The sequence below is a fragment of the Collinsella sp. AF33-16 genome (assembly GCF_003475325.1).
GTDB lineage: Bacteria > Actinomycetota > Coriobacteriia > Coriobacteriales > Coriobacteriaceae > Collinsella.
Window position 1 is genome coordinate 1 of record NZ_QRQC01000016.1, and the last position, 57,671, is coordinate 57,671.

38 protein-coding genes are annotated in these 57,671 nt (G+C 60.4%); 34 read left to right on the top strand and 4 right to left on the bottom strand.

Features of this window, described 5'->3' with window-relative positions; all coding sequences use genetic code 11:
- Positions 1–240: 240 nt before the first annotated feature.
- From bilR to DWZ52_RS07185, 12 genes are all read left to right on the top strand, one after another.
- Positions 241–2,271, top strand: a complete 2,031-nt coding sequence (gene bilR / locus DWZ52_RS07130) for a bilirubin reductase, long form (protein WP_233547287.1) — start codon at positions 241–243, stop codon at positions 2,269–2,271.
- Positions 2,272–2,527: 256 nt separating this feature from the next.
- Positions 2,528–3,832: an ATP-binding protein gene (locus DWZ52_RS07135; protein ID WP_117640494.1), complete on the top strand. Its 1,305-nt coding sequence runs from the start codon at positions 2,528–2,530 to the stop codon at positions 3,830–3,832.
- Positions 3,833–4,117: 285 nt separating this feature from the next.
- Positions 4,118–5,164, top strand: a complete 1,047-nt coding sequence (locus tag DWZ52_RS07140; protein WP_117629809.1) for a hypothetical protein — start codon at positions 4,118–4,120, stop codon at positions 5,162–5,164.
- Positions 5,165–6,004, top strand: a complete 840-nt coding sequence (locus tag DWZ52_RS07145) for a hypothetical protein (RefSeq protein ID WP_117629810.1) — start codon at positions 5,165–5,167, stop codon at positions 6,002–6,004. It abuts the gene before it with no gap.
- A gap of 14 nt (positions 6,005–6,018) precedes the next feature.
- Positions 6,019–6,963 (top strand): hypothetical protein, encoded by a 945-nt coding sequence (locus DWZ52_RS07150; RefSeq protein WP_117640496.1) that lies wholly within the window; start codon positions 6,019–6,021, stop codon positions 6,961–6,963.
- Positions 6,964–7,002: 39 nt separating this feature from the next.
- A complete protein-coding gene (locus tag DWZ52_RS07155; protein WP_118385219.1) occupies positions 7,003–17,673 on the top strand; it encodes a hypothetical protein in 10,671 nt (3,556 codons plus the stop codon).
- Between the two features lie 454 nt (positions 17,674–18,127).
- The gene (locus tag DWZ52_RS07160) at positions 18,128–18,523 is read left to right on the top strand and encodes a helix-turn-helix domain-containing protein (RefSeq protein ID WP_117564058.1); all 396 of its coding nucleotides are present in this window, start codon (positions 18,128–18,130) and stop codon (positions 18,521–18,523) included.
- Positions 18,524–18,703: 180 nt separating this feature from the next.
- Positions 18,704–21,586: a proton-conducting transporter membrane subunit gene (locus tag DWZ52_RS07165; RefSeq protein ID WP_118256312.1), complete on the top strand. Its 2,883-nt coding sequence runs from the start codon at positions 18,704–18,706 to the stop codon at positions 21,584–21,586.
- Positions 21,587–21,598: 12 nt separating this feature from the next.
- Positions 21,599–22,216, top strand: coding sequence for an NADH-quinone oxidoreductase subunit B family protein (locus tag DWZ52_RS07170; protein WP_117877243.1), 618 nt, complete (start codon positions 21,599–21,601; stop codon positions 22,214–22,216).
- On the top strand, positions 22,216–22,935 hold the full coding sequence (locus DWZ52_RS09955; RefSeq protein ID WP_158572426.1) for an NADH-quinone oxidoreductase subunit C: 720 nt from the start codon (positions 22,216–22,218) through the stop codon (positions 22,933–22,935). Before DWZ52_RS07170 ends, DWZ52_RS09955 begins: the two co-directional genes overlap by 1 nt.
- 5 nt (positions 22,936–22,940) lie before the next feature.
- Positions 22,941–24,029 (top strand): nickel-dependent hydrogenase large subunit, encoded by a 1,089-nt coding sequence (locus DWZ52_RS07180; RefSeq protein ID WP_117630031.1) that lies wholly within the window; start codon positions 22,941–22,943, stop codon positions 24,027–24,029.
- A gap of 7 nt (positions 24,030–24,036) precedes the next feature.
- Complete coding sequence (locus DWZ52_RS07185; protein ID WP_117630030.1) at positions 24,037–24,378, top strand: 4Fe-4S dicluster domain-containing protein; 342 nt, start codon at positions 24,037–24,039, stop codon at positions 24,376–24,378.
- Between the two features lie 783 nt (positions 24,379–25,161).
- On the opposite strand, the gene DWZ52_RS07190 is transcribed toward DWZ52_RS07185, so the two are convergent.
- Both DWZ52_RS07190 and DWZ52_RS07195 read right to left on the bottom strand, forming a co-directional pair.
- Positions 25,162–25,806, bottom strand: a complete 645-nt coding sequence (locus DWZ52_RS07190) for a response regulator transcription factor (RefSeq protein ID WP_117630029.1) — start codon at positions 25,804–25,806, stop codon at positions 25,162–25,164.
- Positions 25,803–26,948, bottom strand: coding sequence for a sensor histidine kinase (locus DWZ52_RS07195; protein ID WP_158549351.1), 1,146 nt, complete (start codon positions 26,946–26,948; stop codon positions 25,803–25,805). The genes DWZ52_RS07190 and DWZ52_RS07195 overlap by 4 nt, the downstream gene beginning before the upstream one ends.
- Positions 26,949–27,159: 211 nt before the next feature.
- Between DWZ52_RS07195 and DWZ52_RS07200 the strand changes: the two genes are divergently transcribed.
- The 6 genes from DWZ52_RS07200 (at position 27,160) to DWZ52_RS07225 (ending at position 35,553) form a co-directional block, all read left to right on the top strand.
- Positions 27,160–28,098 carry an ABC transporter ATP-binding protein gene (locus tag DWZ52_RS07200; protein WP_117630027.1) on the top strand — a complete coding sequence of 313 codons (939 nt, stop codon included), beginning with the start codon at positions 27,160–27,162 and terminating at the stop codon, positions 28,096–28,098.
- A 9-nt stretch (positions 28,099–28,107) separates the two neighbouring features.
- Entirely contained in the window at positions 28,108–29,295 is a 1,188-nt protein-coding gene (locus DWZ52_RS07205) for an ABC transporter permease (RefSeq protein ID WP_117790724.1), read from the top strand.
- On the top strand, positions 29,282–30,487 hold the full coding sequence (locus tag DWZ52_RS07210; protein WP_117630025.1) for an ABC transporter permease: 1,206 nt from the start codon (positions 29,282–29,284) through the stop codon (positions 30,485–30,487). Before DWZ52_RS07205 ends, DWZ52_RS07210 begins: the two co-directional genes overlap by 14 nt.
- 319 nt (positions 30,488–30,806) lie before the next feature.
- On the top strand, positions 30,807–31,520 hold the full coding sequence (locus DWZ52_RS07215; RefSeq protein WP_117640505.1) for an ABC transporter ATP-binding protein: 714 nt from the start codon (positions 30,807–30,809) through the stop codon (positions 31,518–31,520).
- Between the two features lie 8 nt (positions 31,521–31,528).
- Positions 31,529–34,195 (top strand): ABC transporter permease, encoded by a 2,667-nt coding sequence (locus DWZ52_RS07220; RefSeq protein ID WP_118385220.1) that lies wholly within the window; start codon positions 31,529–31,531, stop codon positions 34,193–34,195.
- Positions 34,196–34,347: 152 nt separating this feature from the next.
- Positions 34,348–35,553, top strand: a complete 1,206-nt coding sequence (locus DWZ52_RS07225) for a DUF362 domain-containing protein (RefSeq protein ID WP_117877252.1) — start codon at positions 34,348–34,350, stop codon at positions 35,551–35,553.
- 251 nt (positions 35,554–35,804) lie between these two features.
- On the opposite strand, the gene DWZ52_RS07230 is transcribed toward DWZ52_RS07225, so the two are convergent.
- Positions 35,805–36,770 carry an alpha/beta hydrolase gene (locus tag DWZ52_RS07230; protein WP_118385221.1) on the bottom strand — a complete coding sequence of 322 codons (966 nt, stop codon included), beginning with the start codon at positions 36,768–36,770 and terminating at the stop codon, positions 35,805–35,807.
- A 186-nt stretch (positions 36,771–36,956) separates the two neighbouring features.
- On the opposite strand from DWZ52_RS07230, the gene DWZ52_RS07235 reads away from it, so the two are divergent.
- The 8 genes from DWZ52_RS07235 (at position 36,957) to DWZ52_RS07270 (ending at position 46,186) form a co-directional block, all read left to right on the top strand.
- The gene (locus DWZ52_RS07235) at positions 36,957–37,640 is read left to right on the top strand and encodes a hemolysin III family protein (protein ID WP_199579191.1); all 684 of its coding nucleotides are present in this window, start codon (positions 36,957–36,959) and stop codon (positions 37,638–37,640) included.
- Between the two features lie 110 nt (positions 37,641–37,750).
- Positions 37,751–39,124 (top strand): hemolysin family protein, encoded by a 1,374-nt coding sequence (locus DWZ52_RS07240; protein ID WP_117716175.1) that lies wholly within the window; start codon positions 37,751–37,753, stop codon positions 39,122–39,124.
- A 24-nt stretch (positions 39,125–39,148) separates the two neighbouring features.
- Positions 39,149–39,982: a hypothetical protein gene (locus DWZ52_RS10120; RefSeq protein WP_233504106.1), complete on the top strand. Its 834-nt coding sequence runs from the start codon at positions 39,149–39,151 to the stop codon at positions 39,980–39,982.
- A 136-nt stretch (positions 39,983–40,118) separates the two neighbouring features.
- The gene (locus tag DWZ52_RS07250) at positions 40,119–40,508 is read left to right on the top strand and encodes a YtxH domain-containing protein (protein WP_117716231.1); all 390 of its coding nucleotides are present in this window, start codon (positions 40,119–40,121) and stop codon (positions 40,506–40,508) included.
- Positions 40,508–41,263 carry a PRC-barrel domain containing protein gene (locus tag DWZ52_RS07255; RefSeq protein WP_117716174.1) on the top strand — a complete coding sequence of 252 codons (756 nt, stop codon included), beginning with the start codon at positions 40,508–40,510 and terminating at the stop codon, positions 41,261–41,263. Before DWZ52_RS07250 ends, DWZ52_RS07255 begins: the two co-directional genes overlap by 1 nt.
- A gap of 72 nt (positions 41,264–41,335) precedes the next feature.
- Entirely contained in the window at positions 41,336–42,742 is a 1,407-nt protein-coding gene (locus tag DWZ52_RS07260; RefSeq protein WP_233502315.1) for a polysaccharide deacetylase family protein, read from the top strand.
- A 328-nt stretch (positions 42,743–43,070) separates the two neighbouring features.
- Positions 43,071–44,915, top strand: coding sequence for a magnesium transporter (locus DWZ52_RS07265; RefSeq protein WP_117842992.1), 1,845 nt, complete (start codon positions 43,071–43,073; stop codon positions 44,913–44,915).
- Between the two features lie 74 nt (positions 44,916–44,989).
- On the top strand, positions 44,990–46,186 hold the full coding sequence (locus DWZ52_RS07270; protein WP_117855390.1) for an Nramp family divalent metal transporter: 1,197 nt from the start codon (positions 44,990–44,992) through the stop codon (positions 46,184–46,186).
- A 91-nt stretch (positions 46,187–46,277) separates the two neighbouring features.
- Here DWZ52_RS07270 and DWZ52_RS07275 read toward each other — a convergent pair whose 3' ends face one another.
- Positions 46,278–48,494, bottom strand: a complete 2,217-nt coding sequence (locus DWZ52_RS07275) for an acyltransferase family protein (protein WP_117855354.1) — start codon at positions 48,492–48,494, stop codon at positions 46,278–46,280.
- Positions 48,495–48,681: 187 nt separating this feature from the next.
- Between DWZ52_RS07275 and DWZ52_RS07280 the strand changes: the two genes are divergently transcribed.
- The 8 genes from DWZ52_RS07280 (at position 48,682) to DWZ52_RS07315 (ending at position 57,534) form a co-directional block, all read left to right on the top strand.
- Positions 48,682–49,644: a ribokinase gene (locus tag DWZ52_RS07280; RefSeq protein WP_118385222.1), complete on the top strand. Its 963-nt coding sequence runs from the start codon at positions 48,682–48,684 to the stop codon at positions 49,642–49,644.
- A gap of 30 nt (positions 49,645–49,674) precedes the next feature.
- Entirely contained in the window at positions 49,675–50,649 is a 975-nt protein-coding gene (locus DWZ52_RS07285) for a nucleoside hydrolase (RefSeq protein WP_118385223.1), read from the top strand.
- 103 nt (positions 50,650–50,752) lie between these two features.
- Positions 50,753–51,241: an S-ribosylhomocysteine lyase gene (locus tag DWZ52_RS07290; protein ID WP_118385224.1), complete on the top strand. Its 489-nt coding sequence runs from the start codon at positions 50,753–50,755 to the stop codon at positions 51,239–51,241.
- A 144-nt stretch (positions 51,242–51,385) separates the two neighbouring features.
- A complete protein-coding gene (locus DWZ52_RS07295) occupies positions 51,386–52,030 on the top strand; it encodes a DUF4867 family protein (protein ID WP_118385225.1) in 645 nt (214 codons plus the stop codon).
- A 342-nt stretch (positions 52,031–52,372) separates the two neighbouring features.
- A complete protein-coding gene (locus DWZ52_RS07300) occupies positions 52,373–53,392 on the top strand; it encodes a family 1 glycosylhydrolase (RefSeq protein WP_304999874.1) in 1,020 nt (339 codons plus the stop codon).
- 226 nt (positions 53,393–53,618) lie between these two features.
- Positions 53,619–55,418 (top strand): histidine kinase N-terminal 7TM domain-containing protein, encoded by a 1,800-nt coding sequence (locus DWZ52_RS07305; protein ID WP_158572427.1) that lies wholly within the window; start codon positions 53,619–53,621, stop codon positions 55,416–55,418.
- Positions 55,415–56,914, top strand: a complete 1,500-nt coding sequence (locus DWZ52_RS07310; RefSeq protein ID WP_147352148.1) for a sensor histidine kinase — start codon at positions 55,415–55,417, stop codon at positions 56,912–56,914. Before DWZ52_RS07305 ends, DWZ52_RS07310 begins: the two co-directional genes overlap by 4 nt.
- The gene (locus tag DWZ52_RS07315) at positions 56,911–57,534 is read left to right on the top strand and encodes a response regulator transcription factor (RefSeq protein ID WP_118385228.1); all 624 of its coding nucleotides are present in this window, start codon (positions 56,911–56,913) and stop codon (positions 57,532–57,534) included. The genes DWZ52_RS07310 and DWZ52_RS07315 overlap by 4 nt, the downstream gene beginning before the upstream one ends.
- The last annotated feature ends 137 nt before the right edge of the window (positions 57,535–57,671 follow it).

The window sequence follows — 57,671 nt, forward strand, 5'->3', positions numbered from 1 at the left end:
TCGCAATATTCAGCGGTGCTCATGCGGGCAAATACTCAGAATGTCTCGATCTGTAACATCTAGGGTCGTTTTTGGCCTGTAGATGTTACAGATCGAGACAAACCGACGGGCCGCCCCGCCCCATCCACCTGCCGCTACCTGCTGTCTGCCGATTTCCGTTGCACCACTGTGCTCCCATGTCATATCCTCTAGACAACTACGCGGCAACATCGCCGCCGCGCCTACAAGAGAGGAATGTCCATGACCGCACCCGCATCCAAGCTGCTCCAGCCCATTACGGTTGGCCCCCTTGAGCTCAAAAACCGCATTATGTTCCCGCCGCTGACCACCGGCTACGAGGAGCGCGACGGTTCCATCGGCGAGCGCAGCCTGGCTTTTTACGAGCGCCTGGCCCGTGGCGGCGTGAGCTACATCGTCATCGGCGACGTTGCTCCCGTTATGACCGCAAGCCCCACGCCCAAGTTGGCGACCGACGCCCAGATCCCCACGTTTAAGGCGCTGGCTGACGCCGTCCATAAGCACGGCGCCAAGGTCGCGCTGCAGCTGTTCCACCCCGAGTACGACGTGCCCGGCGTCGGCCGCATGGTCATGGGCTCCATGGCCGCCGCCAAGGCCGCGCAGGAGGCCAAGGCCGCCGGCGACGAGGAGACCTTCGCCGCCAAGATGGCCGAGTCCAACGAGATTCGCAAGCAGGCCTACGCCAAGCTGCACCACGACATGCAGCACTTTGTGAACGAGGCCACTGTGGAGCAACTCACCCAGATCAAGGAGGCTATCGCCGCCTCGGCCGCCCGCGCGCAGCAGGCTGGCATCGACGCCATCGAGGTCCACGGCGACCGCCTGGTGGGTTCGCTGTGCTCCGCGATCCTCAACAAGCGTACCGACGAGTACGGTGGCTCGTTCGAGAACCGCGTTCGCTATGCGCTGGAGGTCGTCGCTGCCATTAAGGAAGCCGCACCGCAGCTGATGGTGGAGTACAAGCTCCCTGTGATCATGGAGAACCCCGACGGCACGCCGCGCGGCAAGGGCGGCCTGCAGCCCGACGAGGCCTGCGAGTTCGCCAAGCTGCTCGAGGGCGCGGGCATCGATATGATCCAGGTCGCGCAGGCCAACCACACCGGCAACATGGGAGACACCATTCCGCCCATGGGTGCCATGCCCTACAACTGGACGCTGCCCGTGGCCGAGCGCGTCAAGGCCTTGGTCTCCGTGCCGGTGGCAACCGTCGGCCGCGTGGTTTCGGTCGAGGCCGGCGAGAAGATTCTGGAAGACGGCGCCGCCGACATCATCGCCTATGGCCGCTCGCTCATGTGCGACCCCGACATTGCGCTGAAGGCCGCCACGGGTGAGCCCATTCGCGAGTGCCTCAACTGCAACAAGGGCTGCGTCGACGCGATTCAAAACCGCCAGTACATCTCGTGCGTGCTCAATGCCGAGAACGGCGACGAGGCTACTATCGCCATTAAGCCGGGCGAGGGCGACAAGAAGATCGCCGTGGTGGGCGGCGGCATCGCCGGCCTGGAGGCCGCGCGCGTGGCGGCCAAGCGCGGCTACGACGTGACCGTCTACGAGGCGAGCGATCACCTGGGCGGCCAGATTGTGCTGGCGGCTGCGCCCCCGCGCAAGGACGAGATCATGCGTTCGGTCGAGTATTACGAGAAGATTCTGCCCGGCCTGGGCGTGAAGGTTGAGCTCAACCACGCCGCTAGCCCCGCAGACCTCAACGCCGCCGACGCCGCGATTGTGGCTGTGGGTGCGCACGACGTGGTCATCCCCGTTCCGGGCGCTGACTCGGAGAAGGTCGTCTCGAGCTGGGACGTGCTGGCCGGCAAGGCGGAGCTTACGGGCCGCGTCGCCGTTATCGGCGGCGGCCTGGTGGGCACCGAGACTGCCGAGTACCTGCTGCAGCACGGCTGCGAGGTGGCGATCGTGGAGATGCTCGACAAGATTGCCGCGGGCGAGTCCGAGACCATTCTGCCGCTGATCATGAGCGACTTCGCAGAGCACAACGTGGAGCAGCACGTGAAGACCCGCCTGACCGCCATTACCGACGAGGGCGTGGAGGCCATTCGCACCACCGAGGACGGCGCCGAGGAGCCGGTGAAGATCGCCTGCGATTACGTGGTGATGGCCGTGGGCTCCAAGGCCAACGCGTTTGACCTGGACGGCGTGACGGTGCCCGTGACCTGCGTGGGCGACTGCTCGGGCGAGCGTACCGCCGATATTGCGAGCGCCATTCGCACGGCGTATCACGCGGCCAACGAGCTCTAAGCAAGAAAGCTATCGCGTATTGAGTGGGCGGGGAGTGCCGTATCGGTGCTCCCCGCCTTTTTGCCAATAGAGTGTCCCTGATCAGCGGGTTCAGAAAATCCGAATCTTGAGCACCCGAAAATCCGAATCCTTAGAACATGAAAATCCGAACTATATGAACACGAAAATCCGAATCGCAACTACCCGAAAATCCGAATTTGCTACAGTGGAATAGAAGAATCAGAAAGCAGGACCTGGAAATCTGCGGGGGCGGCTCATGGCAGGCGAGAGGCTACATCGGGACGGATACATCCCACGTATCGTGGATGCGCAAATCGAGCGCTACCTTCGTGTCTTTGGCGCGGTCGAGATTGCGGGCACCAAGTGGTGCGGCAAGACGTGGGCCGCGCTTGAGCACGGGGCGTCCGCCTCGTATGTCGACGAGAATCTCGACCTCGCGCGTGCCGACCCGGCGATGATGTTGCTGGGAGACCGTCCGCATATTATCGATGAGTGGCAGCGCGTTCCCCAAATTTGGGACTACGTTAGACACGAGGTTGACCGCACCCGGGGCACGCGCGGCGCCTATATCCTCACGGGTTCCGCCACGCCTGCGTTTGGCTCAAAGGCGGAGGCGCCCGCGCATAGTGGAGCCGGCCGCATCGGTCGCGTCCGCATGCACCCCATGACACTTGCCGAGACAGGTGAGTCCAACGGCAAGGTGAGCCTGGCGGGCTTGTTTGAGCATCGTTTTGAGCCCTGTCGGTGCAATGGCGATACACCGGGGCTTGTCGAAGCCGCCTGCCGCGGCGGCTGGCCCGAGGCGATCGATATGGTTTCGGCTGACGCCCAGCTCATCGCTCGCGAATATCTCAACACTACGTTTTCGAGCAGCTTCCCGGCGGTTGGTCTCGACCCCGATATTGCTCGTCGAGTCTCCGCATCGATCGCGCGCAATCTGGGACAGGCGACCACGTATAAAACGATTCTTATGGATATGTTCGGTGCCGAGGGGGAACCCGCAGCGTTTGCCGACGAGACCAAGGTGCGCAGGTACCTGGATGCCCTCAAAGGCATGTTCATTCTCGAGGAGGTCCCCGGTTGGGTTCCCGCCGCGCGCGACAAACGACGCTTTACCGTCAAGCCCAAGCGCTATCTGGCAGATCCGAGCCTTGCTTGCGCCTTGCTAGGTATGTCCTTGCAGGCGCTGCTTGCCGACTGGCAGACATTTGGTCTGGTGTTTGAGAATTTGGTCATACGCGATCTTTCGGTCTACGCACGTTCGCTCGACCTGCTGGATAGCACGCCCGTGCGCTATTATCGCGACGATTCGGGCCTTGAATGCGATGCCATCGTGCAGCTAGCCGATGGACGGTGGGCCGCCTTTGAGATTAAGGTGAGCGAAGATAAGGCGAGCGCCGGCGTTGAGAGCCTCAAGCGCGTTCGCAAGAAGGTCTGTGGAAATCTTCGTTCACGCACACGCGAACCGGAGTTTATGGCCGTGATTGTGGGGGTGGGTGAGTACGCCCGCGAGGTCGAGGACGGTATCTACGTGATACCCGTGCGCGCGTTGGGGTGTTAAGGGGCGGCACGCCGTGTGCCCGCTGCCCGGTGCTGCGGATTGGTGCAAGTGGTCAGGTTTGTTTGCACCATGTCCTTGGCATATGGAAGAAGCTGCTATTCGTAATCTTTAAGACATCATTAAGGCTTGCGCTGTGGAGCAAACCGCAGGTCAATGCTATTCTTTTACCTTATCGTATGGTGTTGTATTCTGCCTGAATTCTATGCCTACGAGCAACGGATTGATCGCGACCAAGCGGAAAGGACGGCACGCCCGCTAGCAGGGCAAACGCAAACGATGAGTGGCATGGACCGACATAGCGAGCTCCAGCAGCACAAGACGGCGGCCGAGTACCGCCAAGCTGCCGACGAGCATGTGCGGACCCTCAAGGATTTCTGGAAGGATTTCCTGGTGAGCGGTCTGTTTGTGCTGGCCGCCATCGTTGCCATCTTTGCATGCCTTGCCTGGTTTGCCGCGAACAATCGAGTGAGCGCCACGGGGAGTACGATCGGGGCGAAGGGCCCACGGTTTGTGCTCTCGGGAACGCAGGGCGGCACGGCAGGTAAGTACGACGCCCAGGACAACTACGCGTCGGACAGTACAAGCCTTGCCGTGAACAATCTTTTCAACCTCAATAACATGAGTGCCGATGGCAGTCTTTCTCCGGGGTCGGCGGGCCAGCTTCAGCTCAACGTCAAGCCGCTCTGCAACGACCTGCACGATATTACGGTGGAGATGACCTGGGAGATTTCTGTCCAGACGAGCGTTGCGGGCACGGACTCCGTTGTGGACGCATCGACAAACGAAGAGATCATCAACTCGCTTAAAGATTTGGTGCGCGGTCATATCCTGGTTTTCCAGGGCAAAGACACCTCTGGCTTTTACTCCAATCCGCTGGTTCCCACGACAACCACGGTGACCCAGGACGGAGCGAGCGTCACCGTCATTACGCAGAGCTTTACCATCCCGGCGCGGAGCTTTTGCGCTGAGGGCTCAAATAGCACGACCAAAACCGCAACCAAAACCCTCTACTGGATTTGGCCGGAGCAGTTCAAGAGCTATGTTCGCACGGGCAACGCCGGCTACGGTGGCAACCTTTTCGCTAACACAGGCGACGAGGGGGGATACACAACCCTCGTCGGCGACATCAACAATAACCACGCGCGCTATTTCCGCGCCGATAGCACGAGCGTGCCAGGTCAGGCGCCTAGCGCGGTTCCGCCTGTCGGAGCCGGCATGTCCTCTGCGGATGTGGAAACCTGCGCCAGCTACTACAACAACGCCGACGAGATTATCGGCAAGAACGTCAAGTACATTCGCGTGCGCTTCACCGCCAAGGAGGCGGATAAATAAATGGACGAGCAGCTTAATGCCCGCGAGCAGGGCGATATCAAACACAACGAAGGAGCGGCAAACCCCGGCGGCAACGGGTTCGGCTCGCACGGCGAAGCGCGTCCGGCTGGCCGCATCGAGCGCATCAAGGCTTGGGTGAGCGACCACCGTCGCGAATCCCTGGCCATCGTGGGTCTGGTGGCCGTGCTTCTCGTGTTGCTGGGATTGACGCTCGGATGGTTCGTCGATGCCAATCGCGGCTCCACCGTTGGCAAGATCAAGGAGCCGGCGGAGCTCAAAGTGCTGGGCCCCAACGCTACGGCAACAGAGCAGGTCGATCTGAGCTACAACCCCGAATACGGCGATACCAAGACCGGCAACACGGTGACGCTCAAGCGTGCGTTTTGCGTGCAGACGGGCGGTGACGGTTTTGAGCTGCAACTCGCGAATACGACCAACATTACGGGTCTCACTATTGAGCTGTACAGAGCCGAGAACACGTCTGCGCTCCAGACGCCCGACGTGAGCGGTACCGCAGACGGCAAATCTTATAGCTGGAAAGCAACCGGAGAGAACCTGCTGACGAGCTTCGAATATATCAACAAGGAGAACGACGGTCTGGCAGCCGTGCCGGGCGAGGGCGCAAGCGACCCTACATTCAAGGACTATCAAAACGTCCAGCGCAACGCGCGCCCGCTCTACCGATACAAGAAATTCGGCAAAGGCGACCTCAACGCTAAGACACTCGACAACTCGACTGGCAATGACACGCTTAACTTTATCATCAAGCTTTCGTGGGACGAGAGCGCCAAAGAGACCGACGTGATTTACCTGATCGCGCGCAACACGAGCGGCAAGTAGGAGAGGGGGCGCACATGGAGAAGCAAGAGAAACAGCAGGATGCCGAGCGCGAGCAGCTGGCAAAAAGCAAGAGCCTAGTCAAGAACAAGCTGGTTGTGGCGGCAATCGCACTTATTTGCGCCGTGGCGCTCGTGACGGGTGGCTACTTTACCTATTCCGCCTACACCGCCAACGGATTTCTAAAGTCCGTCGCCGCAACGGGCACTGCGCAGAGCCTATTTGCAAGCGATTTGCTCACGGGCTATATGAGTGCGCCTAGCCCCGACGAGCTCGCCCGTGCCCAGCGCTCCGTTACGGTGTATCCCAACAACGGGCAGTGCAACTTTACCTTTAGCATCTACAACTACTTGCTGGGCAACAGCAACTTCTGCAACGACAAAAATGTGACATACACCTTGACGGTCGAGGGGCACGGGCTCGATGGCGCCACGTGGAGCTATGCGCCCCAGCCCGGTAGCAGCGTCACGCTTCCGGAGAATCAACCTACCAAGAACGACTACACCGTGACCTTCCCCGAGGCTAAGTTGGGACAAGCATACTTTGTGATTAAGGCCACGGTCGTATCGGAGAAGAGCCCCGGCACCGAGCTAGCCTGTCTGGCGGCGAAAGTCGTGCCGTCAAAGAGGGCCGAGGTCAAGACCGCTGCGGTTGAGGGCGCGCTGGTCGATGAGGCTGGCAAGTTTGCTGATTACGCTGCATACAACTACCGCGTGACGGTTACGGGCGCACTGGCAAACGTCACGCTCACGTGGGGGGAGAACGTGGAGATCGACCCGTTCTTTGAGACCAACCATAGCGCGACGGTGGATGCTGCAGCTCGCAAGGCTACGTTCACCATGGAGCCGGGTTCGATGGTCGTCAACTTTTACCGAGCGGACGGCAAAACGCCCGGTGGCTGGGGCGACCTGGACATTAGCGTGAGCGGAACTACTCTGACGGGCGCGACGGAGACTCGATAACTCTGGAAGCGGAGTTTTAGGATAAGAGGTACGGAATCGATGAGAACGGCAAAGCGCATATTCGCAGAGTTCATGACGGTGGTCATGGTGCTCCAAGCATGCTCGCCCACGGTGGCTGCTGTGGCGGCAGGCTGGCAGAACATCTCGAACGAGATTGCTGCCGCATCTGCGAAGGCGTTGGATACTGCCGAGAGCGGCGAGACCAACGGCGATGTCACGATCGGGTCTGGGTCGAGTGATGCCGGCGCCGACAGCGACAGTGCTGGGGATGACGCGGTGAAGGATGACGCTGCAGCAGGCGATACCACCGATAGCGCCACTGGTTCCGATTCCACGGGCGACCAGACGGAAGGCGACGATGCCGCTGACGATGCCGCCGCTGACGACGCCGAGCAAGATGCCGATGATGCGACTTCGGAGGACGCTGATGCCCAGGCGGGTGCGACGATCACGGATTTGAATAAGCTCGTCGAGCTGCTCGAGAAGAACGGCGCGGAAAGCATCGTGCGCAAAGACGACGAGAGCGGAATCCGAAGCCTCGATGTCAAGTCGTCGGAGGCGTTCGCCGTCCTGTCTAACGCCGACGCTTCGCTTTACTATGATGCGCAGATCAAGGTTATCATCACGGGCGATGCGAAGCTCACCGAGTCGGCTAATAACGGCATGTCTTTCCAGGGTCTTGGCAGTGATGAATGTCCGTTTGAAGGCAGGATCTATAGGGACGTTGATAGTCCCGTCGAGCTTACGACTGATCGGACGGTTTTTAATAACCTCAAGCTGTCTGACCAAAACAAAACGGTCAGGATAAAGTGGGTAGGCGCGACTAGCTATAGCGCACCGATGGTCGCTTCGAAGGTCAGCGGTGCGGAAAACGGCGAAGAGAGCAAGACACTCATCGCGTCGGTTGACATCGTGGAACCCGTGAACGTTGATGTGAAGGATGCGACTTCCGCCTTGACGGCACCCCTCCTGGGTGCGACGACGGGCGACCTTGCTGCGAACGTTACCTATAGCCTCACCGATTCTCGAAAGAATCTCAACGCGAATGCGACGGGCAACATTGGCTTGATTGCCAACACGGTCGAGAGCGGGAGCTTGACGGTTGAGTCCGTCACGTTCCCCAACGATCTGACCTCAGGCGGAGCCGTCAAAACGAGCTCTGGCAACGCTGGCCTGCTCGTAGGCGAAGTCAAGGACGGTGCGACCCTGAGCATTGGCACTCTGGCAAACGTTCCCACCGCCACCGTCCAGTCTACGAACGGCTCCGCCGGTGGCGTTGTAGGACTCGTTGGCTCGAGCACGGGTGCCATGGTCAACGTCGCGAAAGCTCTCGACCTACACGCGCTCACCGTCAAGGGCACAACTGCCAGCGGCGGTTTTATTGGTAAAGCGACCGTGCTCACACTGGGCGCGGATAATAAGCAGATTGGGTGTCCTCTAAATATTGGCGACGAGAACAGCGCTTGCTCTGGTGGCGTTATCGGCGACGTGAGCTTTGCGCAAGGATTTGCCGTTACGTCCAATATGTTCGACCTGGGCGACCTTGTGACTCTTGGTGCGTCGCAGCGCGCCGGCGCTCTTTTTGGCATGGCCGATATCTCTAATGGAGACATCGTGGTGCAAGGCGGGACGTATAAGAGCAAACTCGCCTTACCAGAAGATGTTAGTGTCAACGGCAGCTACGGCGGCCTTGTCGGCAAGGTGTTCGCGACGAAAACGGACGACGACGGCGCTTTGCGCGCCTTTGTTGTTGAAAAGGATGCAGATAATAAGAATACGTGCTCAATTGAGTTTGACCTTGCGAGCAAGTTGTCCGACGCAGGCGGCGTTGTTGGCTATGTTGGCGATAGCGCAAATCCTAACTCGCAGCCCGTTGCCGTTGTCTTCAACGGCGTGACGGTTGCGTGCAAGGGAGATGCTTCGGCGCGAACGGGTACCGGAAAGTTCGGTGGCGCCGTGGGCGTTGTCGATACGCGCAATGTCCTTGACGTGCGAGATTTCAAACTTACAAGCGACAATCCTATCGGTAAGGCGCAAAGCAACCGTGCCGCGGGAATTGCGGGATCCGCGTGGAATGCTGTAATCAAATTCAGCGGCATCACGGATCTGTCGGGCGCAAGTTTTGCCGAGAACGCCACGACGGGTCAGCTCGTATACGAGAACCACAACGCGCTGATCTTCGCTGCCGGCAATGGCTCTAATGGTGATCTGGGAGACAAGGGCGCTGCGGTCTGGACCTTCAAGCGTAGCAACTCAGCCTCAAAGACGGACGACATCGCGACCTACGGTGAAGTTGTTCGTCTGGGCGGCGACTTCATTAAGCTTGATGTGGACACTCATAAGTTGACCTTGCCGGATTCGCTGACGGCAGCTAACGGTGCCTACGCCCTAACCACAGCTGAGGATTTCGCCAAGCTTGCGATTACCTGGCAAACCAACGGCTACTACTCGATGGTTGACGGCGTTACCGAAAACAACCTTAACGGCTTGCAGTCCTCGACCATTACGGTGAACGGCACTATTGATCTCAAGGGCACGGGCCTGACGGGTTTCACGCAGGATCGTGCAGACGGCTCGCAAGTTTTCTCGGGAACGTTGAACGGTGGCGGCACAATCAATCTTGCCGTCGGCGAGGCGTACGGCAAGCGTGGTGAAGACGTGCTCGACGGCAATAACACGAGCAACGGCAACGGCAAAATCTACCGCCACGGCCGCTTGGGCTTGTTCGCGGCCGTCAACGGTGCAACCATCTCCAACGTCACAATCGCTGGCTCCATGAAGTTCGATAACGGTTCGGCTATCGATGCCGGGTCGCTTGCGTGTGCCATCGTCGGCAACCTGTCATTGTCTGGCGTAACGTGCAAAACGAATATCGCGTGCGATGATACGTTTGCCAATGACGTGAACATTGGCGGTATTGCGGGCAGCGTGCTGGCGGCTTCTACGGTTGCGTTTAAGGATAACAGCAAGGCTCAAGCGACCATCGCTGCAACTAAAACGCTTAACGGCAATAGTCGCATTGGCGGCGCCATTGGTTATGCGGGCGATTATGGCTCGTCATTCAATGTTGCGGGCCTCGAAGTCGCCGGATCAATCGAAACTGGCGATTGCGCCGGCGGCAAGATTGCCCAAGTCGGTGGTCTTATCGGCTGCATCGCACAGAGTACCTACAATGCAGGGACAATAGCCAACTCAGCTGATAAGTACGTGAACATTTCGGGCCTTTCGTTCAATTCATTCGAAATGAAAGTCGGCAGGAACGGCGATAAGCTCAATGGCACGGGTGGTTTCTTGGGTTATAGCTGGGGCAACGCGGTCGTAACTATCGGAGATGAGAGCATTAACAAGAATGAAAACTCTTATGCTCTGAAAACGACCAACGCTTCTATAACCGCGACTGCGGATGATTCCAAGGAACTCGGTGGTCTTGTATACGCCGCGAGCGGCCACTGGATTATCAACAACTATGCCATCGATCTCTCGGGCACAACCATTAATGCGGGCGCCGCTCAGACGCTCGGCGTTCTAGTTTGCCGCGGCTGCAAGGTGGATGATAAGACGACATATGGCGTCGAGAGCTACCTAGGCCTGTACTTGGAGGACAGGGCTTATTGGGATACCGCCTATAGGGTGCCCACCGGCGAGGGGGCCATCGTTGCGTCGGGCGTAACGTCCTTCGATGAATGGGTTGGCAGCGGTGTAAAACCAAACAACGGCAGCAAGCTCATGGACGCCGACTGGAACACGGTCGTTTCGCTACACACACAGAAAAACAAGCTGGACATGGACGGCGATTCCACAAAAGACAACAGCTACCATAATCGCTCGTCTTTCGGTCGAAGCCAGAATACGAACGGCAATACCCGCTACTTCTACAACCTCGACATAGCCTCTAAGAATTGTGAAGGCGGCTTTAGTGGCAGTCAAATCGATACAGCGGAAAAGCTGCTCTTATGGTCTGCTTACCGTTATGCTCCCGAAGGTATTCGTTCGACAATCGTTCCCAATGGCACGACAGGGCTCGATGATTCCATAACCATAACGGGTACAATCGATTTGGCCGGCTACAGCTATTATCCCACTCAGCCGAGCGGAGAGGTGACGGTTGAGAATGCGACCATTACCTTCTGTTACTCCAAGATCAAGGCCGAGCAGAATGGCAACAAGCTAAATTCCGATGCTACCCAGCACGAGAACATGCACTGCGGTCTTTTTCGAACGGTGGCAAACGGCGATCTCACAGTAAAAAACGTCACTTTGCGTGGTACTGTTGGGCCCGTTATTAATGACGGAAAGAGCTCTGAAGACACTGATGGAGCAAGCGGAAGCTCTTCTGGCGCGCTCGTGTGCCGCTACGTGTATGGGTCCAGCGACGGCAATGGCACCAAGATTAGAAAGATCTCAATTGATGGTCTTACGCTCAACAATCTGATTGTCGACGGCGCCAACAGCGCCACGGATGCTAACGCCTATATGCCTCTGCTCATCAACGAGATGCAGAAGTACGTGAGCCTGAACGCGAAGAATATCAAGACTACTGGGTACACGAGTGACACCAAGGCGGCTACGTCGCTGTTCGGAAAGCTTGGTGTAGGCAGTGAGGCCGATCAGGTGACGGCAAAGTTTGAGCAAATCAGCTTGCCCAGCCAAAAGAACAAAACGATCTTCACCCATGCGAGCCTGCTGGAGAGTTTTGGCTACGGAAGCACGAGCACGGGCTCTGCGGACTACACCTTTACTAAGGCCGATGCCGATGCCGATGCAGGCAAGGTGACATACGGATCTGAGATTGATGGGAGTACGGAGTACCCGGGCAAGCAGCTTTGGTATTACGACGAAGCGACGTATGGTGCCGTGAGCGGCTATGTGACGGTTGATGGTAAGAAGGACGGTGACGTCAGGCCTTGGTTTGGTGGCTATCTTCCTTATGTTTATAAGGGAAAGGCCACCGAGAGCGGCGTCCAATATCATGAAATTAAAGTCAACCAGCGCATTCCAAAGCTGGTAGAGGGATGCGGCACATATGGCGATCCGTATGCCGTTAAGGACGCGACTGAGATGAACGCCATCGCCAACTACATCAACAACCAAACTGCGCTCGACGGTTGGGAGGTCACCATTGCCGTCAACCAGAGTACGCTCTGTACTCGCCGCAGCGACAATAAAACCGACAATGAGGTTACGTACGTCTATAAGCAGGCGAAAGACACTGGGAAGAAGTGGGAAAAGAAGACCGGCGACACCACAGATCCTTCGGCCACACTTTCCGACGAGATGATGCACCGCTATATCCAAAGCGCGTACTACAGTATTGAACCTACCGGGGGTAATACGATCACCCTCGACGGCGCATCGTTTGGCGGTTTTGGCAACAAAGCCAACCCGTTCCGTGGCGTCATCGTTGGCAACCCTAAAGGTGATAAAAAGGCAACCATCAAGATAGAGAATAACGAGGGTTCGCTTCGCGGCCTTATTCCCTATAGTTACGGCAGCGTGGTGCGCGATCTGAATATTCGCTATGTGAACGCGTCGGCGACTATTACTTATTCTGCCAAGGATGCCGACGGTGTTCCGACGTCGTTCTTCGGTGGCGTTATCGGCTGCATCCTTGGCGGCGATAACATTATCGACGGTGTGGCCGTGAATGGGACAACGCCCGATAACTCCACAACCGGCTTTACGGTTGCTGGTGGCGGAACTAAGCCACATCTTGTTCCCATCGGCGGTTACGTTGGTGCCATTGCGGGCGGCGGTGTGATCTTCCGCAATATGTCAGGGACGTCTTGGCGCGCTGGAACCAGCGACAAGTCTCAGGGTCTTGGAACGGGCAACTTCCGGCAGTACGACAATCCCTACGTTGGTCGTGTGATTGATGGCTATGCCTTTAGCGAGGGCTGCAAAGTCGAAAACGGTAACGCTAACTACAAGATCAACGAGCTCACAAACAAGGGAGCTGCCTGCGTCACTACCACGGGCACCGACAACAAGTATATCGGCACTGATGCCGAGGCACCCGTGACCACGGTGGAAAACGCCCAGGGCCTTTTGGTGCTCTCGGCCATCATTAGCTCGGGTGCGGGTGCTGGAGCGGCACATACTGACTACGCTAATTATGGCGTGTTCCGCGGCTCCAAGGCGTACTGGGGCAGCGATAAGCAGGACCCGGCGATAAACGGCTACCTGTTTGGCAACAAGGAATATGGTAAGGTGCGAAATGCCAGCTACGACTGCGTGGGCAAGCCTGCGAGCGCTTCCGGCGATTTCGAAACCGCCAAAAACGATGACCAGAAGGCCCCGGGCAAACAGGGGTGGCACGGCCCGCTCAACCATGATGACGATGTAAATTCGCCCTACCTGGTGGCGTCCTACGCTGCCGACTACCAAACGGGCTACGTGTGCGCGTCGAAATCGATCGGCATGAGCCTGGAGTTCAAGGAAAATGCCACCTATGATATGACTGGCTACGGCACGGGATACGTGGGTCTCAGCGGCCGTTACTATTCCAATGCTTGCAGCTCGAACGAGGCGTCCACCGATCGCGACCGCATCACGCCGCACGTGGCAACGATCGACGGCAACGGGGCCACCATCACGGTGGGCACCAAAGATGCCACTTACGGCGTCGTCGAATATGCCGATGACGACTATAAGGTCTCGGGCGTGGGCGGCCTATTCAGCACCGTGATGTTCACCTCAACCAATGTGGGGCAGAGCGTCACCGCGAATGACGGCGCTCAGGTCAAAGACCTCACCTTTAGTAACTGCAACGTATCGCTCACGTACAAAGACGCCAACGGTAGCATTGCCTCGGGACCGGCATCGAACGACCTCATCGGCACCGGCCTTTTGGCGGGCGCAACGGCCAACTACGACGGCAACACGCGTGGCGTCTACCGCAACGTACAGATGAAGAACTGCACCGTGTTGGGCGCAAAGAGCGTAGGAGGGCTTCTTGGCAGCTCGGGCCGTACCAGCCGAAGGACGGATAACGACGTGACCTATATGGTCAATTTCGGCTCCGGCACGCAGGCGCCCGCGAATCTCTGTGACTGCTCATACACTGGCCTTAGCGTCACGGGCGAGAAGTACGTTGGCGGCTATGTGGGTGCGATCGCCTCGCCGTGCGGCGTGTGGACAACCGCGGCCACAGGGGTATACGAGAAGACTATTGGCAAAAACTCGACCATAACCGCCACGGGTGCAACACCCTACGTGGGCGGCGTGTTCGGTTATACCTCCAGTAACGTATCGGTGAACACCAAAATTGGCATCACGGAAGCCGTCGCATCGAGCACGGCAGTCATCTCTGGGGTAAATGTACTCGCCACCGGGTCGAACACCGATAAGTACATGGGCGCCGGCGGTGTGGTCGGAAGCGCCTATAGAGGCGTTATTTCTATAAGCAACGTGCGCATTGATGCCGGAGGCGATGCCAAGAGCGCCATCATCGGCGATGCCACCGGAACGAACAATAGCATCCGTAATGCGGGCGGCTTGATTGGCGAGGTCACGAGCAGTGGCAGCCCCAACACGTACTGGTTTGAGGGCTGTAGCGTCGAGAATATCAACATTGCCGGCACCGACCAATGCTCGGGCGGACTTATCGGCTACTACTTCAGCAATGTGAACATAGCCTGCAACAATATCGCGATTGAGAGCGCCACGATCAAGGGCAGGTGGAGCGGCGGTCTACTTGGCGCGATTAACAGCGGTGCCGACGTCATCAACGTCACCAACACAAAGGTATCTAACACAACGTTTGGCGGAACCTCCAACGGCGGCATTGCGGGCGACGGACGCGGCCAGTTCCATCTGGTAAACGTGCTCATGGACAGCAATACCTACAAATTGGGCTCTAAGCAGGGCGTGCTCTTAGGCGAGGTTGACACAAACGGCTATAGCCTCTCCGCAGCGGGCGTGAACGTAAAGCTCGGCAACGGCAAGACCACGCGTGATCTGCCGCCGATGGTTTACACGACCAATGCGGCCGCCGTAAACATGAAGTCGTATATCGCGTTTGGTGACTATAACGACACACTGGAAGCACCTGACAAGGGGATCACGCTCTACGGCGCGGACAATACCGCCACCACGGCAGCGAGCCCGTATGTGACCACGAGCCCCGTAAGCACGCTGGCGGCGCGTGCCTCCGACAACGACACCACCGATCGCTACCTGTTTGGCGACGGCGCCACCATCGACACCGCGGCGACCGTCCAGAGCGAGGCAGGCACCGGTGTTGCCGATCGCTACACCTACACGAATATCGGCGGCATTAATGACAACGGCGCCTATCAAAATAAGTCGAGCTACGATGCCTCATCCGTGGCCAGTAAGTTCAATTCGAATAATGATACAAGCAGCAACCAAGCCACAGCGGATTTCCCCGTTTTGGTGATCTCTGGCAACGACAACACGACGGTCAAGAGCTATCTAAACATCGTCACGAACGGCGGCTTCTCCGATGCCTGCAGATTGAATAACGAGAATGGCACCAATCCGCACGTGACGGCCAAAGCAGAGGTTTTCCAACTCAAGGACGGTGTGTTCGTTAAAGACGGTGACGCGTCGAACAATCCCACGCTTCGCGTAGTGAACAATGGCAAGAACAATATGTCGTTTAGCCCAAGCTCCGATTGGGACAACGGCAAAGGTCGCTTTACGCTCCTGACCGTTACCTTTACCGAGGCGGGTCAGAGCTACAACGTTCAGGTGCCGATCATCGTTAAGCGCAAGCTCGAGATCGATTTCACTGCAACGTATGATTACGGCACTCAATTTAAAGAAAAAGACTACGCTAACCTTGGAAAAGATGCACACGTGCTTACGAGCTTTGGCGAGCCGATGACGGGTCTGCTTACCTGGACATACAATTCTGCCAATGGGAAGGAAGTCGACTTTGGCTGGGACAGCTATATGGCTGCTGGCGGCTCGATGAAGGGGCTCGGCAAGAGTATCCTCTTCAATGGTGCCGACGGAAGGTTGCCCCAGGGCACCCAGCTTACGCTCATCGATGCGAACGTTGATGGCAAGGCCGGTGGCAGAGAGTATCACTATACGGTGGGCGAAGGCGGAGCAACGAGCGTTTCCCTGAGCGGAAACGACGGCTTTAAGGATTCTGCGGGCAATCCATATCAGGAGCGATGGCTGAGCGAGATCTTGGGTGTGTCGGCCACGCAGGATGGCGCCGGCACATGGACCGTGTGTGATAACGAGGCAGAGGCGACCGCTAAAGCGAAACTCGATGGCAAGTGGACGCTGTTTAAGGTTGCGGGTGCTGACGTTCCCAGCAACAGTCGCTATACGCTAAAGGTACCCAAGGAGAAGGATACCGGCAGAGAGAAGCGTGCATCGGAGAGCGTCTACCTAGTTGTCAACGTGCCCAAGTCGGGCGACGGCGTGACGCAAGCTAGTATCAACGGTTTTACGGCTTCGTCTATTGACTCGAATTCTTCGGGTGGCCGCATATCTTGGAATCTGCATCATGTTTTACGCACCGATGGCAGCGACGATATTCAAAACAGTACGGCATCGACATACAGCATCTTGTCCAATTATGAGCAGAATGTAGTCGACAAAAAAGATGGGGCGTGCATTCCGGTTTCGAAGTCGGAGGACGGTGCCGCCTACGTTCTTTCTCTCGATGTCATGGATACGGTTACGTTTAGCCCGAGCCAATACTATACAGAGAGCGACCATCTGTTCTATCAGCTCGATACATCGCTGTGTCGCTATGGCGCCAACAACAACCTAATGGGAGTAAGCAGTTTCCCGAGCGGAACTTCGGCAATTGCGAAGTTCTATGTTGCCATCGGCAATCAGAACTACAGGTGGAGTGGCAGCGATTGGGAGCCGTATGACGCTTCGACGCCTGCGTTTACACAGATTGTGACGGATACGGGTGATGACTCACTGAGGCTCACGCTCGACCATGACCTTGCCGGAATCCGCAAGCGTGCAGCGGGCGGATCCTTTACCGTGCGTACGGTAGTGGAAGAGATTCGCCTTACGCCGGACGGCTGCAACAAGGTTATCTCCCTGTCCAAGCAGTCTGGCGAGGACGCCTGTACCAAGATGTCCTATACCGCCAAGCTTTCGACGCGTAAGGAAGGCCTTAATACCTCGAGCCTGACGCAGACGAAGCGCGGTAACGTCGGGTACTATCGCATGGACACGGGTGATACGACCATTACGCTTTCTGCGCCAGATAAGTCGCAGCTTGGCATTAACGTGGACGACCTGCGTCCGATCGCGAATGGCACGATTGGTCTGGGTGCCACGTATGAACTGGGTGGACTCAGCAACGCCGCCGAGGCAATTGCGAACGCAGACTCTGTTGTGTACACGCTCTCGCTTCAGCGCCGCGGAACCGACGGCACGTATGAGAGCGTAACGGATGATATCTCAAACTACGTAACAGTGACGGAGAGTAAGCTTGCCGCGGTCGCTCCCTCCGGTAGCACGATCACCTTCACTGACTCGAAGGAGAACGGCAAGTTCAAAACGAAGAACGGTAATACGACGTTTAGCCTGCCCTTTACCGTTAAGGTCAACACGCAGGTTGAACAGCGTGAGCAGTTCTACGCGAACTATCGCTTGGTGATGACAGCGAGCCTGGTTAAGGGTGACGTGGCGAGCGCAACGCCTCAATCGCCCGACTATGTGACCTATACGCTCACGAGGGTGAACCTCAACGGCATCGACCACTAGTTCCGAAGCCAACTGGCTTCGCAAAGGGGGCGGCAACCACCCGGTTGCCGCCCCTTTTCTTGTTCTCCTGGCCTGCTGCTGCCCCAGCTTCCCACCTAGCTTTCCAGCTTTCCACCTTAGGTGGTAAGTTAAGTGGAAAGCTGGAAAGCTAGGTGGAAAGCTGGAAAGTAAGTGGAAAGTTGACATGTAGGTGCGGGCTGAAGAGGGGTTAATAATTACACAAACCATACCAGCCAAACAAAAAGATACCAATCTGGTTGGTAAAACACCGTCAATGAGCCGCGAGCTAACTAGCTGCGTAAATAAAACCTAAAGAACTGTTGCAAATTAATGGCAAATGCCCAGATGCCGCCGTGCGATTTTCAATTAACTGTTACGCGCAAACAGCAAAATGCTACTATCTAACATGCACGTAAGAAAGCAGATTAACGGTTAAGGCTAAGAAGTGGCAGGTATGTCGGAAGCAACAAGGACTCGCACGCATGCGCCCGAGGTTAGGCAGCGCGCCGTCGAGGTCCTCCAAGAAGGGGTCGGTCATCGCGCCCTCGCCGCGGAGCTCGGCATTCCCCAGGCCACGGCTCGTCAGTGGGCCCGCGCATATGCCGTGGGCGGTGCCGACGCCGTTCTCAACGCCGGTTCGCATCATCACACCTATTCGTACGAAGTTAAGCTCGCCGTGGTCAAGGACCGCTTGGAAAACGGCTTAACGGTTCGCGAGGCCATGATCAAGCACAAGATTCCTAGCGAGTCTTCGGTCAAGGCTTGGTGCCGTCAGTACCGCGAGAGCGGTGAGTCCGCACTGGTCGATAAGCCGCGCGGTCGCAAGCCGCGCGTTAAAAAGGCGGAATAGCAAACGGGATGGTGCACCCACAGGGGCGCATTTTTCTTGCCGCCCCTCTGCTCCAATGCGGGCGTGCCCTTACCCCGTACGCCTAAAACTCCCCAGTTGACCGAAAACCCGCCGCCGCTACTCCTCAATTGAGCTATAACGTTAAACAATTGCAGCGTTTTAGCATGGGGGAGTGATGGTATGACGCTACTGTATTTCCTTACCCTGTTTCCGCTGGTACCGGCGCTGGGCATGCTGCTCGCGCGCGGTGACCGCGCCCGCGATGCGGCGGGGCTCATAGGCTCCGGCATTATTATGGCGGTGACAGTTGTAGTCGCCGTCATGTTTTTTGGCACGGGTCCGCAGAGCTTTGAGGTTGCCCCCGGCACCTCGCATGTGCTCTCGATCATCAGTTCCGTTATCGACGTCATCCTGTGCGCTGTCATCCTGTACAACGCGTACAAATATAGGAACGCGCTCACCACGGTGCTCGGCATAGTCCAGCTGGTGGGCTCGCTCGCCTTTGCAGCCATGACGCTGCCCGCGGCCGAAGCCGTCACGGCAACGCCACTCTACCTGGACTACATGAGCGTGATCATGGTCCTCGCCGTCGGCATCGTTGGCAGTCTAATCTGCTTGTATGCCCTGGGCTACATGAAGGACTTCCAGGCCCATGACGAGCACGAGGCCGCGCTGCGCGGGCAGACCGCGCCCGACCGTCGCCCGCAGTTCCTGGCGCTCATGTTCCTGTTCCTCTCGGCCATGTTCGTCATCGTGACGAGCGACAACCTTGAGTGGCTGTTCTGCGGCTGGGAAATCACCACCGTGTGTTCGTTCCTTATGATTGGCTACACGCGTACGCCCGAGGCCATCAAGAACGCCTTTACCCAAATCATCCTCAACATGCTGGGCGGCATCGCGTTTTTGGCCGGACTTATGTATCTGCACGTTAACGGCATGCCGCTGACCATCTCGGGCATGATCGAGCTTTCCGGCACCGGAACCGCGCAGTCCGCGCTGCTGGTGATGCCGGTCATCCTGTTGTCGCTCGCCGCGCTCACCAAGGCCGCACAGATGCCGTTCCACACTTGGCTGTTGGGTGCCATGGTTGCACCCACTCCCACGAGCGCCCTGCTGCACTCGTCAACCATGGTCAAAGCCGGCGTGTTCCTGATGGTCAAGCTGAGCCCACTCTATGCCATCTACCCCGTGACCGGCTTTATGGTCACGAGTGTGGGTGCCATCACGTTTTTGCTCGCTGCACTCATGGCCATCTCGCAGAGCAACGCCAAACGCGTGCTCGCGTACTCCACCATTTCCAACTTGGGCCTCATCAGTGCCTGCTTGGGTGTCGGCGCGCCCGAGGCCGTATGGGCGGCCATCTTCCTGATCTTGTTCCACACGGTGGCCAAGTCGCTGCTGTTCCTGTGCGTGGGCACGGCCGAGCATCATATCGGCAGCCGCAATATCGAGGACATGGACGGCATGTTCAGCCGCATGCCGCACCTGACGCGTCTGATGATGCTGGGCATTATGGGCATGTTTGTGGCGCCGTTTGGCATGCTCGTGTCCAAGTGGGGCGCCCTGGTGGCGTTTGCGCAGACCGGCAACGTGCTCATGATCATGGTGCTTGCCTTTGGCTCGGCCGCGACGTTTTACTTCTGGGGCAAGTGGCTTGCCAAGCTTTCGGGCGTCGACCCCACGGCTCAAAACGTTGAGGTCAATGTCCATAAGACCGAATGGATGGCCCTCAACACCATCGCCGCGCTGCTGATTCTGTGCTGCGTGGCGTTTCCGGTTATCTCGAGCGGTCTGGTGTCGCCTTACTTGGCCATGGTGTTTGGCCGCGTGCCGTACGTTATTGGCAAGGACGCCATGTATCTGATGGTGGTTATCGTGGCTTTTATCGCCGTGGTGCTGCTGACGTCATTCCGCGTGAGCAACAAACCGCACGTCAACGTGTACCTTTCGGGCGTGGGAACCGACAAATATCGCCATTTCCGCGGCTCGATGGGACACGAGGTGAAGGCCGAAAAGCGCAATTGGTACTCGGAGGACGCCCTTGGCGAGAAGCGTATTGGCCCCGCGGGTAGCGTCGTATGCTGCAGCATTATCTTGTTTGCGCTGCTGTGTTGCGCATGGATTGGGCCCGAGCGGCTTGCCATGAGCGCGCCCTCGGTGCTGCGCGGCAAGTATTTCGAAGGTTCGGGCGTCGTGGGCATCTTTATTGGCACCGTGGCGTTTGCCTTGCTGGCGCCGCTTGCGGGCGGCTTGATCGACGGCATCGACCGCAAACTTTCGGCTCGCATGCAGGGCCGCGTGGGCCCGCGCCTGCTGCAGCCCTTCTACGACGTTGCCAAGCTGCTGCGCAAGGCCCCTGCCAGCGTAAACACCATGGACGATACCTATATGGCGTGCGCGCTCATCTTTACCGTCGTGGGCGGCGGCATCTTTGTGTCGGGCTCCAACACGCTGCTGTGCGCTTTTATGGTTACGCTCGCCGCGATCTTTGTGGTGCTGGCGTCCGCCTCGACGCAAAGCCCGTTTGCCCAGGTCGGTGCCGACCGCGAGTTGCTGCAGGTCATGAGCTACGAGCCCGCCGTTCTGCTGATGAGCGTGGGCCTGTACCTTGCCACCGATAGCTTTGATTCCATCGCCGTGACCGGACAGTCGGCGCCCATCATCGTGTACAGCGCGCCCATTTTCTTGGCGCTGCTTGCGGTGCTCACCATCAAGCTACGCAAGTCGCCGTTCGACCTTTCGTACTCGCATCACGCGCATCAGGAGATTGTCCAGGGCGTCGCCACCGAGATGAGCGGCGGCACGCTGGCCAAGATGACCCTTATGCACTGGTGTGAGACCGTGCTGTTTTTGATGTGGGTGGGCATGTTCTTTGTTTGGGACAACCCGGTGAGCTGGGTCGTAGCCCTGGTCGTGATGGCCGCGACGTATTTTGTCGAGGTGCTGATCGACAACACCTTCGCACGCAGCACCTGGCGCAGCTGCTTTAAGCTCGGCTGGGGCGTGGCGCTGGTGTTTGGCCTGCTCAACCTTATGCCCATCCTCGTCGACGTGTTTATTTAGGAGGCGGCATCCATGGATCATAAAATGTCGCGCTCGCCGTGGGTTATTCATTACGACGGCTCGAGCTGCAACGGATGCGATATCGAGGTGCTGGCCTCGCTCACGCCGCTGTTCGATGCGGAGCGCTTTGGCGTGGTCAACACCGGCAACCCCAAGCATGCGGATATCTTTTTGGTGACGGGGTCGGTCAATGCCCAGAACCTGCCCGTCGTGCGTCAGATTTACAACCAGATGCTCGAGCCCAAGTGCGTGGTGGCCTGCGGTATCTGCGCATGCTCGGGCGGCGTATTCCGCGATGCCTACAACGTGATCGGCGGCGTGGACCGCGCGATTCCCGTGGACGTGTACGCGCCCGGGTGCGCCATTCGCCCCGAGACGGTGATCGATGCCATCGTGGAGGCGTGCGGCATCCTGGACCAGAAGGAGACCGTGTTGCGCGCCGGTGGCGATCCGCTCACCGTGGGCGGTGCCGCTACCTGGGACGGTGGCGTTGAGCTGGGCGAGGACGGGTTTGTGGCTGCGGGGGCCGGGACTGACGGTGCCGGTGACGCGCCTGCCGGGAAGCCTGCTGCGCCCGCCGCTGGCGACGCACCTGTTGAGACGCCCGCCGCTGCAAAGGAGGCCGAGTAATGCAAAAGGCTATCTATACCACCGTCGGGATCGACAAGCTCCTGTCGCATGTCCAGGCGCTCAAGGGCGTCGGCGCGCGCTTTGTGCAAATGCATGCCGAGCGCAACGTCGACGACGGCTCGTATCGCTTGGTCTATACGTTTATCAACGTCCGTGCTGCTCAGGAGCATATTGCGCAGGACTGCAGCTATGCGATCGAGAACCTGGTGGTCGAGGGCATCGACCAGTACCAGGAGATTCCGTCCATCAGCTCGTATTACCCCGCGGTGTTCCCGTTTGAAAATGAGGCCCACGACCTGTTTGGTCTTGCCATCACCGACATGCAGATCGACTTTAAGGGCTTTTTCTACCAGGTCTCGACTGCCGAACCCATGAGCGTCATCACGCCCGAGGTGAAGGCTGCGCGCGAGAAGGCCATGAAAGTCCGCGCGGCCGCCGAGGCCAAGGCGCGCAAGGCCGCGGCCGAGAAGGCCGCCGCGGCTGCGGCTGCTGCGGGGGAGGGTGCCGCGGGTGCCGGCGATGCTGCGGGCACTGCCGCTGCTCAGCCCGCTGCTGCTGCCGGCTCCGATGCCCAGCATGACGATGCCGCTGCGAAGGCCGCGCTCAAGGCCGCCGAGATGGAGGCAAAGCTCGCCGCCATGGATCCCGAGAAAGCGGCCAAGGTCCGTGCGGCGCTTGCCGCCAAGGCCGCCCGCGACAAGCAGAAAAAGGAGGCGTAAGGTCCATGGCTCATCGCTCCGTAATTCCGTTTGGCCCGCAGCACCCGGTGCTGCCCGAGCCGCTTCATCTGGACCTGGTGATCGAGGACGACCGCGTCATCGAGGCAATTCCGCAGATCGGCTTTGTGCACCGCGGACTCGAGAAGCTCACCGAAAAGCGCGACATGCACCAGTTTGGCTACATCGCCGAGCGCATCTGCGGCATTTGCGCCGTGGGCCACAGCTACGGCTATGCCAGCGCCTGCGAGCGCATGCTCGACATCGAGGTGCCCGGCCGCGTGCAGTATATCCGCACTATTTTGCACGAGCTTTCGCGCATCCACTCGCACCTGCTGTGGCTGGGCCTGCTCGCCGATGCCTTTGGCTTCGAGGCGCTGTTCTATCGGTCGTGGACCCTGCGCGAGCAGATTCTCAAGATCTTCGAGAGCACGTGCGGTGGCCGCGTGATCCTTTCGATTAACGAGATCGGCGGCCTAAAGCACGACATTGAGGACTCCGAGCTGGCTGGCATTGTCCAGACGCTCGATGCCATGCGTCCCGACTACGAGGCCCTGGTGCATACGTTTTTGGACGACGTCAGCTGTGGCGAGCGCCTGCATGGCGTGGGCGTGATCAGCAAGAAGGACGCGCTGGATCTGTCGATGGTCGGCCCGTTTGGGCGCGCCTCGGGCGTGGACTACGACGTGCGCATGTTTAGCGACGGTGCCTATGCGGACCTGGCTGCGTTTGAGCCGGTTGTCGCCACCGATGGCGATTGCTATGCCCGCTGCCAGGTGCGCTGTGCCGAGGTCACGCAGGCCATGGACATCATTAAGGAGCTTGTGGGCAAGATTCCGCACGACGGGATCGGCGGGCGCACCAAGCTTACGCCGGCCGACGGCGCACGCGGCGAGGTTGTGATTGAGCAGCCGCGCGGCGAGGCGTATTACTATGTGCGCGGTAACGGCACCAAGAACCTGGACCGCTTCCGCGTGCGCACGCCGACGTCGCAGAACCTGGCGGGCCTGACACATGCGCTGCAGGGCGTGCTCCTTGCCAACGTGCCCATGATTATCCTGACCATCGACCCCTGCATTAGCTGCACGGAAAGGTAGGCGCGGCATGAGTTTGCTGACATTTGCCAAGACGGCCTTGGGCTCTATGGTCAAGCAGCCGGTAACGGTGTGCTATCCGCAGGAGAAGCTCGCGGCACCCGAGCGCTTGCGCGGGCATATCGTCAACGACATGGACGCGTGCATCTGCTGCGGCATGTGTGCGCGTCGCTGTCCGGCGGGCGCGCTCGCAGTCGATCGCAAGGGTGGAACGTGGTCGATCGACCCGTATGCCTGCGTGGTGTGCGGTGAGTGCATCGAGAGCTGCCCCAAGCACTGCCTGACTATGGACACCGCCCGCACCCCAGTCGCAGCGGACAAGACTCCCACAGTAGAAACCAAGCCGGAGTAGCGCAGGGGTAGAACTGGAATAGGGGCCGGCGGGGCAAAAATGCCCCGCCGGCCCCGCGCGTGAGCGCGCGGTTGTGCCGCTGCGAACAAAACTATGCCGGATTACGGGACTGGATAGCGAACCTCCGACCATACAGAAAATCGCAAAAACAAACCCGCAGGTAGATAGCCTGTTGTTTTTCAAAAATAGGGGGTATGGATGAGGGCTCCGACTTTAGCTCCGTAATCCGGCGTAGTTTTGGAATGGTAGCATATCCGTAACAGCCCTTTAACTCCCGTGGACGGAGGAAAACGGACTATTTTGGCCTCGCGAGGGCTATCGCGTGACTCGTCTGCCACGAAATGGGCCCATCTACTACGTTTAGGCGGCAGCCCTCGACCACGGCAAGCAATGCGAAATGAAAACCGCAGGTAGAACGCCTGCGATTTTTCATGAATAGCGGTTATGGTCGGGGGTATCGAGTCAAACGTAGTAGATGGGCCCATTTCGTGGCGAGCGCCGTCAGCCGATCTCCGCGGGCGGAAGAAAGCAGATCATTTTGGTCCCGCGAGCCTTGCGGAGGCGCTCGTGCAGGGCCGACCGAACAAAACTATGCCGGTTTACTACGACGAATTCGACATTCCCGACCATGACTGCATTTTTCTAAATATCGCAAGCGTTCTACCTGCGGTTTTGCAAGCGCTCAATTTGCCGTGATCGAAGGCGGGCGATTCATCGTAGTAAACCGACATAGTTTTGAAATGGCATTAAATCGGTAACAGCCATTTTACTCTGCCGGGGCGGTCAATCTTCGGGCAACTGCCCTCGCAGGTAGGCGATGGCGATCTGCGTACGGTTGCGCAGGTCCATTTTGGCCAGGATCGAGCTGATGTGGTTGCGCACGGTGCCTTCGCCCATGTAGGCTGTGGCGGCGATCTCCCTGTTGTCGAGACCGCGGGCGATGAGCTCGGCGACTTCGAACTCGCGGTCGGTCAGACCGGCAAAGGCCGCGGGCCGGCGGGTCGCACCGGCTTCAGCGTCCGCCCCATCAAAGTCGACATCCTCGATCGCCTTACCCTCGAGCACGCGTTTACCGTCCATGACCTGCGCCAACGCCGGTGGAATGGCGGAGACATCGGTTTTGATCAGATAGCCGCGGGCGCCCAGTTTAAGCGCCGACACAATGTACTCGTCATCCGAGAATGTCGTCAGAAACACCACGCGCGCCGCAGGGTCGCGCTCAAGGATCTCGCGTGCCGCCGAAAGTCCGTCGCGCCCCGGCATCTGAATGTCGAGCAGCGCGATGTCGGGCGTGTGCTCAGCGTAGAGCGCGACCGCGTCGTCGCCATTGGCGCCGGTACCCACCACCTCGATCTGCGGCTGGGCGCCTAGGATAATCTTGAGTGAATCGACTACCAAGTGGTCGTCATCGACAACTATGAGCCTCATCGGTCCTCATCTCCTTGCTGTTTGGGAACGGTGGCAAACACGCGCCAGCCGCCGGCGCCGGCGCGCGGACCGGCGGTGAAGGTGCCGCCAAGCGCCTCGATGCGCTCGCGCATGGAGGCGAGCCCCATGCCCTCCGCGGCGCCACGGCCGATTGCTTGGACCCCGCCCACGCCATCGTCGGTAACGATGAGCTGGTAAAACGACGGATGCTCCATGCATCGTGCGGTGACGGTCTGGGCGCAAGCGTGGCGCATGGTGTTGGAGAGCGCCTCGCGCAGGACCGCCGCAAAGCAGTTGGCGACGTTGGCGGGCGCATGCTCGGCCAAAACTTCAAGCTCAATCTGTGGGCCGCTGTCCGAGCGTACGCCTTCAACGATGCGCTCGAGCTGCACGGAGAGGTTGGTTGCATTGTCGTTGAGCGCGTGGACGCTGGCGCGCACGAGCTGGAGCGCCTCGTCAACCGTGCGTTTGACATCGGCGAAATCGGCGGCGACGCCGGGCTCGTTGGCGTGGACCACGCGCAAGGCTTCGGTTTGGAGCGAAGCGCGCGTGAGCTGGTGGCCCACGTTATCGTGGATCTCGCGCGCGATGCGGGCGCGTTCGGCGAGCGTTGCGAGCTCGACTTCGTAGTCCTGGCGGTCGGCGAGGTCGCGGTTGCGTGCCTCGAGTACCAGGGCGCGTTCTTGCAGCTTGTCGCGGGTGCGACGCATGCGATCCTGTTCGCGCTCCAGCTGCGCGGTGCGCAGCGACAGCAACGTGGCAGCGATCGAAAGGATGGCGGTTAGCAACAGCGTTCGGGTGGTGAGCACGCCGCCACGAAGGTCCGCGACAAGCGCGCAGACAAACACGGCGCCAATCGCCAGCGCGGGCCAGATGCGTTCACGGCGCACGCGTCGCGCGATGTCATAGAAGGCAAGGGGTGCGAACGGCATAAATGGCGGCACGAAGACGGCAGCGATGATGTAAGCGTAGCTCGCGGCCTCGCTCGCGCGATGGGCGTGTTCTTCTCGTGCGACTTCCGACGCCGAGGTGGCCATAACGCCAAGGCAAAACGCCACAACCAGACGAGCGTCCACGGCAAGACCCATGGCGGCCGCAATACAGCACGCCAGCACAATCGATTTGTCGAAAAGCCTGTTCATACGGGTATTGTACGCGATGCTGCGCGCGGGGGAGGCGCCGCCCGGGGCAACCGTGACATTCCTCCCGCGCGGCAAAGCGGCGTCGATCGCTCGCGCGAGCGGGGGTTTCGCCTCTGCCCCCTCGCACTCGTGACAAAGCTCACTGGTGCGCGCCGTCCTCTCCTGCGATGATGCAATCGTACCGGGCCACGACCAACAGAAGGGCCGCCTCATGACAGATATCGTCCACGTCGAAAACCTCGTCAAGCGCTACGACGATCTTATCGCGCTCGACCACTTTAACCTGAGTATTGCCCCTGGCGAGATCTTTGGCCTGCTGGGCCCCAACGGCTCGGGCAAGACCACGTCCATCAACTGCATCCTGCAGCTGCTCGCTTACGACAAGGGCACCATCGAGCTGTTCGGCGAGCCCATGACGCCCACCCGCTACGACCTTAAGCGTCGCGTCGGCGTGGTGCCACAGCAGGTGGCGGTGTTTGACGAGCTCACCGTGCGCGAAAACATCGACTATTTCTGCAGCCTCTACGTCAACGACCGCAAGCGCCGCCGCGCGCTGGTGGACGAGGCGATCGACTTTGTCGGCTTGGGCGACTTTACCAAGTTTCGCCCCGGAAAGCTCTCGGGCGGCTTGGCACGCCGTCTCAACATTGCCTGCGGCATCGCGCACAAGCCCGAGCTCATCTTCTTTGACGAGCCCACAGTGGCAGTCGATCCGCAGAGCCGCAACGCCATTCTGGAGGGCATCTGCCGCCTGCGCGACGAGGGCGCCACGGTGGTGTATACCAGCCATTACATGGAGGAGGTCGAGCAGATCTGCAGCCGCATCATGATCATGGACGGCGGCCGCGTGCTGGCGCAGGGCACCAACGACGAGCTCAAGCGCATGATTCAGATGGGCGAGCGCGTGACCGTCGAGGTCGGCGCCGTCGAGCCCGCCACGGTCGAGCGGCTGCGCGCTCTGGAGCACGTGCTTTCGGTTGAGCTGTCCGGCGGCGAGCTCATCTGCACCTGCGAGGCGAGCCCACATAATCTGGTCGACATCCTTGACACGCTGCGCGCCGCCGACGTGGCACTCGGTCGCGTGTGGAGCGAGCCGCCGACCCTCAACGACGTGTTCCTCGAGATCACCGGCCGCGAGCTACGCGACTAGGGGGCAGCCATGATCAACACCATCATTATCACGGTCAAGACGCTGCTGCGCCGGCCGAGCACATGGGTCTGGGGCGCGCTCTTTCCCATTGCGCTTTCCACGATGTTCATGTTTATGTTTGCGAACCTCAGCTCCGACGGCAAGGTCGATCCGGTGCCGGTAGCCGTTGTCGCCGACGAGGCCTGGGACGCTTCGACCTTTAAGGACGTGGCGACGTCGCTTGCCAAGGAGGGCGACGACCAGCTGCTTAAGATCCACGAGTGCGACGACGCGGCCGAGGCGAACCATGCGCTCAAGTCCGGCGAGGTTGCGGGCGTCTACACGGTCGACGACGCGGGCGCGCCCAAGCTTACGTTGCTTTCGAGCTACGATAGCTCGCGCGCCAGTACGGTGCTCACCGACCGCAGCATCCTGGAGACGGTGGCGAGCTCGTATACGCAAAATGCCGAGCTCATGCGCCAGATTGCCCAGGACAACCCGGCGGCGCTCGCCGACCCGGAGGCGGTTGCGCGCGCCCTGTCGCTTAAGGGCGGCACTCGCCGCGTGAGCCTTACGCGCACCACGCCCGACGGTACGACCATCTACTATTACGCGCTCTTTGGCCTGGTCGCGATGATGTCTTCCGAGTTTGCGGCCCTGGCCGTCGTCGATCTGCAGCCCAATCTGTCCGGCCTCGGCGCGCGCCGCTGCGTGGGCGGCGTCTCCAAGACGGCGTCGCTGGCCGGCATTTTTGTCGGCTCGTGGCTGGTCTCATTTGCCTCGATGGCGATCGCGATCGGCTACGTGCGCCTGGTGGTCGGCATCGACTTTGGCGGGCGCGAGGGGCTGTGCCTGGCGGGCGGCACCGCATCTGCGCTTGCTGCCACGGGCCTGGGGCTTTTTGTGGGGACGCTTCCCGTTAAGGGCGGCAAGGCGTCCAAATCGGGCATCCTCACGGGCTTTGCCACCACGTGCGCCCTGTTCGCCGGACTCTACGGCGAGCCGGCGATGGCGCTTGCCGACGATGTTGCCCGCGCCTGTCCGGCCGAGTGCTGGCTCAACCCCGTCAAGCTCATCTGCGATATGTTCAACCGCCTGTATTTCTTTGAGGATCTGGGTCCCTTTGTCGTTCGCGCCGGTGCGCTTGTCCTCATGGCCCTGGTGTTTGTCGCCGCCGCTACGCTGATCTTTGGAAGGAGCCGCTATGAGCACCTTTAAGACCGCGCTTCGCATGGCGCTCGCGCACCCGTTCTACCTGCTCATCTACACGGTGTTCATTTCACTCATGGGCGTGTTCATTGCGGCCTCGGTCAGCTGGAACTCGTCGCAGCTGACCGAGTACAAGCCCTACGACGCCAACGTGATTGTGGTCGACCGCGACGGCAGCGATCTTTCGCGTGCGCTTACCAGGCACCTGGGTTCGCGCTTTGACCTGGTCACGGGCGTCGGCGACGACACGTACGACCTTGCGGACGCGCTCTCCAAGAGCAACAGCGCCAAGGGCAGCGCCGACTGCGTGTTCTTTATCCCGGAGGGGTTTGAGGACGATCTTGTTGCGGCCGCCCGTGCGGGGGAGGACTTGCCCAAGCTCGATGTGACCTACGGTTCCGGCACCATGGCGGCGGCGCTTTCGTCTGCCGAGGTTTCGCGGTGGATCTCGCTCGCGGGCGCTGCGGCGGTGCTTGAGCCTGCTGCCTCCGGGGCCAGTGTCGCCAAGACCGCCGAGCACGCCGCCGCAAAGCGCGCGGAGGTCCAGATCGAGCAGGTCAAGGTTGACTCGACTGCCGCAGCCACGCTCGAGTCGTACTTCAACTTTGGCGCGTACGCGATCATCTCATCGGTCATCGTTTCGGTGGGACTGGTGTTTTCGGGTATGAACGAGCCCGAGCGCGTGCGCCGCATGGAGGCCGGCCCGGTCTCCGAGCGCCAGCGTTCGCTTGCTGTGTTCGCGGCTGCCGCGGTGCTTACCGTCTGCATCTGGTTCGTGTCGAGCATGGTGGGTGTCGTGGGCTTTGCCGGCGCGGTCGCCGAGGTCGGTGTGGGTCGCGTGTGCCTGGCGCTGGCGGCGACGCTTGCCCTGGCGTGCACGCCGCTGGCCGTTGGCTTTACCCTGTCGAGCTTGGGCGCGCGCGAGGAGCTGATCAACGGCGTGGGCAACTTACTCGGCATGCTCATGACGTTTTTGGGCGGCGCCTGGATGCCGCTGTCGCTCATGGGCTCGGCCGTGCAGACGGTGGCGCACTTTGTGCCGACGTTTTGGGTGAACGACGCGATCGGCAAGGCGCTTGCCTCGGATCTAACGGCCACCGTGTTGGGCGACATCGCCTGCGACCTGGGCGTCACGGTGCTCTTCGCCGCCGCCATCGCCGCCGTAGGCCTGGCCCTCACCCGCGCCAAATCCCACGCCTAGCTACCTGGTCATCGGGGACGTTCTTAAACGGCTAGTCATCGGAGACAGTCTTTGTCGATTCGCCGGCCCGCCGGTCGTGCCGGCAAGGACTGTCCCAATATGTCGGCACTTGGGGACGTTCCTTTCCTGCCGGCACTTGGGGACAGTCCCGGCATTCATTGGGGACAGACTTAAATGAGTGGTTTCAGTCATTTAAGTCTGTCCCCAATGAGTACCCAATGACTGGTTTGGAAAAAATCGCGCCTGTCGCTTAAAAATAGTTCGCCTGGGTTTACTATTACCCTAGAAAAGTAGCAGAAGGCTAACAACGGGGGATAGCATGTCGACAAAGCAAGCCTATGTCCAGGTCAGCGGGCTCAGGAAACACTACGGCGACGGTGATGCGCGCCTGACGGTACTCGATGGCATCGACACGTCCATCAACCGCGGCGAGATCTGCGTCATGCTGGGGCCCTCGGGCTCGGGCAAGTCGACCTTTCTCAACCTGATCGGCGGCCTGGAGGATGCCGACGGTGGCTCCATCATGGTGGACGGCTGCGACCTCACGGTGCTCAAACCTACCGATCTGGGCGAGTATCGCCGCCGTGAGCTGGGTTTTGTCTTCCAGTTCTACAACCTGGTGCCCGATCTCACCATCAAGGAGAACATCGAGGTCACGGCGCACCTGTCCAAAAACCCGCTCAATGTCGACGACCTGCTGCGTTCGCTGGGCCTCTACGAGCACCGCAACAAGTTCCCGCGCCAGGTCTCGGGCGGCCAACAGCAGCGTTGCGCCATCGGCCGCGCACTCGTCAAAAACCCGGGCCTGCTGCTGTGCGACGAGCCCACCGGCGCGCTTGACTACAAGACATCCAAGGAAATCTTGCAGCTCATGGAGGATGTTAACCGCACCTACGGCTGCACCATCATCATCGTCACCCACAACGCCGCCATCGCCCGCATGGCCAACCGCGTGCTGCGCCTGCGCGACGGCCGCATCGTCGAGGATGGGCTCAACGAGTCGCCCGTTGCGGCCGCCGAGCTCGATTGGTAGGCGATGCCATGACACCTCTCGCAAAGCGACTCCCGCGCGAGCTGCGCCGCAATATCGGCAAGTACCTGGGCATCTTTTTGCTTATGTGCGGGAGCATCGCTCTCACCTCGGGCTTTTTGCTCGCGGCGCATTCCATCGGTTGCCTTATCGACGACATGCGCGATGCGTACACGATTGAGGACGGCCGCGTGACCACCTCCTTCGAGGCTACCGACGACCAGCTCAAGGCAGCCGAGGACGCAGCCGACGACGTCGGCGGCGTCACGCTCTACAAGAATTTCTCCATCGACGCCATCATCAAAAAGACCGCCGGCGACGACGGCACCAAGCGCACGTTGCGCACCTATGCGCACCGCACCAAGGTCGATATCGCGTCCTACTGCGAAGGCAAGCAGCCCAAGACGGACGATGAGGTGGCTATCGACCGAGTTTTTGCCACCAACAACGACCTTGTCGTGGGCGATAAGGTTGAGCTTGAGGGCCGCACCTACACCATCTGCGGCATCATGACCCAGCCCGATGGCCAGGCGCTGTTCCTCAACAATTCGGACTTTACGGTGAACACCATCACCTATGGTGTGGCCGAGGTCACCGACGCCGGCTTTGCCGCGCTCGAGGATGCCGGTGGTGCACCTGCCTACACCTACTCCTTTGCTTTTACCGATCGCGACCTCCCCACCGCGGATCGCATCGATGCGGAGCAGGATATGGTCGAGGCGCTGACCGATGCCGATGCGCGCGTGGACGATCTGATCGACGCCGATTCCAACCAGGGTATTGGCTACGCGCGCGACGACGTAGACGGCGACTCCATGATGTGGATGACGCTGCTCAACATTATCATCGTGATCATGGCGTTCGTCTTTGTGGTCCTTACCGACGCCACCATCGAGGAGGAGAGCGCCATCATTGGCACGCTGCTCGCCAGCGGCTATCGCCGCCGCGAGATCGTGCTGCACTACCTGGCACTTCCCGCCATCGTGGGCGTGGTCGCGGCGCTTTTGGGCACCGCGCTCGGCGTCGCGTTCTTTACCGAGCCCATGCGCGGCCTCTATTACGGTTCGTACAGCCTGCCTCCCTTCCAGGTGTACTGGAGCTGGGAGATTTTTGTGAAGTGCGCCGTGGTTCCCGCTGCCGCGCTCATCCTCATCACGCTGGTGGGCCTGCTTCGCAAGATGGGCAAGACGCCGTTGCAGTTCCTTCGTCACGAGGCGAGCGGCAAATCGGGCACCAAGCGCGGCCTGCAGCTGCCGGAGCGCATGGGCTTTGTCTCGCGCTTTCGCCTGCGCATCTTCCTGCGCAACCTGGGCAACTTCGCCACGCTCTTCGTGGGCATTGCGTTTGCCTCGCTGCTGCTGCTCTTTGGCCTGGCGATCCTGCCCACGATGACGCACTATGCGGACAACCTGGAGACAGGCCTGGTCGCCGAGCACCAGTACACGCTCAAGGCTCCGCTAGAGCTTGAGGGTACTGCCGAGGAGCGCGGGCAGTGGGCGGCGCTCGAGCGCTTGCAGTCGATTGACGGCGCGCTGCTCTCCGCCGCCCAGGATGCCGATGACGAGCTTGACGACGCGGCCGATGCGGCGCAGACGGCAGCCGATGCCGCGACCGCATCTCCGTCTGCCGAGAGCCTGGCCGCGGCGCAGGACGCGCTCGCCAAGGTCCAGGACAAGAAAGATGCGCTTTATGCGCGCCTCGATGACCTTGCCGATGCCCTCGGCTGCGACCGCGATGAGGCCATCGACCTGATCGACAAGGCCTCTAAGATCGACACCGACAACGACGACATTCACCCGATCAACACGACCGACAACGGCGCGGGCGCAATCGCGCAGGCCGAGAAATATGCCGTTTACCAGCTGCAATACGACCGCGGCGAGGGAAACGGCACAGAGGCCATCTCTGTCTACGGCATCTCGCCCAACTCGCGCTACTGGAAGGGCCTCAACATCGGCGACGGACACGTCGTCTTTGGCGGCGGCCTGCTCGACAAGTTTGGCTGGAGCGAGGGCCAGAAGGTCGAGCTTCGCGACAAGTACGAGGCTCGGGATTATTCCCTTGAGTACGCGGGCAAGGGCTGCTCCTGGGGCTCAAAGTCGGACATGAATATCTATATGAGCATCGATGACTTTAACGAGCTGTTCGACAACGATGCCGCCTACTTTAACGGCTATGTGAGCAACGAGAAGCTCGACCTCGACGCGCGCTACTTTGCCGGCGACACCACGCCCGACGACATGCGCGCCGTGGGCGACCAGTTTATCGGCATGATGAGCAAAATGATCGGCATGATGGTCGGGCTCGCGGTGTTTATCTTCCTGCTGTTTATGTACCTGCTGACCAAGGCGGTGATCGACCACAGCGCCCGTTCGATCAGCTACATGAAAGTCTTTGGCTATCGCGATAGCGAGATCTCGCATCTGTACATCCGCTCGATCACGCTGTGCGTGGCGGTGTCACTCGTGCTGAGCCTGCCCGTGATCATTGGCTCGCTGACCGCGATTTTCCGCTCGATGCTGCTCGCCTACAACGGCAATATCGAGATCTACGTGCCCGCTTGGTCCATGGCTGCATGCGTCGGCATCGGCTTTGCGACCTACCTGGTCGTGGCGCTGCTACACACGCGCTCCATCAAGCGCGTCAGCCTGGCCGAAGCCCTCAAGGTGCAGGAGTAGTCATCGGGGACAGTCTTTGCCGATTCGCCGGCCGGGCGGCAAGCACTCATTTAAGTCTGTCCCCAATGAGTGGCTGTGCTTGACTTCGACCCTACTTTAACGGGTACCATCCTCTATGTCTGTAACGCCATATAGACCGAGGGGATATAACTATGACCGCAACTGCACCCGCAGCACCCGCTAAGGTGTACTTCACCAACCTGCGCACGCATGCTCGCGAGAGCCAGCTCGACAAGCTCAAGCGCCTCATTCGTCGCGCAGGTATCGAGCAGATCGACTTCGAGAATAAGTTCGTCGCCATCAAGATCCACTTTGGCGAGCGGGGCAACCTGAGCTTTTTGCGCCCCAACTACGCCCGCGCCGTCGCGGACGTGGTGAAGGAGCTGGGCGGCAAGCCCTTCCTCACCGACTGCAACACGCTCTATGTGGGCAGCCGCAAAAACGCGCTCGAGCACATCGACACCGCCTACCAGAACGGCTTTACTCCGTACGCCACGGGCTGCCAGGTCATCATCGCCGACGGCCTCAAGGGTACCGACGAGGCACTCGTCCCGGTCGAGGGCGGCGAATACGTGCACGAGGCCAAGATCGGCCAGGCGCTCATGGACGCCGACATCGTGATCAGCCTCACCCACTTTAAGGGCCATGAGCAGGCCGGCTTTGGCGGCGCCATGAAGAACCTGGGCATGGGAGGCGGCAGCCGTGCCGGCAAGATGGAGCAGCATGCCGCCGGCAAGCCGAGCGTCGATACTACCAACTGCGTAGGTTGCCGTGCCTGCGAGAAGATTTGCGCGCACAGCGCCATCACGTTTGACGGTACGCGTGAGCGCGAGCTTGCCAACGGCAGCACCCGCACGGTTCACGTGGCTACCATCGACCACGATCGCTGCGTGGGCTGCGGACGCTGCATTGCGGCGTGCAACCAGGACTGCATCAAGCCCGACTATGACGCCGCGGCCGACGTACTCAACTACAAGATCGCCGAGTATACGAAGGCCGTTGTCCAGGATCGCCCCAGCTTCCATATCTCGCTCGCCATGGACATCAGCCCCAACTGCGACTGCCATCCCGAGAATGACACGCCCATCGTCAACGACATCGGCATGTTCGCGAGCTTCGACCCGGTCGCCATCGACCAGGCCTGCGCCGATGCCGTCATGGCATCCGAGCCGCTGCCTAACACCGAGCTTACCGACAGCGCGGCCAAGATGGAGCATAACCACGAGCATTTGGAGGGCGAGCAGGCCAAGGATCCCTTCTGCATCACGCATCCCGACACCGACTGGCGCTCCTGCATCGCACACGCCGAGAAGATCGGCCTGGGCACGAGCAAGTATGAGCTCATCGAGGTCAAATAGCGCCTAGCTATTGAACATATCAAGTGCCTTTGTGGCGTAAGTCGAGCAAAAGCCGCCCGCGAGCACAGCGCTCGCGGGCGGCTTTCCGGAAGTATGCGGCAAATTTCGAGACCGCCGAGCGCACGACGTTTTTTGGCAACAAAACCCCTGATAAATTGTTGATAAAACTGCGGTCTGGTCGGCAGTTCCAGATTTTGCCGCATACTTCCGAAAATAGGGGGTCAGATAAAGCCCCGGACGTTGCTTTTTGCCTAAAAAATCTTTCCGAGGAAGTCGTCGACCGTATTCCAGTAGAGCTCGGGGTCAACTTGCGCACTCTTGGCGTGGGTGGCGCCATGGATGGTGAGCTTTTGCTTGACCTTGCTGGCGCACGCGTCGTAGTTTTGGTCGAGCATACTGTACGGCACAAAGGTATCTTGATCGCCATGGATAAAGAGCATGGGGACCGTCGCGTGTTTAAGCTGCTCCACGCTGCTCGCCTTATGAAAGTCGTAGCCCGCGCGCACCCTGCACACCAGGTTCGCCACATCGAGCAAGGGGAAGCTGGGCAGGCCGAACACGTCCTTGAGCTGTAGGGAAAACTCGTCCCAAACACTCGTATAGCCACAGTCCTCGATAATGCATTTCACGTTTGCGGGCAGAGATTCCCCCGCGACGTCCATGGCGGTTGCCGCACCCATCGACTCGCCAAAGACCAGGATGCGCGCCTCGGGGTCAGCCTGAACGATTCGCTCGATCCATGCGACGATGTCGAGGCGCTCGGGCCAGCCCATGCCGATATAGTCGCCGCCGGAACGCTCGTGGGCGCGGGCGGCAGGCGCGAGCACGTTCATGCCGCGGTCGTGGAAGCGCTTGACATATCGGGCCATGCCGATGGGCTCATCGGTGTATCCGTGTAGGCAGACAGCGTAATCGTGGGTGTTCTCCGAGGCGGCGAAATACCAAGCGGCGAGCTCGGTTCCGTCATCTGCGGTGAGGCTGCTGCTCTTGCGGTTTTCCTTAAACCATGCCCGCGCCTCGGTGTCCTCGGCATCCGGCTGCTCACCTTCTTTGTCGTTCTTGCTATCCTGCATCATCTCCATGGTGTACGGCGCTTGGGGGTTCAGGGCAAAGTCAAACAAAAAGTTGCCGGCAAATCCAAGCAGCGCGACGACGAGCACCAACGCAACAACGCCGGCTATCTTGAGCTTCCGATGGGGGTGTGCGCTTTGAGGCATTTACGGTTCTCCTTATAGATGTTAATACATCAACATTTAAAACAAGCGCATTATGGATGTTCGCCGTTGATGCGTCAACAAGCAAAGAATGGGTAAACAAAGGGACACGTATGGTGCAAATTTCGCACGTACCCAGACGCTTTGATATAGTGTTGAGAACTCTTTACATTGGAGGATGTAACCGGCATGTCCGATTCGAGCGACAGTTCTAAGCCGCGACCCAAGACCGCGGCCGTTCCGCACTACACGGTGGGCGAGGAGATTATGAACTCCGTCACCCATGGTGTCGGCTGCTTGCTGGGTATTGCGGGTCTGGTGCTCCTGATCGTATTCGCTGCACTGCGCGGCGGTGGCCCGGCCCACATGGCCGCGGCAATTGTCTATGGCGTCAGCATCATCCTCGAATACCTAGCCTCCACGCTCTACCATGCGATTCAACCCGCGCGCGCCAAGCGCGTGTTTCGCATCATCGACCACAGCTGCATCTACCTGCTCATAGCCGGCAGCTATACGCCGTTTTGCCTCATCACGCTCGCAAACGACGGCGGCGCTGCGCTGTTCTTCGCCGTATGGGCCATCGCCATTATCGGCATCGCCCTCGAGTGCTTTATGCGCGAGCGCCAGCCGCACTGGGTAAGCGGCCTGGTCTACCTGCTGATGGGCTGGCTCGTTGTCTTTAAGCTGCCCGAGCTCGTGTCGCTGCTCAACCCCGTGGCACTTGCCCTGCTCGCTGTCGGCGGCGTGTGCTATACCGTGGGCGTGCCGTTCTACATCGCCAAAAACGTGCGCTATCTGCATAGTGTGTTTCACCTGTGGGTGCTCGCCGGCAGCATCTTCCAGTTCATGGCGGTGATTCTCTTCGTAATTTAGCGACCACGCCTGCGCGCCCGCGTCCTCGTTTGGGCGCCGGTGCAATTGTCGTATCCGTCATCAACGTTTTGACCTGACGTCCCGAATCTTGGAGGTTCGAGAAACTCCCGATGGACATAACCATCTCCCTTATCACTACCCTCGTTTTGACCCTCATCAACGGCTACTTCTCTATGTCCGAGATGGCGCTCACCACGGCCAAGCGCGCCGTGCTGGAGCATGAGGCCGAGGAAGGCGACAAGCGCGCCGAGCGTGCCATTAAGCTGGCTGCCGACTCCGACCAGCTGCTCGCCACCATCCAGGTCGCCATCACGCTCGTGGGCTTCGCCTCGTCCGCCGTTGCCTCGACGAGCCTGTCCGACCCGCTCGCCACGTGGCTCATGAGCTTTGGCATCGCGCCGCTCTCCGCCATCGCGCGCGGCCTGGCGCCGGTCATCATCACCGTCGCCGTCGCCTTTGTGTCCATCGTGATCGGCGAGCTCGTGCCCAAGCGCATCGGCCTTGCTAACGCCGAGGGCGTATCCAAGCAGGTCGTGGGACCGCTCTCCGTATTCCAAAAGATCGCCCGTCCGCTCGTGTGGCTGACTGGCGCTTGCTCCGATGGCCTGGCCCGCATCTTGCGTATCAAGAGTGCCGACGACCGTCAGAACGTCTCGGAGGAAGAGATCAAGTACATGGTCTCGGAGCAGGACGACCTGCTCGACGAGGAAAAGCGCATGATCCACGAGATCTTCGACCTGGGCGACACCGTTGCCCGCGAGGTCATGGTGCCGCGCGTGGACACCACCATGTGCGAGGACGACGAGACGGTCGCCGACGTGTTGTCCACCATGCGCCAGACCGGCTTCAGCCGCATCCCCGTCTATCACGAGGACCCCGACAACGTCGCGGGCATCGCGCACATCAAGGACCTGATCCAGCCCGCGCTCGATGGCAAGGGCGACCAGCCCATCGCCGGCTTTTTGCGCGACGCCACCTTTGTGCCCGACACCAAGGACATCCTGCCGCTGCTGTCCGAGATGCAGACCTCGCACGACCAGATCGTGGTCGTCGTGGATGAGTACGGCGGCACGGCCGGCATCATCACCATCGAGGACATCGTCGAGGAGATCGTGGGCGAGATCGAGGACGAGTTCGACCCCGACAACAAGTACCTCACGCGCCTTTCGCGCCGCGAGTGGCTCGTCGATGGGCGTTTTTCGTGCGATGACGCGATTGAGCTTGGTTGGCCGCTCGAGGAAAGCGATGATTATGAGACCATCGCCGGCTGGATTTTGGAGCTTTGCGACTCGGTGCCCGACATCGGAGAGGTGTTTGAGGTCGCGGGGTACAAGTTTAAAGTGCAGTCGATGCGTGGCCAGCGCATCTCGCTCATTCGCGTGATCGCTCCGGCCGAAACCGATAAGAAGGATTCCGAGTCTTCGGCAGAGAAGCCGGCGGCGTCGGGTGCGGGCTCTGTGGATCCGCACGATGGCGACGAGTAGGACAAGGAAGAGTAGGGGAGAGTTATGGCAGGCCTGTTCAACATCCTTAAGGTCACCGTCAGCGAGGACAAGATCTGTGCGCATGTGCTGGTGAACCCCGGCATGCCGCTCATGACCTCGGAGGACATCGAGGCCACGGCGCGCGTGTACTACCTGGTACCGGCGATTGCCAAGCACCTGTGCCTGGGCGATTCCGGCCGCGAGTTCCAGGACTGCATGGGTCAGACCGAGCTCTGCCACCTGCTGGAGCACGTGACGGTCGAGCTCATGAACGAGACCGGTCTTGCCGGTAGCATCTCGTGCGGCCGCACGCGCGTAAGCGAGCATGACGAGCGTGTCTTTGAGGTCGAGCTTTCGTGTCCCGACGACGCACTGGCCATCGGTGCGCTGTCGTCGGCCACCTTTATGATGGACTGGGCGTACCTGCACGCCGACCAGCCTGCCCCCGACGTGGAAGGCACGGTCGCGGGCCTGCGCAACCTGGTGCTGGGCATGCGCGCCGAGGCCGAGGGCAAGGATCCTCACGAGGCCGTCGCTGCTGCGAACGGCGAAGATGCTGCCGAGGACGAGGGCGCTGACGAGGGCGATGTGCCGGTCGACGCCGAGCCCGTTGCCGATGCGACCGCCGAGCCCGTTCCCACCGAGCCCCAGGGCGTCCCCAACTTTGACGACGAGCCCCAGGTGGCGATTGATACCGAGGGCGCGGTTGCCGAGAACCACGAGGCCTCCGCTGCCGTCTTTGGCGGTGCGGCGACGGTTCCGGCAGGACCTGCGCATGAGGGCGGCCTGCCACTCGTGGACGGCGCCGGCGAGGACCCGGGTGCCACGGTGGCCATGCCGGCTATGCCTCAGGAGTAGGCCTACGCGTTTATCACCATCACGTACCTGCGCCTTTGCCGTACGCAGATGAGCGGAGCGGCAAGTGATGCGCTGCGGGTATAATGGACAGCATTCAAACGGTGGGCACCGACGTGCCCGCAGGAGAGGAATGATCATGGGTAAGACTTTCAGCTTTGTCTCCGGCGCACTTTTTGGTGCCGCTGCCGGCGCTATTATCGGTGTTGCTCTGGCCCCGCGCTCGGGCGCCGAGACCCGCGCCATGGCTGCCGATATCGCCAACGACGCCTGGGACAATATGCGCGACACCTACGAGCACAGCGCCGAGGAGGCCCGTGCTGCGGTGAATGACTTTGGCCCGATGGTCGACGCCAAGACCGACGACCTGCGCGCCAAGGTCGACCTGGCCCGCGAGCGCATGGACCAGCTGCGCGAGCAGCTCAACGACGCCATTTCGGGTGGCAACGTGACGCCTGCCGCCGACGTCATGGTCGAGAACGCCGTCGAGGCTGATGCCGAGGCTGCGGAGCCCTCGACCGAGGCATAATGCGCGCCGGGGATTTTGTCGGCGCCAAGATCTATCGCAAGCCTGCCGAGGACAAGCGCACCAAAAAGGACGGCACGCCGCGCAGCCCTAAAAAGCTCGGAAAGATTCACTTTCCGGTCTTTACCCCGGGCGGTACGCGCGTGGTCGGCTTTATGGTCCGCCAGTCCGATATCGCGGGCATGATCGAGCGTCCCGACCGATTCGTAGCGCTCGACGCCATTGGTGTCTACGAGGGCGCCATCGCGGTTGACGACGTCAAGGGCACCTACGATACCGCTGCGGCCAAGCGCCTCGACATCAACCTGGACGATTGCATCATCTGGGTCGGTATGGACGTGCGCACGGAATCGGGCGACGTCGTGGGCTATTGCTCGGACGTTGAGTTCAAGCCGCGCTCGGGCATCGTGCAGGCATTCTATGTGACCGCCGGCGCTGCTTCGAGTGTTTTGGTTGGTGACACGCAGGTGCCGCCGACGATGCTGCGCGGCTACGAGAACGGCGCGATGGTCGTCTCGGACGAGGTCAAGTCGCTCGGGTATTCGGGCGGTGCGGCTGCCAAGGCCGCCGAGGCCAGCGTCGTGGTGGGCGACAAGGTCAAAAAGGGCGCCAAGGTGCTCGATGACAAGGGATCGGTCGCCGTGGACAAGGGCAGCCGCGCACTGGGCAAGCAGCTCGGCAAGACGCGCGGTATGTTCAAGGCCTTTAAGGACGAATACCAAAAGGCGAGCGGAGGCTCGTCAAAAGCTACAAAATAGCGACGTACCAAATGATGGGAGGCAAGCCGGAGACCTGTTGCTCCGGCTTGCTGTGTTTATGGGGGAGGGCACATGCGCCAAAACGGATCCAACTTAAACGGGCGTTCGGGTGCGCGTCCGACGGCGCGCCGCGACCTGGGGCAGCTGCCCAGCGGTCAGCGCCGCCGTCACCGTAAGCCCGGCGCGATGTATCTCAACCATAGCCGCGGCTTTAGCGATCGCAGCGCGCGCATCGGCAACAGCCGCACACCCCGTCGTTCGTCTCGCCTGCCCTACGCGCTCATCGCCGTGGGTTGCGCGCTCGTGCTGTTTATCGCTGCCGTCGTGGGCTACGTCAACCGCAGTGTGGACGTGGAGCTCAACGGCCAGAAGACAGCGGTGCGTGTGGGCTCTACGCTGCAGAATCTCATCGACGACCAGGAGTTGACTGACACCTACGACGCAGGCGACCTGCTGGCCGTCGATGACAGCGTGCTCAAGCGCCATGGGGGCGAAAAGCTGTCGGTGAAGGTCGACGGCAAGCGCGTGAAGCAGGGCAAATGGGATAGCCGCGAACTTGAGGGCGGCGAGAAGGTGACGGTCAAGGATGGCCGTAACACCTACGAGAAGCACGAGGTTCAGGCTACGGTTATCGAGCCCAAGCTCAAGGTCGAGGGTACGGGCGCTATCGAGTATGTGCAGACGTGGGGTGTCCAGGGCCGCTCCGAGGTGTGGGTCGGCGAGCAATCGGGCAAGACACAGGACCGCGGCGAGGTCGTGCCCGCCACCGATTGCGTCGTTGCGTGCGCCAGCGTGGCGCCCAAGGGCAACAAAAAGTACGTGGCGCTGACGTTTGACGAGGGTCCGAGCAGCGCTACCAAGCAGATCTTGCAGGTACTCAAGGAAAAGGGCGTCACCGCGACGTTCTTCCTGTCGGGCGATGCGGCCGAGGCATCGCCTGCCACGGCCAAGGCGATTGTCGATGCCGGGTGCGAGATCGGATCCAACAGCTACAGCGACGATTCGCTCAAGGGTCAGGACCGTGAGGCGGTACGCGAACAGATCACGAAAGGCACCGATGCGATTAAGTCGGCGACCGGCGTGAAGACGATGCTGCTGCGTGCTCCCTACGCTGCCTTTGACGAGCAAAACTGGATTGATGCGATGGACCTGGTCTCCGCCGTGGTCTCGTGGAATATTGACTCGGGCGACTGGCTGCTCAACGGTGCCGACGAGCAGGTCTCGACGGTGCTCGATTCGGTGACGCCGGGCAATATCGTGCTGCTCACCGATAGAGACGAATGCGCCGAGCAGACGCTCGAGGCGCTGCCGCAGATTATCGACGGCCTCATTGCCGACGGCTACAAGATCGTGACGCTCAGCGACCTGGTCAAGACGGACGCGTCGCTGAGCAAAAAGCTCACCTCGCTGACGAAGGTCACCATGCCCAAGGATGCCGTGTTCCCCCAACTTGCCGAGGACAACGACACCACAGAGTAGTTATTGGGTAGTCATTTAAGAACGTCCCCAATGACTATGTCACGGATGCGTCAGCGTTTGGTATGCCTGCAATGTGCAGCGCATAAATTCGATGCCGCAGGGCGATGCTGATGCTATAGTTACTGCGGTTAATGAGGGTCAAGAGAAAGGTTACAGGTGAAATCCAAACCTCGACCATACAGTCGATGATCCCATGCAGGTGCTTTTTGCGCATGCACGGGGTGTAAGCGTCGAGCGGCGTGCCGCCCGCGCATGCGTATACATATCCAGAAGCCCCCGGACGCCGCACGCGCGGCCGCGTCCGGAGGAATAATGATGGGGAGCACCATTGAATTATCTGAGTGAGATGCTCAAATTGCCAGTCTTGGACGTCGACGGCGAAAAGCTCGGCGTGGTCAACGATTTTGGCATTGCAACCGGCGAAGTTTTTCCGCACGTGACGTCGCTCGCGTTCCGCGGCCCCGGCAAGACGCCGTTTATGATCAGCTGGCGCAAATGGGTCGACCGTATCGACGAGACGGGCGTGTACCTTAAGGCGTCGGCCACCGAAATCCGTTTTTCGTACCTGCAGCCGACCGAGCTCTTGCTCGCACGCGACGTGCTCAACAAGCAGATCGTCGACACGCAGGGCATGAAGGTCGTGCGCGTAAACGACATCAAGTTTTCCATGTCGGGCGAAAATCAGCTGCGTCTGCTGGGTGCCGAGGTTGGCGCCCGCGGCTTGCTGCGCGCGATCAGCCCCACGCTCGAGCATGTTGCCGAGGGCTTTATGAAGCACCTGGGCAAGCCGTTGAGCGAGGATATCATCGCCTGGTCCTACATGGACCTGCTCGACCGCTCGACCAAGAATATCCAGCTCTCGGTGTCGCACAAGACGCTCGGCGAGCTGCACCCTGCCGACATCGCCGACATTATCGAGCAGCTCGACCCGCGCCTACGTGCGCAGGTGTTTGCACAGCTCGATACTGCCCAGGCCGCCGAGGCCATCTCGGAGTTCGATGACGACGAGCTTATGACCGAGATGCTCGAGGGCCTGTCCGATACGGACGCATCGTCGATGCTGGCCATGATGGACCCGGACGATGCAGCCGACCTGATCGACGAGCTCGATTACGAGAAGGCCGAGAAGCTCCTGCGCCTGATGGGCGTCAAGGAGGAGAAGGCGATTCGTAACCTGCTGGGGTATGAGGACAACACCGCCGGCCGCATCATGACCTCGGAGTTTGTTTCCCTGCCCGCCACGGCAACGGTCGGTGACGCCATCGAGGCGATTCGCGAGCTCGACGAGGACTTCGAGAGCGTCTACTACGTCTATACCGAGGATCCGAGCGGCATGCTGACCGGCGTGCTTTCGCTGCGCACGCTGATCGTAGCCGACCGCGACGCCACGTTGGGTCAGCTGGCCTATCGCGACCTGGTCTATGTGTCGCCCGACGAGGACCAGGAAGACGTAACGGACGAGATGACCAAGTATGACCTGGTCGCTATCCCCGTCTGTGACGAGAACCGCCACATCTTGGGTATCGTGACCTTCGACGACGCCATGGACGTTATCGCCGAGGAGCATCAGGAGGACCTGCAGATCGCCGGTGTCGGCTCGGGTGACAGCGCGTCCGACGACTCGACGAACGTGCTCAGCTGGTTCGTGCATCGCCAGTACTGGGTTGTTGTATGGGGCATCGCGTCGTGCATCATGGCGACCGTGTTGGGGACGGCGCTCGGCTCCGCGCATCTGGTGGTGTTCCCCATGTGCGCCATGCCGCTCGTGCTGCTGGCGGCCTCGCGCATGGTGTCGTTCGTCAAGAACTACTTCCTGGAGTATGACGGTCACGACGACGAGCCCAAGCCGTATCTGGGGTTCTTCTTCCAGAGCACGGGCATGGGCCTGATTCTGTCACTCGTGACCTATCTGTGCGCCCAGCTGGTGCGCACCGCTGCGTTCCCCGATGCGTCCATGTTTGAGGAGCAACTCTTTACCGGGTGTTTTAATATCGCTGCTATCATTTGCCTGGTTGGCAACATGAGTGCCGTGATTTACCTGATGGTGCTGTTCTGGCGTGACGAGCATGACCTCAACACGTCGGGCACCGCCATGAACGTCATTGCCGTCATGATCTCGTGCGTGGCGTATTGCATCGCCGCGGTGCTGCTCGCCATGTCAGTCATGGGCTAGGTGGTCGCGTGCAAAATACCAAGCAAAAGTCGGGCACCAAGCAAAAGCTGACCATCGCAGCCATCTTTGGCGCTATGGGCCCCGGTCTGCTGGCGGCGCTTTCGGGCAATGACGCCGGCGGCATTGCAACGTATTCCAGCGCGGGCGCCAGCTATGGCTACAAGATGCTCTGGATGCTTCCCGTCATGACTGTGCTGCTCATCGTGACGCAGGAGACCGCGGCGCGCTGCGGCTGCGTCACGGGCAAGGGCCTGGCATCGCTCATTCGCGAGCGCTTTGGCGTGCGCAAGAGCGTGTTGGCCATGGCGGCGCTGTTGATCGCCAACACGGCTGTGACCATTTCGGAGTTTGCGGGCATCGCCAGCGGCCTTGCTCTCTTTGGCGTGCCGGCGAGCATCTCGGTGCCGTTGGTGGCGCTGCTGGTGTGGATGCTTACCATGTCGGGTAGTTTCCAGCGCATCGAGAAGATTCTGCTGCTGGTGAGCTGCGTGTTCGTGACCTATATCGTCGCCGCGTTTATGGCTGGCCCCAACTGGGGTGAGGTCGCGGTCGACCTGGTCGTGCCCAACATTCAAAATGACCCCAGCTACGTGTCGCTCGTGGTCGCAACGATCGGTACCACTATCGCGCCGTGGATGATTTTCTTGGCGCAGAACAACGTGGTCGATAAGAACGCGGGCGAGGACGATATCGTGCTGCAGCGTATTGATACCGTGAGCGGCTCGATCGCTGCTGATATCATTGCGGGCTTCATTATCATCACGACCGGCACGGTATTGTTCCCGGCGGGTATTCAGATTAGCGATGCTGCCGATGCTGCCCGCGCGCTGGAGCCTATTGCGGGTCAGTGGTCCACGGTACTGTTTGCCTCGGGCCTGGTCGCGGCGAGCTTCTTGGCTGCCTGCGTGCTGCCGGGCGTTACGTCGAGCGCTATCTGCGAGGCATTTGGCTGGGAGCGCGGTGCCGACCGCAGCTGGGACGAGGCCCCGGTCTATCGCGGCATCATTACGGCCATCATCGGTATCTCTGCCGTGCTGGTGCTTATGCCCGGCGTCGATCTGTTCCAGATTATGATGACCTCGCAGGTCATCAATGGCGTGCTACTGCCCGTGGTTCTGGTGTTCCAAGTGGTTATCGCCGCCGACCGTCACATTATGGGCGCCAACCGCAACGGCCGCGTGTGGAACGTGCTCACGTGGGCGACTATCGCCGTGATTACGGTGCTGACGGTCGTCATGTTTGTGCTGCAAGCGATGGGCTACGGCGCTTAGCGCCTCTTTTTTGCCCATGGCCTCTCGGAGCCGGCTCGAAAAGAGCGATTTTTGGTTGGTTGCTGCGGGTGTACACAGATTTGGCTGCGTGCTACTTGTCGGTGCCCAGCTTGTGTGGCTTGTAGGCGAGGGCATTGACGAGTGCGTCGGCGGCGGATTTGACGGCTGCCGGCTGCGGATCGTTGACGTGGTCCTCGGGGTGCACGGGCAGGTCTTTCTTGACCGCATCGTGGATCAGGTTGAGGTACTCGGTCACGCCGGTAGTCGACAGGTGCGTGCCGTCGCCGTCGAACAGGTCGTTGCGGTTGGCGCTGTACCCGTACCAGTCGACAACGCGTACATTCTTGTAGCGCGTGGCGGCGTTGGCGATGGCCTGGTTCGTGGACCCGACCCACGGCTGCGGGCTACGCGTGTTTACAAACACGACAGTACGCTGCTCGCCGGCGTCGGCCATGATCGCGTCGACCTGGGCGTCCGTTACCAAGCCGTTGGTGCCCAGCGCAAAGACCACGATCTTGCCGGCAAGGTTCTGTTGGAGATAGCCCTCAAATGTCGCGCGGCCCGCATCAAACTGGCGGCCCTTTTCGGCATCGATATGGCTGTGCGGGAACACGCCGTCAAAGGAATCAACGGCGCGCAGCGACACGGAGTCACCGATCATAAGCAAATCGTAGGAGCCATCGGGGAAGCCGTCGTTGTCCTTGTCGGTGTCGTCGGCCGCCTGCTGGTCGGCGGGCGCGGTGTTTTTGGCTTCCTTGTTGAGGACTTCGGCGCCCTCACCGCTCAGTGCGGAGGTCTCCGGCACAAAGATCAGGCCGCCCAGTGCAACGACCAACACGACAGCGCAGGTTGCGCAGACAGGGACGTGCGCGCGTGCCCAGTTGGCGGGCGTGGCGGTGCCGTCGCGGAACTCGGATACGGTGCGCTCAAAGGCGCCCTTTCTAAACGGCGTTTCGATAAAGCGATATGAGCATTCGGCCACGGCGACCACCACAAGTACCTGCAAGATGTACTGCCACCACGGTGTATCGTTGATGTTGGCGACCGGGTTCATGAGCAACAGCAGGGGATAGTGCCACAGGTAGATGCTGTACGAGCGCTTGCCAACCCACACGAGCGGCTCGGCGGACAGCGCGCGGGCAACCATTCCCTGGGGCTGCACGCAGGCCGCGATGACCATGAGCGTGAGGACCGAGCACAGCAGCGTGCCGCCGCGATACTGGAACGCGGTGTAGCCGTTGGTGAGCGCGACCATGGCGGCAAGGCCAACCAGACCCACGACGCCCAACACATCGATGGATGTGGGCGAGGACCAAAAGCGCACGAGGGCGCTCGGCTGTGCCGGGGCGGTCTCGGCTGATTCGTCGGCCTTCTCGCTAGGTTTGCCCTCGGCGTTCTTGTCGTGCTTGGCGGCGCCAGCCAGGCGATTGAGCCCCAAACGATGAGCGAGACGCACTGGCGCCAGGTCGCGATCGGGGATAAAGGCCATCCAGGCACCCAGCAGTAGCGAGAACACGCGGGTGTCGGTGCCGTAGTACACGCGGCTGGGGTCGGCGGCAGGGTTGTAAAGCACCATCATGGCGAGGGCAGATGCCGCGGCAAGGCCCAGAACCAAGCGGCGCGTGTTGGGCTTGCTCACATGCATGGATACCATGGCAAACAGCAGTGGCGGCCAAATCAGGTAGAACTGTTCCTCGATGGCAAGCGACCAAAAGTGCGTGAGCGGCGAGGGGTCGCCCAGAGCATTGAAGTACGAGACGTTTTGGGCAATCTGCCACCAGTTGTTGAAGAACAGCAACGACGGCAGGATGTCGGGGCGCATCTTGGTGAGCATCACGTGGTTAAAGATGGTGCACAGCGCGCAGGTCACGAACACTACCGTTACCACGGCGGGGACCAGGCGACGGATGCGGCGAATCCAGAAGCTCTTGAGGTCGATGCGGCCGGTCTTAGCGACTTCGTTGAGTAGCAGGCGTGTGATCAGATAGCCCGAAAGCACAAAGAAGATCGTGACGCCGAGCAGACCGCCCTGCGCCCACGTGAGGTTGAGGTGATAGAGCACCACCGCGACGACGGCAAGCGTGCGTAGGCCGTCAAGGGCAGGGATGTAGCGGGACTTGGGGCGAGCAGGCGTCTGCTCCGCGGCGGGAGTGTTGGCGCGGCCCGCGTTGTTGGTAGAAGCGCGATGAGGGCTTGCGGTGCGTCGCGGCTCGTTGGTACGGCGTTCGCTCTTCACGCGTTCGTGCGGCGCCGGCTCGTTGCCTGTGCGGCGTCGACCGCGCGAGCCCGATTGCGAGAATTGTTCCATAAAACATCATCCAATGACGAGAATAATCAGCACGTATTTATTGTAGCTGCCTGCTCCTGTGAATGCTTGCTGCTGGCGCAAGCTCAAGCGTGCGTCCACATCAAAGTGAACTAAAGTTATAGGGGGTGCGAGGGCGCACAATCGATGGTCGACGGTGGGCATAAGGCCCGCAGATGAGGAGGTTTCCATGGCAGATCGCGACATCATTGCGGTGTTCGGCAGCATGAACATGGACCTTTCGGTGGCGTGCGAGCGCATGCCGCGTGCGGGCGAGACCGTCGGCGGCAGCGGGTTTATCACCAACGCCGGCGGTAAGGGCGCTAACCAGGCCGTTGCCGCCGCGCGCATGGGTGCGCGCACATGCATGATCGGCGCTGTTGGACGTGATACCTTTGGCGATGCGCTTGTGGCGGGGCTCCAGGATGCCGGCGTGAGTGTTGAGTTCGTGGCGCTTCGCGATGACGTGGAGACCGGCACCGCGACTATCATTCGCTGCGAGGGCGACAACCGCATCATACTGTCACCGGGCGCCAACCATGCGCTTGCGGGCGCGGACGTTGCCTGCGCGTTGAGGCGTCTGGTGGCCCATGAGCTCGACGGCGACGCCAGCGAGATTGCCCCGGCTGCCGGAAGCGTCTTTATCGCCCAGGGCGAATGTGACCTTGCGGCGACGGCCGAGGCGCTTGTTTGCGCTCACGAGCTGGGGTTCTATACGATCTTTAACCCGGCGCCCGCCTGCGACCTGCCGGCAGGAGCGTGGCCTGCGGTCGACCTGGTCTGTCCCAACGAGACCGAGTGCCAGGTGCTGACGGGAATCTTGCCCGCGGACGATGCAAGCTGCGTCGCGGCGCTCAATGTCCTGCTCGCTAGGGGTGCCGGAGCTGCGGTCATCACGTTGGGCGGTGCCGGCTCGGTTACGCTCGGCGATGACGGTGAGCTGCTGCGCATGCCGGCGCTTTCGAGCACGGTAGTCGATACCACGGCCGCCGGCGATACGTTTATCGGCGCGTTGGCGGCGGCTCGCCTAGAGGGCTTGCCGCTCTTTGAGTGCATGGCCGCGGGTGCTCGCGCCTCGGCAGTGACGGTGTCGCGCCTGGGCGCTCAGCAATCGATTCCCACGCGCGCCGAAGTTGAACATTGGTTTGGTTAAACGATAAAGACGGAGAAGCGGAGTAGAACAATGGCAATCAAGAAGCTGATCCTTGATCTGGATATGGGTGTGGACGATGCGATGGCGCTGGCCTATGCCATCGCGAGCCCCGAGGTGGAGCTCGTGGGCATCACCACGTGCTTTGGTAACGTGCGCGTCGAGCAGTCGGCGCACAACTGCCTGGCGGTGCTCGATCTGCTGGGTCGCCCCGAGGTTCCGGTGTACCTGGGTGCCGACCGTCCTCTGCAGGCGACTGAGCCCTATACGCCGCCGGCGTCCACCGCGCTCATTCACGGCAAGAACGGCATCGGCGGCGCGAGCGTGCCCGCGTCGCCCTACGAGCCGGTGGGAGCGACCTCGGCCGGCGGCAACGCTGCGGTCGATTATTTGATCGATGCCGCGCGCACTTATGGTCCCGATCTGGTCTACGTAGCGACTGGCCCGCTCTCCAATCTGGCGCTCGCCCTGGAGCGCGATGCGGCGGCGATGATGTCCATCGGACGCGTGGTCGTGATGGGCGGCGCCCTTACCGTGCCCGGCAACGTGAGCGCGGGCGCCGAGGCCAACATGGCAAGTGATCCTGAGGCAGCCGACGCGGTGCTGCGCTCGGGCCGCAAGCTCACTATGGTGGGTCTGGATGTGACGCATCGCGCGGTGCTCACGCGTCGCGACATTGCTGGCTGGACGGGTTCGGGCACCATGGCCGGTTGCGCGTTTGCGAGCATGGTGGAGCACTACATTGGCTCGTACGAGATGAACGCCCCCTACCTGGGTGGCTGCGCGCTGCACGATCCGCTGGCGGTTGCCGTGGCGATTGATCCCACGCTCGTGGGCGCGCTCGGCTGTAACCTGCGCGTCGACCTGCTCGGCGAGTATCGCGGCCGCACCATCTGCGATGAGCGCCGTGTGGCCGACCCCGACAAGAGCGCACTCGTGGCGCTGACCGTCGACGCCCCGCGCTTCCTGTCCGAGTTCAAGGCGCGCATGGCCCGCGTCCTGGGCTAAGTTGTCTTTTTGGGACGGGGCTTTTTTGACTGGTATGATTGGTGCGACCGTTCGAACCAGCTAAAAGAGCCCCGTCCCAATTTGACTATCGAGAGGATCTGCCATGGAGCGCATTGCGAGCTTTTCCGTTGACCATCTGCTGCTTGAGCCCGGCGTGTACGTGAGCCGCATCGACCGCGATCCGGCGACCGGCGCCGCCGTCACCACCTTTGACCTACGCCTGACCACGCCCAATAAGGAGCCGGTCATGAACACGGCTGAGTGCCACACCATCGAGCACCTGGGCGCGACGTTCCTTCGCAATCATGCCGAGTGGTCGAGCCGCATTGTCTACTTTGGCCCCATGGGCTGCCGCACGGGCTTTTACCTGGTTGTCTTTGGCGAGCTGACGAGTGAGAAGATCTTGCCGCTCGTCCGCGAGCTGTTTGAGTTTGTCGCCGGCTTCGAGGGCGATGTCCCCGGTGCCGCTCCCGAGGAGTGCGGTAACTACCTGGACCAGAACCTTCCTATGGCTAACTGGCTCGCACGCCGTTACCTCGACCGCGACCTGGCCGATATCGACGAGAAGCACCTGCACTATCAGCAGGCGTAAGAGCTTTATCGCCCAAAACGAGCGCATTGGGCGCCTTCGCTTATGCGGGGGCGCCTTTTTGTTGATTGGTCGGGACGAGCGTTCAAAATCGCTCATGTTTGTTCTAGAATGTTCGTATAGTCACATTTACGAACAGGAGTGAACATGCATATCTACTCTGTCAACGATCCCGAGTTCAAATCCTATGGCAACGTTTGGGATGACGTTTCGTCCGAGCTCACGTCGCCCGTGCTCGAGGCGCTCTCTGCCACGCCCATTCCCGATGGCAGCAAGTACGTAGCAAGTGCGCCGGAGCTCGAGGGCGTCAAGGATGCCGATAAGTTGGGCTTTCTCATGTTTGGTGGTCGTCCCTTCCAGCTCGGCTGGTGCAACGGTCACAACACGCGCCTCAACTGCCTGGAGTATCACCGCGCCAGCGAGTTTAACCTGGGCGCCCGCGATTTTATTCTGCTCGTGGCGCATCGCTGGGAGATCGAGGACGGCAAGCTCGACACCGCGTGCGTCAAGGCGTTCCGCGTGCCGGCGGGCAAGGTTGTCGAGGTTTTCAACACCACGCTTCACTACACGCCGTGCATGGTCGATGATGGGGGCTTCCAGGTGATGGTGGCGCTGCCCGCCGGCACCAACGGTCCGCGCCCCGAGGCTGCGGCCGACATGCCCACGGCCGGCGACGCTTACTGCTATTGGAAGGCCGACAAGTGGGTTCTCTGCCATGCCGACAGCCCCAAGGCTGCCGAGGGCGGCTACGTAGGCCTCATCGGCAAGAACCTCGACATCGCCTGCGACTAGGGGGCTTCCTGTTTGTCTCGATCTGTAACATCTAGCGGGCTAAATCGTCTCTACCTGTTACAGATTTAGACAAACTGCAGGGGCTGCCCGAAAGATCTCGATCTGTAACACCAGGCCCGGTTTTGGCGGCCTATCTGTTACAGATCGAGACAAACCGGGCCCAAACCGCCACAAAGGTGCCTGTTCCCTTTGTGGTGGTTGGGCGGGCGGGTATCAAAAAGTGTCAGACGAGGGCGGCTGCGGGGCGCCTGTGCGCGAAAAGAAGTGTCGACCTGCGCCGTTGCCGTTGAGTAGCGCGCTGCTTACGGGGATACTGAAGCCACGACAAACTTCGACTGCCCGATCCACCTCATCAAGGAGTACGGCGGTTGGCGCAACCGCAAGCTCATCGACTTCTACAAGAACCTCGCGACCACGATCTTCACCCGCTACAAGGGTCTGGTGAAGTACTGGCTCACCTTCAACGAGATCAACATGATCTTGCACCTGCCGTTTATGGGTGCCGGTCTGGTCTTTGAGGAGGGCGAGAACAAGGAGGCCGTCGAGTACCTGGCCGCCCACAACGAGCTCGTCGCCAGCGCTTGGGCAACCAAGATTGCCCACGAGATCGACCCCGAGGTCAAGATTGGCTGCATGCTCGCCGCAGGTAGCTACTACCCCTACAGCTGCCGTCCGGGCGATGTGCGCCAGGCGCAGCTCGACAACCAGGACAATTACTTCTTCGTCGACGTCCAGAGCCGCGGCTACTACCCGGCCTATGCCGTCAAGAAGCTCGAGCGCCTGGGCATCGATGTGGGCATGACGGACGAGGACCGCGAGATTCTGGCCGCCAACACCGTCGACTTCATCAGCTTTAGCTATTACAGCACCCGTTCTTCCGCCGGTGCCGATAACCCCGATGTCGAGCACACCCAGGGCAACGCCTTCGCCGGCGCCAAGAACCCCTACCTTCAGGAGAGCCAGTGGGGCTGGGCCATCGATCCGCTGGGCTTCCGTATTACGCTCAACGACCTGTACGACCGTTATCAGAAGCCGCTGTTTGTGGTTGAGAACGGTCTGGGCGCCAAGGATGTTGTCGAAGAGGACGGTTCCATCAACGACGACTACCGTATCGACTTCCTGCGTCAGCATATTGCCGCGATGCGCGATGCGGTGACCGAGGACGGCGTTGACCTGCTGGGCTACACCACCTGGGGCCCGATCGACCTGGTCTCGGCCGGTACGGGCGAGATGTCCAAGCGCTACGGCTTTATCTATGTGGACCGCGACGACGCCGGCAACGGCACCCTCAAGCGTTCCAAGAAGAAGAGCTTTGACTGGTACAAGAAGGTTATTGTTTCTAATGGTGAGGACCTGTCCTAAGGAAGCTGAGACACTCGACTTCAGAGTCTCCTAATCAAGGCGCCCGGCGAGCAGTTAATGCTTGCCGGGCGCCTTGCCGTCTGCGGATTTTGGGACATGCGGTCCGCTTTTTCGACCCATCTGTCGGTACACTAAAAGCACTATGGGTACCCGCGAGCGACATATCGGCCACGCGGCCGCCCGATCCGCTCCCGTGGCGGATCCCAGGGGCGGCAGGCTCTTCGCCATGCCGCGATTCCTTGTTGGCATAACACATCAGGTGTACCGCCACCGCGTCTTTGCTATCGCCGGTGTCATCACCGCGCTGTTCCTCATGCTTTTGGCAGTCTTGCCGGCGCTGTTCGCCTTCGACCCCAAACTTTCTAACGCCGTGCCCGCCTATAGCGAGGTGTCCGAAGAAGTCGTGGATGCGCTCGCCCATTCGAGCTCTCTCCCGCTGCTTGTCGCCGCAATTGTATTTTCGATCTGGGGCGTATCGGTCTATCTGCGCTGTTTGGACTATGTGTTGCGCCGCCGCCTTGTTGCCATCGCCTCCATCTGCGCCCTGTGGATGATCGAAGTCATTCTCAAGTACAAGTCGTTCACACCGTTCTATGCCACCGTGCTGTGGTACCTGTACTACGTGCCCATGACGCTCATTCCGCTGCTCTACCAGTTGTGTGGTCTGCGCCTTGCGGGTCTGGAGCAACACCGCCTGGGTCGCCGCTATTGCGCCGCGCTGTGGATTGTGGCCATCCTGCTTATCGGATTTGTGCTCACCAACGATTTTCACCAGCAGGTCTTTCGCTTCGACCGCACAAGCGACACCTGGAGCAACGATTACACGTACGGCTGGGGTTATTTTGCCGTTCTCGTGTGGACGGCCTTTGACTTCGTGGCCTTTTTTATCCTGGTTGGTCGGTCCTCGTCCTTTCGTATCCAGCGTTTCTCGGGCACGGCGGCGCTCGTACTGCTGGGTGGCGCATTCTTTGCCATATCGTATGCGTTGCGCGTGCCCTGGGCATGGAGGCTCAACTTTTCGCTCGTCTATTGCGTCCTGTGCGTGGTGGCGATGGAAATCTGTCTCGATTGCGGTGTCATTCCGTCGTATCACGACATCGCCGGCATCTTCGACACCTTGCCGCTCGACCTCAAAGTTCTAACGCGCGAACTGCAGGAAGTCTATGCCACGCCAGTGTCAAAGCCAATGCCGGTAGGCGTGCGCGAGGAGTTGCGGACCCAGGAGCACGGCCGCGCCCACGCCTTTGCCGTGGCGTCCGATCCCGATGTGATGTACCGTGCCTTTCCACTGCTGGGCGGATCAGCCCTGCTTGCCCAAGACGTGTCGGAACTCAACGAGCTCAATCGCGAACTGGCGCAGCGTCGCATGGAGCTGCAGCGCCAAAACGAACTGCTCACGGCCGACTACGACCTTAAGACGCATTTGGCAGATCAAGAGGCCGAGACCCTGCTGGTCCAAGACGTGGACCAGGCGCTTGCCCGCGCACTCGAAGAGATGTACGACCTGCTGAGCTCGCTGCCGCCGTTGACCGACGAGGCGTCTTCGCACGAGCGTTACCGCATGCTGCAGCGCGCCAAGATGCTCGTCGCCTATTGCAAGCGCAAGGGGTCGCTCACGCTGGCGCAGCACGGGGAGAGCGGCTTTGATCGCGACCGCATTCAGCTCATTGCCAACGAGCTCGCGAGCGACCTGCGCACCATCGATATCGATTGCGCCTCGATTATCGCCATACGGCGCCCGATGCACGCCAGTACGGTAAGCGCCCTGTACGACTGCGTGTATGACTTTGCGTTTTTTGCCTACACTACCGACCATCCGGCGCTTATGTATCACTTGGGCGACCATGACCGATGCAGTGTCGAGCTGCGCGCCACGCTTTTTTCCAACGATGATGCAGATCTTTCGCAGACACCCGCTGCGCAAGAGCTCGAAAGCGCTTTGCAAGGGCGCAACGTGGCATATCGCCTTGAGGGCGAGCCCGGCCAGCTGCGCATGATCGTCTTGATGCCGAGGGCGGGTGAGTGACGATGCAGATTTCGCTCATCCTTCCCCAAATCGTTGCGCTCGATGTTGTCTTTGCCCTGGCTGCGTGTCTGCAGACGATCCACGTCCCACTCATCGCGTCGCGCCGCTCGCCCTATAACCGTAAGGTGATTTGCGCCTACGAGGCGAGCCTTGTGCTTCACCTGATGATTTCAGCGCTCATCTTATTCGCGTCGTCTGGCTCGTATCTGGTGGCGCCGCTTGACGTTTGCGCCAGGGCAACGGGCGGAGCGTTGTGGCTCAATGCCGCGATCTTTGCCTATGGCGTGGTACTTATGGTGCACTATCGTCGCCCCGTCATGCTGGTCGAGCTGCTGCTTGTTGTCGCCGTTACACCGCCGGTGGTTTTTGCCATGGGCTCGGCGTGGACCGTTGTCCTTATCGCAGAGGGAGCGTTCTTCCTGTTCCGCTCCATCGCGGCGCTCTTGATGGACGTCCGTAACCGCCAGGAGGATATCACCGCGTTCTCGACGATCGAGACCATCAACGTGATTCCCGTGGGCATCCTGTATCTGGATCCGAGGGGCCGTCCGCTGCTCATGAACCGCTGTATGCGCAAAAACCTGGTGGAACTTCATATGCCCACCGATCTAGGTGACATGAGCGGCACATGGAGCGACCTGCGCAAACTTAGCATGCAAATGCCCGAAAGCAGCGCTAATCGCGCTCATATCGACCTTGATCGCTTTGGCAGGGATCGCGCCGTGGTCGAGATCTCTCCTTCCGAGATTCGTCTGTTCGTGCGTGACTCCGTTACGGTCTCGGGCCGTCCGTTCGAGCGCGTCGTCGGCCTGGACGTGACGGAATACGCACACGCTTACGACCGCCTGGCACAAGCCAACCGCCTGCTTGAGCTTGCGGGCCAAGAGCTCCAGGCCCAGATCGAAGAAGTTAAAAAGGTTGCCGACAATGCGGCCTACCTACGTATGCGTGCCCGCGTTCACGATGTAATCGGGCAGCGCCTGTCCATTCTTCATCGCTATTTGGAGGAGGGGCGTCTGGACGATGAGTCGCTCGAGCAGATTGACCCGTTGCTGCGCTCAATCGCCGCCGATTTGCGCAGTGGCGGTGCCGGCGAGCCTGCAGAGCAGCTGGGTGATATCGTCCATGCTTTTGGCCTGGTGAGTGTGCAGATCGATGTTGAGGGCGCGCTGCCCGAGGACACGCGTGTCGCCGCCGCATTTTTGCAGATTATTCGCGAGGCCTCGACCAATGCCACCAAGCATGCGCAGGCGCATCGGGTCCACGTGCGTCTGTGGAAGGAGGGGGCGGATGCTGGAGCCGTCGCGCGCATGACGATTTCTAACGACGGGTCCCCGGCCCCCGTATCGTATCGCGAGGGAACGGGTATCCCAGGTATGAGGCATGTCGCGCAAGATCTGGGTGGCAGCCTAGAGGTCCACGCCACCTCGCCCTTTACGCTTACGGTATCCATTCCGCTTAACTCCAACGACACGTCCCAAAGGAGAAACTCATGATCCGCGTGTTAATTGTCGAAGACCAGGCCATTCTGCGCGAAAGCCTGGCGCGCTCCGTTGGCGACCAGCCCGATATGACCGTTGTTTCCGCGATCGCCGATGCCTCCGAGGCCTTGGGTGTCGCGCTCAAGGAGCGCCCGGACATGATGCTGATGGACGTGTGCACCGAGCATGATTCCAACGGCATCGTGGCGGCGGCGCGCATCAAGGAGCAGCTGCCCGAGTGTCGCATCATTATCATGACCGGCATGCCCGAGATCACCTTTGTCGATCAGGCCCGCGAGGCGGGCGTCGATAGCTTTGTGTACAAGAACGTCGGTATCGACGAGCTGTTCGCCGTGATGCGCTCCACGCTGGCGGGCTACTGCACGTTTCCCAAGCCGCCCGAGAGCATTTTTTCGGGTACGGCGGCACTCGACGATGTCGAGCTGTCGATTTTGCGCCTCGCCTGCGAGGGCAAGAGCCGTCGCGAGATCGCGGCCGAGCTGTTCATGAGTGAGGGTACCATCAAGCGCCGCATCTCGGAGATCCTGAGCAAGACCGGCTACGACAACATCATGCGTCTTGCCGTGCATGCGGTGACCGAGGGCAGCATCGTTCCCAACATGGAACGCCCGTAATCGACGCGCTCATCCGTGTTCTGGCGCCGTAAAGATAGACCGCCCGCCGTTTCGCATCTAAAAACGGCGGGCGGCCTGCTTGTATGGGCAGTGCTGTTGGCATGAAGCGGCGGGGTCGCAGGATCATCTCCTGCGGC

Coding starts and splice junctions, on each gene's coding strand:
- DWZ52_RS07185 (WP_117630030.1), top strand. CDS start 24,037: ATGAGTTTGCTGACATTTGCCAAGACGGCCTTGGGCTCTATGGTCAAG.
- DWZ52_RS07285 (WP_118385223.1), top strand. CDS start 49,675: ATGGCAATCAAGAAGCTGATCCTTGATCTGGATATGGGTGTGGACGAT.
- DWZ52_RS07270 (WP_117855390.1), top strand. CDS start 44,990: ATGGGCCCCGGTCTGCTGGCGGCGCTTTCGGGCAATGACGCCGGCGGC.
- DWZ52_RS07140 (WP_117629809.1), top strand. CDS start 4,118: ATGGACCGACATAGCGAGCTCCAGCAGCACAAGACGGCGGCCGAGTAC.
- DWZ52_RS07275 (WP_117855354.1), bottom strand. CDS start 48,494: ATGGAACAATTCTCGCAATCGGGCTCGCGCGGTCGACGCCGCACAGGC.
- DWZ52_RS07170 (WP_117877243.1), top strand. CDS start 21,599: ATGGATCATAAAATGTCGCGCTCGCCGTGGGTTATTCATTACGACGGC.
- DWZ52_RS07260 (WP_233502315.1), top strand. CDS start 41,336: ATGCGCCAAAACGGATCCAACTTAAACGGGCGTTCGGGTGCGCGTCCG.
- DWZ52_RS07305 (WP_158572427.1), top strand. CDS start 53,619: ATGCCGCGATTCCTTGTTGGCATAACACATCAGGTGTACCGCCACCGC.
- DWZ52_RS07180 (WP_117630031.1), top strand. CDS start 22,941: ATGGCTCATCGCTCCGTAATTCCGTTTGGCCCGCAGCACCCGGTGCTG.
- DWZ52_RS07210 (WP_117630025.1), top strand. CDS start 29,282: ATGAGCACCTTTAAGACCGCGCTTCGCATGGCGCTCGCGCACCCGTTC.
- DWZ52_RS07150 (WP_117640496.1), top strand. CDS start 6,019: ATGGAGAAGCAAGAGAAACAGCAGGATGCCGAGCGCGAGCAGCTGGCA.
- DWZ52_RS07220 (WP_118385220.1), top strand. CDS start 31,529: ATGACACCTCTCGCAAAGCGACTCCCGCGCGAGCTGCGCCGCAATATC.
- DWZ52_RS07255 (WP_117716174.1), top strand. CDS start 40,508: ATGCGCGCCGGGGATTTTGTCGGCGCCAAGATCTATCGCAAGCCTGCC.
- DWZ52_RS07250 (WP_117716231.1), top strand. CDS start 40,119: ATGGGTAAGACTTTCAGCTTTGTCTCCGGCGCACTTTTTGGTGCCGCT.
- bilR (WP_233547287.1), top strand. CDS start 241: ATGACCGCACCCGCATCCAAGCTGCTCCAGCCCATTACGGTTGGCCCC.
- DWZ52_RS07315 (WP_118385228.1), top strand. CDS start 56,911: ATGATCCGCGTGTTAATTGTCGAAGACCAGGCCATTCTGCGCGAAAGC.
- DWZ52_RS07155 (WP_118385219.1), top strand. CDS start 7,003: ATGAGAACGGCAAAGCGCATATTCGCAGAGTTCATGACGGTGGTCATG.
- DWZ52_RS07225 (WP_117877252.1), top strand. CDS start 34,348: ATGACCGCAACTGCACCCGCAGCACCCGCTAAGGTGTACTTCACCAAC.
- DWZ52_RS07215 (WP_117640505.1), top strand. CDS start 30,807: ATGTCGACAAAGCAAGCCTATGTCCAGGTCAGCGGGCTCAGGAAACAC.
- DWZ52_RS07160 (WP_117564058.1), top strand. CDS start 18,128: ATGTCGGAAGCAACAAGGACTCGCACGCATGCGCCCGAGGTTAGGCAG.
- DWZ52_RS07205 (WP_117790724.1), top strand. CDS start 28,108: ATGATCAACACCATCATTATCACGGTCAAGACGCTGCTGCGCCGGCCG.
- DWZ52_RS07135 (WP_117640494.1), top strand. CDS start 2,528: ATGGCAGGCGAGAGGCTACATCGGGACGGATACATCCCACGTATCGTG.
- DWZ52_RS07165 (WP_118256312.1), top strand. CDS start 18,704: ATGACGCTACTGTATTTCCTTACCCTGTTTCCGCTGGTACCGGCGCTG.
- DWZ52_RS10120 (WP_233504106.1), top strand. CDS start 39,149: ATGGCAGGCCTGTTCAACATCCTTAAGGTCACCGTCAGCGAGGACAAG.
- DWZ52_RS07290 (WP_118385224.1), top strand. CDS start 50,753: ATGGAGCGCATTGCGAGCTTTTCCGTTGACCATCTGCTGCTTGAGCCC.
- DWZ52_RS07195 (WP_158549351.1), bottom strand. CDS start 26,948: ATGAACAGGCTTTTCGACAAATCGATTGTGCTGGCGTGCTGTATTGCG.
- DWZ52_RS07295 (WP_118385225.1), top strand. CDS start 51,386: ATGCATATCTACTCTGTCAACGATCCCGAGTTCAAATCCTATGGCAAC.
- DWZ52_RS07280 (WP_118385222.1), top strand. CDS start 48,682: ATGGCAGATCGCGACATCATTGCGGTGTTCGGCAGCATGAACATGGAC.
- DWZ52_RS07240 (WP_117716175.1), top strand. CDS start 37,751: ATGGACATAACCATCTCCCTTATCACTACCCTCGTTTTGACCCTCATC.
- DWZ52_RS07235 (WP_199579191.1), top strand. CDS start 36,957: ATGTCCGATTCGAGCGACAGTTCTAAGCCGCGACCCAAGACCGCGGCC.
- DWZ52_RS07145 (WP_117629810.1), top strand. CDS start 5,165: ATGGACGAGCAGCTTAATGCCCGCGAGCAGGGCGATATCAAACACAAC.
- DWZ52_RS07200 (WP_117630027.1), top strand. CDS start 27,160: ATGACAGATATCGTCCACGTCGAAAACCTCGTCAAGCGCTACGACGAT.
- DWZ52_RS09955 (WP_158572426.1), top strand. CDS start 22,216: ATGCAAAAGGCTATCTATACCACCGTCGGGATCGACAAGCTCCTGTCG.
- DWZ52_RS07230 (WP_118385221.1), bottom strand. CDS start 36,770: ATGCCTCAAAGCGCACACCCCCATCGGAAGCTCAAGATAGCCGGCGTT.
- DWZ52_RS07190 (WP_117630029.1), bottom strand. CDS start 25,806: ATGAGGCTCATAGTTGTCGATGACGACCACTTGGTAGTCGATTCACTC.